Source organism: Rummeliibacillus sp. POC4 (assembly GCF_003576525.1).
Classification (GTDB): Bacteria; Bacillota; Bacilli; order Bacillales_A; family Planococcaceae; genus Rummeliibacillus.
Genome location: NZ_QWUA01000016.1, coordinates 1 through 57,472, shown reverse-complemented (window position 1 = coordinate 57,472; position 57,472 = coordinate 1). Strand labels below are relative to the sequence as shown.

Genomic DNA, 57,472 nt, shown 5'->3' with positions numbered 1-57,472 from the left:
TCTTGATCGCCCAAATTAAATCGGTAAGAATTTAATATACGATACAGTAAATCGCGCATTGGTAAAATCGTTCTTCTTATATGAAGTAAATCGCTTCGTAAGTCGAATACATTACCCATGGATTTTGTGCTATTTTGATAATTCAAATGATCTTCAATTTCATTTAAATGGTCTTCGATGTTATATACCATAGGAAAATAACTGTCTACAATTTTATCTATTGCTTGGTACATAACAAAAATAGACCCCCGTTCCCAAGTCTGTGGACGATTTGCTAATCGATTCCTTACAACGTCAAATTCCGGTACAGAGGATTTATGATAAGTTACCACAAAATTAGGGGAAACGAACAGGTTTACTTCTTCAGCTTCAAATGTTTCTTCGTTAATCTTATGGACAACTAGAAAATGATAATCATCGTAATAATCTATTTTTGGGCGTTGTAGACGCATTAAACAATCTTCAATTGCTAAAGGATGAAAGTGGAAAAAGGTATCTAATAATGCATCTTCTTTGGCATCAGGTTTCACAAAATCTACCCAATACCAATCGAATTGACCTTGTTTAATTTCTTCTAATGGGAAATTCACTTTTAGTTGTTGATCATTAGTCACTCCAAGTGTTCGAATCATTGTTACGCCTCATTTCAACCATTGTTATACTTATCCTCTCACAAAAATGCTAATGTTTCCATAAATTGAATAGAAAAAGGGCTTGTCTGAAAAGCTCTTTTGAGACAAGCCTCTTGTAATGAGAATGGTGGAATCTTAATTCGACAACCATAGCTAGCAAAATTTTATAGTAGAAAGGAATAGCCTAGTAAGTTTTCTCGTTATAAATGATCCCTACTAAAGATTTCAATAGCCGGGTTTATTAGTTGAAAGTTTCTCTAGTATATTAGAATCCCGAAAATCGGGGTGAATTGAAATTTCGTGGGATAATTTATGATGCATTGTTTCGGTACATGTCGCTGATTGCTCGCTGCAATTGTGCATTAATGAACTTTTTAGTAAGTAGTAGGGCATACCGATAAAAATGAGTAAGCTGAGTAGAATTGTCCCTATAAGTAAAAGTGCTTTTTTCATAGGAAACAACCTCCTTACTTTGTTATATAAAAAAAGACGAAACAATAATTGAAATGTTCCAGTTTAGTAGAAAGGGGTTATGTAAAGTTTTATAAAAAGTGAAACTTATTTATCGTATTGAACGTAAAATAGCTATAACATAAATGTTTTTAGTACATTGAAAGTGAGTGATTAGTTTGGAGGAAAAGGGAATAAAAGTGATCTTGCATGCAAGTGCATTTTTTGCTCCATGTTTAGTGCCAATACTCTTCTTCCTTTTTATTAAAGATGAAGAAGTAAAAAAATTATCCATTCAAGCGTTGTTATTCCAATTTGTAATGTGGTTATTAGTTGGTGTTGGGACCTTCTTATCCATCACCATAATTTTAGCTATAATTGGTATTCCGATGATTATTGTCTTCGGTCTTATGGGTATTATTGTTCCAATCATTGGGATTGTTAAAGCGTTGCAAGATGAAGCGTGGGATTATCCTATAGTGGGTAAGTGGATTTAATCAGTTAATTGTTGAGCATACTGCATATAGCGGTATGCTTTTTATGTATATTAGAAAAACGAAAACCATAAAAAGTAATGCAGAATATTTGCGACATTTTTTATAGCCTTATATAATATAGTCAAAGATAGTCAAAGTCAGTGATGCGAGTGAGGTGGAAGCTAAATGCGAAATATCTCTGACATTATTGAAGGGTATTTGAAGGAAGTTATTGAATTAGGTGGTAAAGGGCATATTGAGATAAAAAGAAGTGAGATTGCCGATAAATTTCAATGTGTACCGTCACAAATAAATTATGTCATTAATACAAGATTTACTGCTGAACGTGGTTATATAGTAGAAAGTAAACGTGGTGGAGGCGGCTATATTCGAATTTTACGTGTAAAGGCTAACTCTGAGGCAGAACTGATCGATGAAATTTTACAACAAGTCGGTGATTCAATATCCCAGTCGTCGACTCAAGATTTTATTTTCCGTTTAATTGACGAAGATGTGATTACCCGTAGAGAAGCCAAAATGATGATTGCAGCACTTGATCGTTCAGTACTATGTATTAACTTGCCGGTAAGGGATGAATTACGTGCACGAATATTGCACGCTATGTTATTAACGTTAAAGTATGACAAGCAAACGTAAAGAGGTGCAAGGTATGATTTGTGAAAATTGTAAACAGCGACCGGCTACTATCACAGTTACACAAATGAAAAATGGTAAAAAATTGACTAGGCATTATTGCGATGTGTGTAATAAGCAGTTGGATCATTTTCACTTGAACCTCGATTCAGATGAAGACCCAAATGCAGTGCAAAAATTATTTTCAAGTTGGTTTGGGACACCAAGCTGGTCGGTTCAGGCAGTTCCAATTAGTAATACTCAGACAAAAGTTCAAAACGATAGTTGTCCACAATGTGGCATGACTTATAGAAAGTTCTTAGAAGAGGGGAAATTTAATTGCCCAACTTGTTATGAAACTTTTAAAGAGCAATTACCTCAAGTACTTAAAAGACTTCATAATGGTGCAATTGAGCATATTGGAAAAGTACCAGGTTCTATTAACGAGAGTTATCAGATGAAAAGGCAAATTGAGGCATTACGGCAAGATATGAAATCGGCTGTTGAGGAAGAACGTTTTGAAGATGCAGCTAGTATTCGAGACCAAGTTCGAGAAATAGAGAAGAAGTTACAATCAGGGGGTGAAGAAAGTGACGAGCATTGATCATTTTCTAAAAAGTAAGCCACCTCTTTGGATGCGTGGGGATATTAATTATGGGGATATCATTATGAGTACACGCATTCGATTGGCTAGGAATTTAACGGGTTTTCGTTTTCCAAGAGCTTTTTCAGATGAGGAAGCACTACAAATTGATAAACTTGTGTCTAGTGCAATTATTGATGAAGAAAATAATCTAGATGTTCCGTTTTCCTATTTTTCACTTCATGATATGCCAGCATTACAACGACAAGTATTAGTGGAAAAGCATTTAATAAGCCCACAATTGGCAAATAAAACAAAAATGGGTTCAATCTTAGTATCAGAAGATGAAACGATTAGTATTATGATAAATGAAGAGGATCATATCCGAATTCAATGCTTACAACCAGGATTACAACTAGACAAAGCATATCATTTAGCTGATGAGATGGATCGCCTGTTAGAAGAAAAATTACCATATGCTTTCGATGATTCATTTGGGTATTTAACGAGTTGCCCAACTAATACAGGAACTGGTCTTAGAGCTTCAGTAATGATGCATTTACCTGCTCTAACAGTGACGAACCAAATGGGACCACTTATTAATACGATGGCGCGATTAGGGATGGTTGTGCGAGGAATTTATGGTGAGGGTACAGAGGCTACCGGTAATTATTATCAAATTTCAAATCAAATTACGCTTGGTAAGCCCGAAGAAGATATAATTTTAGATTTACAAAGCGTTGCAGAACAGATTGTTCAAAAGGAAATTGGTGCAAGGCGAGCGTTATTAGAACATGCATCTATTGCTGTGTCTGACAGATTAAATCGCTCGCTAGGAGTTTTACAATATGCAAGAATCCTTTCGAGTGAAGAAGCAGCAAATTGTCTATCAAATGTACGATTAGGTATAGATTTAGGATTGATACCACCTATTCCAGATCGTGTGTTAAATGAGTGCATGTTAATCATGCAACCGGGATTTTTACAGCAACATGCAGGTACAACACTTCAAGCAAACGAAAGAGATGTTTATCGTGCATCTATTATTAGAGAACAATTGCAAATGAATAATACAGACTCTAAACAGTAGAAACGGTGAAGAAGGGGAGGATTTTTATGATGTATAATCGTTTTACACAGCGTGCTCAAAAGGTTTTGCAACTTGCTCAAGAAGAAGCAATTCGTATGAAACACGAGGCAATTGGTACTGAACATATATTATTAGGGTTAATCCGCGAGGGTGGCGGAATTGCCGCGAAAGCACTTGAAGCAATCGATGTAAGTACCGAAATGATTGAAGAAGGTATTGAGGAATTAGTCGGAATGGGTACAAAAAATGTTGGCCCGATTGTCCATTATACGCCTAGAGCTAAAAAGGTAATTGAGTTATCAGTTGATGAATCACGTAAATTAGGCCATTCCTATATTGGCACAGAACATTTACTTTTAGCATTAATTCGTGAAGGTGAAGGTGTAGCAGCACGAGTATTAAATAATGCAGGGGTAAGCTTAAACAAAGCTCGCCAACAAGTATTACAACTATTAGGTAGTAGTGATCATCCACAAGCAAATACGAATGCAGCTCCAGCAGCGAATACACCGACTTTGGATGGCTTAGCACGCGACCTTACGCAAATTGCTAGAGAAGGCAGCTTGGACCCTGTAATTGGCCGTAGCAAAGAAATTACGCGTGTTATTGAAGTATTATCTCGTCGAACAAAAAATAATCCTGTATTAATCGGTGAACCTGGTGTAGGTAAAACGGCAATTGCTGAAGGTCTAGCTCAACAAATTGTTAACAATGAAGTTCCAGAAACACTACGTGATAAACGTGTGATGACTTTAGATATGGGAACTGTAGTGGCTGGCACAAAATACCGTGGCGAATTCGAAGATCGCTTGAAAAAGGTAATGGATGAAATACGTCAAGCTGGTAATGTCATCTTATTTATCGACGAATTGCATACATTGATTGGTGCGGGTGGTGCAGAAGGTGCAATTGATGCATCCAATATTTTAAAACCATCACTAGCACGTGGTGAATTACAATGTATCGGTGCCACAACGTTAGATGAATATCGTAAATATATTGAAAAAGATGCTGCACTGGAACGTCGTTTCCAACCAATTCAAGTAGATGAACCAACTGTAGATGAAGCTATTCAAATTATTAAAGGATTGCGTGATCGTTATGAAGCACATCATCGTGTGAAAATTACAGATGCAGCAATTGAAGCAGCTGCTAAAATGTCAGATCGCTATATTTCTGACCGTTTCTTACCAGATAAAGCAATCGACTTAATCGATGAAGCAGGTTCAAAAGTACGCTTACGTTCATTTACAACGCCGCCTGACTTAAAAGAATTAGAACAACAGCTAGATTCGATTCATTCAGAGAAAATGGCTGCAGTTCAATCACAAGAGTTTGAGAAAGCTGCATCATTACGTGACACTGAACAAAAGCTAAAAGACAAACTAAATACAACCAAAAAAGAATGGAAAGAAGCTCAAGGAAAGGCAGAGTCAAAAGTAACGGTAAATGATATTGCGGAAGTCGTATCGATGTGGACAGGAGTGCCTGTCTCTAAATTAGCTCAAGAAGAATCTGAGAAGTTATTACATCTTGAAGAAGAATTGCACAAACGTGTCATAGGTCAAGGTGAAGCAGTTGAAGCTATTTCAAGAGCTATTCGTAGAGCACGTGCTGGATTAAAAGATCCGAAACGTCCAATTGGATCATTTATCTTCTTAGGCCCAACAGGTGTAGGTAAAACAGAACTTGCTCGAGCTTTGGCAGAAGTTATGTTTGGTGATGAAGATGCAATGATTCGAGTTGATATGTCTGAATACATGGAAAAACATTCGACTTCACGCCTTGTAGGTTCACCACCAGGATATGTAGGTTTTGATGAAGGTGGTCAACTAACAGAAAAGGTTCGTCGTAAACCATATTCTGTTGTCTTACTTGATGAAATTGAAAAAGCACATCCAGATGTTTTCAATATTCTTTTGCAAGTCCTTGATGATGGTCGATTGACAGATTCTAAAGGACGCGTCGTTGACTTCCGTAATACTGTAGTTATTATGACTTCTAATATTGGTGCAGAAGCATTGAAATATCGTAAATCTCTTGGATTTGGTGCTCAAAGTGCAAAACAAAGTCAAGAAAATGCAAAAAATGTAATGATGGAAGAATTGAAAAAAGCATTCCGTCCTGAATTTTTAAACCGTATTGATGAAATGATTGTCTTCCATTCACTAGAAAAAGAAGAATTGAATAAAATTGTTGTTCTTATGGCAAAAACATTAACAAAACGACTAGAAGAACAAAATATTACACTTGAGTTAACACCAAATGCTATTGAAAAAATAGCGAAGGAAGGATATGATCCGCAATACGGAGCACGTCCATTACGTCGAGCAATCCAAAAACATGTAGAAGATCGACTTTCTGAAGAAATTTTAAAAGGTACCGTGTTAAATGGTCAACGAGTTGTATTTGATGTAGAAGACGATCAATTTGTTGTAAATGTAAAAGAACTCGTTACAAAATAATGAATGACTTATAGCGAAAAGTGAATATATGTCTTAAAAGGGCATTCCAAATGAGAAATTTGGAATGCCTTGTTTTATAATATGAAGTAAAGAAATGACACTATAAGGAGAAAAAAATGGTCAAAAAAAAGACAAAATTCTTTTGTAACTCATGCGGATATGAATCGCCAAAATGGCTAGGTAGATGCCCGGGTTGCGGTGAATGGAATACGATGGTAGAAGAAGTAGAGATTGTTTCAAAAGGTCCAAGAGGTGCGTTTCAACACTCTGATAAAGTTTCGCAAAAAGCGGTACCAATCATTTCTGTAGAATCAGAAGAAGCACCAAGAGTAGAAACGGAACTTAAAGAATTGAACCGCGTCCTAGGAGGTGGAGTGGTACCAGGATCACTTGTATTAGTTGGTGGGGATCCAGGTATCGGAAAATCCACATTATTACTGCAATTATCAGCACTTTTGTCAAATAAGGGACATCGTGTTCTCTATATTTCTGGAGAAGAATCTATTCGTCAAACAAAACTACGAGCAGAACGTCTTGGCGTAAAGTCATCAGAACTATATATATATTCAGAGACCAATTTAGAATTTTTAAATCAGACGATTGAAGATGTAAAACCAAAGTTTGTCATTGTAGATTCTATTCAAACGGTTTATCATCCAAATGTAACGAGTGCACCCGGTAGTGTATCCCAAGTCCGAGAATGTACTGCTGAATTCATGAGGATTGCTAAAACAAAGAATATTGCCATTTTCTTAGTTGGACATGTAACAAAAGAAGGTCAAATAGCTGGTCCACGTATTTTGGAACATATGGTGGATACTGTTTTATATTTTGAAGGCGAGCGTCACCATACGTATCGAATACTTCGTAGCCAAAAAAACCGTTTTGGTTCAACAAATGAAATCGCCATCTTTGAGATGCTTCAGAATGGGTTGAAAGAAGTATTAAATCCTTCAGAATTGTTTTTACAAGAACGTTCGCAAGGAGCACCTGGTTCAACTGTTGTAGCTTCGATGGAAGGAACTAGACCTATTTTGGTGGAAATTCAAGCGCTTGTAACACCATCAAGTTTTAATTATCCTAAGCGAATGGCCTCAGGTGTTGATCAAAATCGTATTTCGCTTTTAATGGCAGTGTTAGAAAAAAGAATGGGGATGCTACTACAAGCTCAGGATGCCTATATTAAAGTAGCTGGTGGTGTTAAATTAGATGAACCCGCCATTGACTTAGCGGTCTTAGTTAGTATTGTCTCTAGTTTTAGGGATGTTGCAGCGAAACCAATGGATTGCTATATAGGGGAAGTCGGCTTGACTGGTGAAGTACGTCGTGTTTCTCGCATTGAACAAAGAGTGCAAGAGGCAGCTAAATTAGGTTTTAAACGTGTTATAATTCCGTCATCAAACATAGGTGGATGGGATTATCCAAATGATATTGAAGTGCTTGGAGTTGATACCGTGAACCAAGCATTAAAACTTAGTTTTAAAGGTTTGTAATTTTTTTGATCATTTAATGACTATATTTAAATTTATATGTCATAGATTGTTTTATATAGGTATACCACGCGTTGATATGTAATAATAATTGTTAATCTAGGAGGTGTAACAAATGCTTAAGAAAATTATCCAAATTGCGTTTCTTTTTATCGGAGGAACAATGGGTTTATTTATATTACCGCCATTATACGAATTGATTCATTTATCTTCAAACCCATGGCTAAATAATCCGTATACTTCAGTTGCTATTGGTGCGTTAATATTATTTGGATTTTCATTTTTACTTTCGGACTACTTTGTGAAATTTATCAGATGGATGGAAGAAAAACTATTGAAAGCACCTGTAGGAGATTTATTGTTCGGTACACTTGGTTTAATCATTGGACTGATTGTTGCATATTTAATAGGTTTTGCAATCGATAGTGTGAACATTCCTATTGTTACAACTGTTTTGCCGATTCTATTATCGATTGTGTTGGGATATTTAGGATTCCAAGTAGGGTTTAAAAAAAGAGATGAGTTAATCAATGTATTTACCACAGGTAAATCTCATAATAGCTCGAAGAAAAGATCTACAGATGAAATAGAAATTTCGGGGACTATCTATAAACTTTTAGATACAAGCGTCATTATCGATGGAAGAATTGCAGACATTTCTGAAACAGGTTTTGTCGAAGGAATTTTGGTTGTCCCTCAATTTGTGTTGACCGAGTTGCAACATATTGCCGATTCTTCAGATACATTAAAACGTACAAGGGGTCGCAGGGGACTTGATATTTTAAGAAAACTTCAAGATGAACGAGCTTCGCAAGTTTTAATAACAGAAGTCGATTTTGAAGATGTTCAAGAAGTGGATTTAAAATTAGTTCGTCTTGCCAAAAAAATGGGTGGAAAAATTTTAACAAATGATTTTAATTTAAATAAAGTTTGTGATTTGCATAATGTAGAGGTTCTTAATATAAATGATCTGGCAAATGCAGTGAAACCGGTAGTTATTCCTGGCGAAGAGATGAACGTGTTAGTGATCAAAGATGGTAAAGAACATAACCAAGGTATCGCGTATTTGGATGATGGTACGATGATTGTTGTTGAAGAAGGAAAAACGTATATTGGCCAAGCTATTGTTGTAATTGTCACAAGTGTATTACAAACTTCTGCAGGACGAATGATATTTGCAAAACCAAAGCAAAATGGAAGAATGGCATAATTCAAAAGAAAAAAGAGACAGGGCAATTTGCCTTGTCTTTTCATTGATGAGGAAGTGAGACAAGAACGTGCAATACGATGTTATATTACCAGCAGCAGGTAGTGGAAAAAGAATGGCTGCAGGGCGAAATAAATTATTTTTGGAATTACGACAAAAACCTATTTTGATACATACATTAGAGGTATTTCAACAAGATGGTGAATGTAAAGGGATATGGTTAGCGGTAAAACCGGAGGAACGTTCATATATTGAAATGCTTTTAGCCAAATATCAAATTACAAAAGTAAGAGCACTTCTTGATGGAGGTTCAGAAAGACAATATAGTGTGAATAATTGTGTTAAAAAGGTGGAAGACGGGAAAATCGTATTGGTTCATGATGCAGCAAGACCTTTTATCACAATACCTACTATCCATAAGTTAGTTGAGGCAGCACATACCAAGGGAGCAGCGATAGCGGGAGTTCGCGCAAAGGATACAATGAAACGTGTAAAGGATGGTGTTATTGAAGAAACAGTAGACCGTTCGAGTCTATGGATGATTCAAACACCACAAGCATTTAACTTTGAGATACTGAAACGTGCAGAACAACAAGCAGAAGATGATCATTTCTTAGGAACTGATGAAGCAATGCTTGTGGAACGTTTAGGACAATCTGTATATATTGTTGAAAGTAGCTATGAAAACGTTAAAATAACTACTAAAGAGGACTTAGTATTTGGTGAAGCAATTCTGAGTCAACGTATAGGAGGATAATTATGTTTCGAATAGGACAAGGCTTTGATGTACATGCTTTTGCTGAAGGACGCCCACTAATTATTGGAGGGATTACAATCCCTCATGATAAAGGATTATTAGGTCATTCAGATGCGGATGTATTGTTACATGCTGTCACAGATGCGGCGCTTGGCGCAATTGGTGAAGGTGATATAGGTCGTCATTTTCCGGATACAGACCCTGAATTCAAGAATGCAGATTCTGCAAAGTTATTAGCATTTATTTGGAAACTGGTAGAAGACAGAGGTTACTCATTAGGCAATGTAGATTGTACAATAATGGCTCAACGACCAAAGTTAGCGCCATATATCGAACAAATGCGTAATTGTATCGCAGAGCTTTTACATGCAGAACCTTCTCAAGTTAATGTAAAAGCAACGACTACAGAAAAACTAGGTTTTACTGGTCGTGAAGAAGGAATTGCTTCAATGGCAACAATTTTACTTATAAAAAATTGACTTTCTTTAATTTTTGTAGTTGCAGTGGTAAAATGGACAAAGTTGAATTTTTTTGAACGATAAATAGGAGGATTTTAATCATGGCTAACAAAGTTCGTGTTCGTTATGCACCAAGTCCAACAGGACACTTACACATCGGTGGTGCACGTACAGCACTGTTCAATTATTTATATGCAAAACACTATAACGGAGATTTCATCTTCCGTATTGAAGATACAGATATAGCTCGTAACATTGAAGGTGGCGAAGAATCACAACTTCATAACCTAGCTTGGTTAGGTATTGAACCTGTAGAATCACCAGTAATCGGTGGTCCATTCGCTCCTTATCGCCAAATGGAACGTTTAGACACTTATAAAGAAGCTGCTCAAAAATTAATCGATATGGGTATGGCTTACAAATGCTTCTGTACACCAGAAGAATTAGAAGCTGAACGTGAAACTCAACGTGCAAACGGTGTAGCTGCGCCAATGTACAAAGGGACTTGCCGTCACTTAACTGCTGAAGAAGTAGCTGAAAAAGAAGCAGCAGGTATGCCTTACACAATTCGCTTCAAGGTACCGGAAAATGAAACATACACATTTACTGATATTATTCGTGGAGAAGTAACATTTGAATCGAAAGATATCGGTGACTGGGTAATTGTAAAAGCAAACGGTATTCCAACATATAATTTTGCTGTTGTTCTTGATGATCACTTAATGGAAATGACACATGTATTCCGTGGTGAAGAACATTTATCAAATACACCAAAACAATTGATGATTTATCGTGCATTTGGCTGGGAAGCACCTCAATTCGGTCATATGACATTAATCGTTAACGAAAGCCATAAAAAACTTTCAAAACGTGATGAATCTATTATCCAATTCATCTCTCAATACAAAGAGCTAGGATATTTACCAGAAGCTATGCTAAACTTCTTAGCATTACTTGGCTGGTCTCCAGAAGGTGAAGAAGAAATATTCTCAATGGATGAGTTAATCGCTCAATTTGACGAATCACGTCTTTCTAAATCACCATCTATGTATGATACGCATAAATTAAAATGGATGAACAACCAATACATGAAAAAACTATCTCATGAGCAAGTGGTTGAACTATGTTTACCATTCCTACAAAAAGAAGGTATGGTAGCAGAAAATCCAACAGCTGAAGAAGCTGAATGGGCTAGTCAATTAATTGGTCTTTATCATGAGCAAATGAGCTATGGTGCTGAAATCGTAGAATTATCTCAAATGTTCTTTACAGAAGAACTAGAATTTAATGATGAAGAAAAAGAAGTTCTAGCTGGTGAACAAGTACCAGAAGTTATGGCTGCATTTAAAGAAAAACTTGAAACTTTAGAAGAATTTGAACCAGCAGAAATCAAAAAAGCTATCAAAGCCGTACAAAAAGAAACAGGTCATAAAGGTAAAAATCTTTATATGCCTATTCGCGTTGCTACAACAGGTGAAATGCATGGTCCAGAACTAAATGATGCACTTGTTCTACTTGGCAAAGAAACTGTACTTAAACGTATTGAAAAATATGTAAAATAATTTTTATTGATTTTTTTCTGCTTCATTGTACAATTAAGCTAATAAATGTAAAACGTTGAAGAGGAGAAGTATGTGGCGTACGCTCTAAAGAGAGGATCATCACCGGCTGAAAGTGATCTGAGCCAATGCAAAACAGAAATGCACCTCTGAGTGCTAAGTTGAAAATAATAAAAGCGTAACGCACCTGCTTTGCGTACGCAAATTAGTAAGCTTAGTCGGTTTGTCGCCGTTAAAGACGTTTGAGTGGAAAATATTTTAAAATATTTTCAATCAGAGTGGAACCGCGCATACGAGGCGCCTCTGTCTATTAGGACAGAGGTGTTTTTTATTTTTTAGTTAAAAAGGAGGCTTATAAATGTTTAAAAGAATGAAAGAAGATATTGCAACGATTTTTGAAAATGATCCAGCAGCTCGTAGTACACTAGAAGTAGTTTTAACTTATTCTGGTCTACATGCGATATGGTCACATAGAATTGCACATGCTTTTTATAAACGTAAATTTTACTTTATAGCGAGATCTATTTCACAAATTAGTCGTTTCTTTACGGGAATTGAAATTCATCCAGGTGCAAAAATAGGCCGTCGTTTCTTTATTGACCATGGTATGGGTGTAGTTATTGGTGAAACTTGCGAAATTGGAAATGATTGTACCCTATATCAAGGCGTGACATTGGGAGGGACCGGAAAAGAAAAAGGTAAAAGACATCCTACACTACAAGATAATGTACTGGTTGCAACTGGTGCAAAAGTACTTGGTTCTATTACAATTGGAGAGAACAGTAAAATTGGTGCAGGTTCAGTTGTCTTGAAACCGGTACCCCCAAATGCTACAGTTGTTGGTATTCCAGGTAAAGTTGTGATACAAGATGGTGTTCGTGTAAACCGTGAGCAAAAACTAGATCATCAAAATATACCGGATCCAATGGAAGATCGTTGCCAGCAAATGGAACAAAAGATCAATGAATTGTATAGAGAATTAGAGCAGAGTAAAAAGGAGAGATAATTTCTCATGGGTATTCAAATTTTTAACTCATTAACACGTGAAAAGGAGCCTTTTGTACCTCTTGAAGAAGGCAAAGTTAAAATGTATGTGTGTGGTCCAACTGTATATAACTACATTCATATTGGGAATTCACGTCCTGTTATCGTCTATGATACAGTGCGTCGCTATTTAACATATCGCGGCTATGAAGTTACGTATGTTTCAAACTTTACAGACGTGGATGATAAGATTATTAAAGCGGCAAATGAGTTAGGAGAAGAAGTTTCCGAACTAACAGAACGTTTTATAAATGCTTATTTTGAAGATATTACAGCTCTTGGATGCCAAAAGGCAGATTCACATCCACGTGTAACGCAACATATGGATGAAATTATTAATTTCATCGCTGTATTGATTGAAAAAGGTTACGCTTATGAATCTCAAGGAGATGTGTATTATCGTACACGTAAGTTTAAGGATTACGGAAAATTATCACATCAATCTGTGGATGATTTGAAAATTGGTGCACGAATTGAAGCAGGAGAAAAGAAAGACGATGCACTCGATTTTGCGCTTTGGAAAGCAGCAAAACCAGGTGAAATTTTCTGGCAAAGTCCTTGGGGAAATGGTAGACCTGGCTGGCATATAGAGTGTTCGGTGATGGTCCATAACCATTTTGGTGATACAATTGATATTCATGCAGGAGGTCAAGATTTGACGTTCCCTCATCATGAAAATGAAATTGCTCAATCAGAAGCCTATACAGGCAAAACATTTGCTCGATATTGGATGCATAATGGTTATATTAATATTAATAATGAAAAAATGTCCAAATCACTCGGCAACTTCATCTTGGTACATGATATTATCCAACAGATAGATCCACAAGTATTGCGTTTCTTTATGCTTTCTGTTCATTATCGTCACCCAATCAACTTTTCACAAGACTTGGTCGAAGCAGCAGCTAATGGTTTAGAACGCATCCGTACTTCTTATAACAACTTAACACATCGCCTAAAAAATACGGCCAACATAGGCGACAAAGAGCAGTCTTGGTTAGATGTCATCCAACAAGAACGCCAAAACTTTGAAGTGGCAATGGATGATGACTTTAACACAGCAAATGCAATTGCAACCTTATTTAACATATCTACAGAGGCCAATAAATATTTAAACGAAACAAACACAAACGAAGAATTATTAAAAGAATTTATCAATACATTAAACGAACTTTCAAATGTGCTAGGTATTAAACTAGAAGTACAAGAAGAATTATTAGACGAAGAAATTGATGCGTTAATCGAAGAACGTCAACAAGCTAGAAAGAATCGTGATTTTAAACGTGCTGATGAAATTCGAGATCAATTGAAAGATATGAACATTATTTTGGAAGATACGCGTCAAGGTGTTCGATGGAAACGAGGTTAATGAAGTGGGAGAACTTCGTAATGCAGATGTAAAACAATTAAATGCACTCGCTTTAGCTTATATGGGCGATGCAGTATTAGAAATAGCGATTCGTGAACATTTATTAAGAGTAGGTCGTGTAAAGCCAAAAGTTCTACATCGTGAGGCAACTCATTATGTATCAGCGAAAGCCCAATCCATGGTGATTCATCAAATGATAGATGAGGATTACTTTACTGAAGAAGAGATGGCTGTATTAAAACGTGGCCGTAATGCTAAATCTGGTTCTATACCTAAAAATACAGATGTTCAAACTTATAATTATAGCTCGGCTTTTGAAGCGGTTCTCGGCTATTTATATTTAACAGGGCAGCATGAACGCGTTGATGCAATTATCCAATATGCTATTCATGTAGTTGAAAATAAGAAAGAGGTGTCGAAATAATGACTGAACAAATAAAAGAAATAATTGCCGGAAAAAATCCAGTACTTGAGGCACTTCGATCTACAAGAGATATTAATAAAATTTGGATTGCAGAAGGCGTCAAAAAAAGTGGCATTAACGAATTACTTAATTTAGCAAAAGAGCGTGGCGTAATCGTACAATTTGTTCCTAAGAAAAAAGTGGACCAATTATCTTCTGAAAATCATCAAGGAATTGTTGCTTCTGTTGCTGCTTATAATTATGCAGAACTCGATGATCTTTTTAAATTAGCTGAAAAAAGAGGAGAAGATCCATTCTTTATCATTTTGGATGAATTAGAGGATCCACATAATCTTGGTTCAATTATGCGAACAGCTGATGCAGTAGGTGCACATGGTATTATTATTCCGAAACGTCGTTCAGTTAGCTTAACAGCTGTTGTTGCAAAAGCATCTACAGGAGCTATTGAATATATTCCGACAGTACGTGTTAATAACTTGTCACAAACAGTGGAAGAGTTAAAAGAACGTGGTGTTTGGATCGCTGGTACTGATGCGAAAGGTTCGGTAGATTATCGTAAAATGGATGCTACATTACCTTTGGCTGTTATTATTGGTAGTGAAGGCAAAGGTATGAGTCGCATCCTAAAAGAAAAATGTGATTTTCTTTATAATTTACCAATGGTAGGACATGTCACATCTCTAAATGCTTCCGTCGCAGCTTCTTTACTGATGTATGAAGTACTTCGTAAACGTCAAGAAATTTAAGGTGGCTGCTGATGAACATACTCTTAGTTGATGGCTATAACATTATTGGTGCATGGAAGGAACTACAAGCGTTAAAAGAACATAAGCTAATAGATGCGAGAGATCGACTGATAGAGTTAATGGCAGACTATCAAGCCTACTCGGGAATGCGCGTCATTGTCGTTTTTGACGCGTATCTCGTTCCTGGCATCGCTACAAAGATGACACAGCATAATGTTGAAGTTATTTATACCAGAGCAAAAGAAACTGCAGATGATCGTATTGAAAAGCTCACTGCTGAACTAACAACCAAGAGAAACAAAATTTACGTAGCCACATCAGATATGGCTGAACAAAGTGTAATATTTGGAAATGGTGCTCTTCGAAAATCTGCGCGTGAATTTGAAATTGAAATCCAAAATGTACGCACTCAAATTTCTCAAAAAGTTAAAAATATTCAAGTCCAAAAACCTAGCTCTAAAATTGAATTATCAGCAGATGTTTTAGAAAAATTCGAACAAATGCGTAGAGGAAATAAATTGAGTGATTGACTGATATTTTCCAATTCCGTTATACTATGTTTAAATAGGCTAGCGCAATTGGGGTGATACTTTGTTAACAAGTGATCATTTACACGTTAAGCATCAACAATTTGAGACTTTGACTGATGAGCAACTAGTAGAAGCGGCACGCGATGGCGATACAGAAGCATTGGATTTCCTAATTAGTAAGTATAAGCCGGTTGTACGCTTAAAAGTTAAATCTTATTTTTTAATTGGTGCTGATAAAGAGGATATTGTGCAAGAGGGTATGATCGGATTGTATAAAGCAATCCGGGATTTTAAAGATGATAAATTAGCTTCTTTCAAAGCTTTTGCTGAACTTTGTGTTAAGCGTCAAATTATTACGGCTATAAAAACGGCCACTAGACAGAAACATATACCACTTAACTCATATGTTTCACTAGATAAGCCAGTTTTTGAAGAAGAATCAACGAAAACGCTAATGGATATGCTTACAGGGGCGACAGTTGATGATCCTGAGAAATTAATCATTCATCGTGAAGAGTTTAACTATTTAGAAGAGAAAATTGGACAAGTCTTAAGTGATTTAGAGAGACAAGTTTTAACCCTCTATTTAGAAGGTTGCTCTTACCAAGAAATTTCTGCTAGATTAGATCGGCACGTTAAGTCGATTGATAATGCTTTACAACGTATTAAGCGAAAATTAGAACGGCATTTAGAAGTAGAATAGTAGTTTTATAGGGTTAAGAGGTAAGTTGACAGCTTTTCTAATAGATGATAGGCTTTTAAAAGGACAATTCCGTAAAGGTGATAGCATGACACAAAAAGTAGCATTAAGCTGTGAAAAATGCGGGGCTAGAAATTATCATGTACCCGCGGCTAAAGACAGTTCAAAGAGAATGGAACTTAAAAAATATTGTTCACATTGTAATGAGCATACATTACATAAACAGACTAGATAATACAATACGTTATGTATATATGATTATATTCGGAGGTTTGGTTGGATGGGTAAGTTAGGTGTGTTTTTCCGCGGTGTTCTATCAGAAATGAGAAAAACAAGTTGGCCAAAACGTAAAGAATTGACGAAATATACAATTATCGTCATTACAACTTTGCTGTTTATGGCTGCATTTTTCATGGTAATCGATTTAGGTGTTTCTAAATTATTGCGCTGGTACTTGGAGTTATGATTTAATAAAGTTAATATGTCTGAAATAGCCCGTGTGTTGTAACGGGTTTTTTCATTTTGCCTTTAGAAAAGGAGGGAAGGACGAGTAGTCCTATCTATTATGGAGAAAAAATGGTATGTCGTTCATACTTATTCAGGTTATGAAAACAAAGTAAAAGCAAACCTAGAAAAACGTGTTGAAACAATGGGTATGCAAGATAAAATCTTCCGCGTGATTATTCCAGAAGAGCAAGAAACTGAAGTAAAAGACGGTCGTAAAAAAACATATATGCGTAAAACTTTCCCAGGCTATGTATTAGTAGAATTAGTTATGACAGATGATGCTTGGTATGTTGTTCGTAATACACCAGGGGTGACTGGTTTCATCGGTTCTTCAGGTGGTGGGGTAAAACCAACACCATTACTTCCTGAAGAAGTAGAAGCAATTCTACAACAAATGGGCGAAAACGAAGCAACTGTTGACCTAGACTTCGGTGTAGGTGATTTAGTTGAAGTTCTTGAAGGACCTTTTGCTCATTTCCAAGGAATTGTAGAAGAAATTGTCGCTGATAAAGGCAAAGTAAATGTTAAAGTGGACATGTTCGGTCGTGAAACAAAAATGGAACTAGATTTTGATCAAGTTCTAAAAGTTTAAATACAAGGTACTTGCCTTGCATTTTAAAAAGTGTTATCATTTCATAGGTCATACTGTGAAAAATATATCACATGTTATGATATAGTAATTTTTAATGTTATCGGATTCAGCCGACAGACAGATATTGAGTGGGAGGGGAAACCCAATTACCACATCACGGACTTAAGGAGGTGTGTCTCGTGGCTAAAAAAGTTGTTAAAGTTGTAAAACTTCAAATCCCAGCTGGTAAAGCAAATCCAGCACCACCAGTAGGTCCTGCATTGGGTCAAGCAGGTGTTAACATCATGGGATTCTGTAAAGAATTCAACGCTCGTACTGCGGACCAAGCAGGTTTGATTATTCCAGTTGAGATTTCTGTATTTGAAGATCGTTCATTCACTTTCATTACAAAAACTCCACCGGCAGCAGTTCTACTTAAAGTAGCAGCTGGTATCAAATCAGGTTCAGGTGAACCAAATCGTAAAAAAGTAGCTACAGTGAAACGTGATAAAGTACGCGAAATCGCTGAAACTAAAATGCCTGACTTAAATGCAGCATCAGTAGAAGCTGCTATGTCAATGGTAGAAGGTACTGCACGTAGCATGGGTATTGTGATCGAAGACTAATCCCATTACTTGATAAAGTATTGTTTTTGGAGGTTGCGATTGTTTCTTATAGTCATATTTGAAACTCGCAGCCTTTATTCGTGGGAGGTTTAACCCGTTACAACCACAATCAAGGAGGAAATATATAATGGCTAAAAAAGGTAAAAAAATGCAAGATGCAGCTAAATTAGTTGACCGTAACCAACTATACACAGTAGCTGAAGCAGCTGAACTTGCTAAAAAAACAAGCACTGTTAACTTTGACGCAACAGTTGAAGTAGCATTTAACTTAAACATCGATACTCGTAAAAACGACCAACAAATCCGTGGAGCAGTAGTACTTCCAAACGGTACTGGTAAAACTCAACGCGTTTTAGTTTTCGCTAAAGGTGAAAAAATTAAAGAAGCTGAAGCAGCTGGCGCTGATTACGTGGGCGATGCAGAATATATCCAAAAAATCCAACAAGGTTGGTTTGACTTCGATGTAATCGTTGCAACTCCAGATATGATGGGTGAAGTTGGTAAACTTGGTCGTGTATTAGGACCTAAAGGTTTAATGCCAAACCCTAAAACTGGTACAGTTACTTTCGACGTAACAAAAGCAGTTAATGAAATCAAAGCTGGTAAAGTTGAATACCGTGCAGATAAAGCTGGTATCATTCACGCACCAGTTGGTAAAGTTTCATTCGAAGCTGATAAACTAGCTGAAAACTTATCTACATTAATTGACGTAATCCTTAAAGCAAAACCTGCTGCATCAAAAGGTGCTTACGTAAAATCTTTACACGTAACTACTACAATGGGACCATCAATTAAAGTTGACCCACTATCAGCTACAGAAGCAAAATAATTTTTGATTGACAGAGTATACATCGTTTGTTATGATGAATACTGTTGTGAATATCCATTTGTACCGTAGACCGTAGGGGCGAATTATTTTCGCTTAATGTCCTACCGAGGGCAAAGGAACTCAGACTCTTACTTAAGATGATGAAATTCCGCCTCTTGTCTACTATTGGCAAGAGGCTTTTCTTTTGTCGGTATAAATGACCCATTCTAATAGGAGGTGTCAAGATGAACAAAGCAGTTGAAGCTAAACAAGCTGTTGTTCAAGAAATCGCTGACAAGTTTAAAAGTGCAGCATCAGTAGTAGTAGTTGACTACCGTGGCCTTACAGTATCTCAAGTTACTGAACTACGTAAACAATTACGTGAAGCTGGTGTAGAATTTAAAGTATACAAAAATACTTTAGTTCGTCGTGCTACTGTTGAAACTGGTTATGAAGAACTTAACGAAGTTCTTACAGGTCCAAATGCAATTGCATTTTCAAGTGAAGATGTTGTTGCTCCTGCACGTATCATCAACAACTTTGCGAAAGAAAACGAACAATTAGAAATTAAAGCTGGTCTTATCGAAGGCGCTTATGCAAGCGTTGAAGAAGTTAAAGCATTGGCAGAACTTCCATCTCGCGAAGGTTTACTATCTATGCTATTATCTGTACTTCAAGCTCCAATGCGCAACCTAGCTCTTGTAACAAAAGCTGTTGCAGAACAAAAAGAAGAACAAGGCGCTTAATAGCTGCTTAATCTTCTAGGCAACTATTGCCAAAACAAAAAAACTTACATTCCGTATAGGAGGAAAATATAATGAACAATGAGCAAATCTTAGAAGCTGTTAAAAATATGACAGTTCTTGAATTAAACGATTTAGTAAAAGCAATCGAAGAAGAATTCGGTGTTACTGCTGCTGCTCCTGTAGCAGTTGCTGGTGGCGCTGCTGCAGCTGCAGAAGAAAAAACTGAATTTGATGTAGTTTTAGCTTCTGCTGGTGATTCAAAAATTAAAGTAATCAAAGTGGTTCGTGAAATCACTGGTTTAGGTCTTAAAGAAGCTAAAGAAGTAGTTGATAACGCTCCTAAAGCTCTTAAAGAAGGCGTTGCTAAAGAAGAAGCTGAAGAAATCAAAGCTAAACTTGAAGAAGTTGGCGCATCTGTAGAAGTTAAATAATTTCTACTTGTTGATTGTGAAAAGCTCGTCAATTTTGGCGGGCTTTTTCTTTACCTTTAGATGATGGAGGGCATTATTCTTGTCAGAACATTATTATTCAAAAAAGCCTCAAGTAGAGAGTAAACCACGTAGATGGAATTTTACACTTCGGGGATTTTCTTTTGTTTTTGAAACAGATGCAGGGGTTTTTAGTAAAAGCGAAGTAGATTTTGGTTCCCGTGTATTAATTGATAGTTTTGAGATGCCAACTGTTGAAGGGTGTATTTTAGATGTAGGTTGTGGATATGGACCAATTGGATTGTCAATTGCAAAAAGTTATCCAAATCATATAATTCACATGATGGATGTCAATGAGCGAGCGGTTAATCTAGCAAAGAAAAATGCTGAATTGAACGGGGTTCAAAATGTACAGATCTATGAGAGTGATGCACTTTCATCTGTTCAAGAAGAACAAGTCGCTGTTGTTTTGACAAATCCTCCGATTCGCGCAGGAAAAAACACTATTTTTAGATTTTATGATGAAGCATATGAAAAACTAGTGGATTTAGGTGAACTGTGGATTGTCATTCAAAAAAAACAAGGTGCACCATCTACTGTAGAACATTTGGAATTAAAATTTTCAAAAGTGGAAATAGTAGAGAAGAAAAAAGGTTATTGGATTATCAAAGCAGTAAAATAAATTTGTCAAAACTTATAGATTGACTTGACAAAAACGCTGTGATAATATAATAAAATGCAAAAATATTAATTTGAGGGCGTTTGCCTATTGATTGAAAATGAAATAGCAAGAGCTTTCGAATTTAACTTTGGTTAATCGAAAATGAGCTCAAAATGAACTCGTTTTCTTTTTGTCTTTCGTAATCATACAACATTTATATGGTTTCTGAAAGACCTATTATCGCTTTATTGAGGGGTGAATGAGTTGACAGGTCAACTAGTTCAGTACGGACAACACCGCCAGCGTAGAAGCTTTGCGCGTATTAAAGAGGTGCTGGAACTTCCGAATCTTATTGAGATTCAAACCGCATCTAACGAATGGTTTCTTGAAGAAGGTTTACGTGAAATGTTCCGTGACATTTCACCAATTGAAGACTTCACAGGGAATCTATCACTAGAATTCGTCGACTACAGTCTCGGAGAACCGAAATATGATGTCGATGAATGCAAACAACGTGACGTGACTTATGCAGCACCATTACGTGTAAAAGTACGTCTTCTTAACAAAGAAACAGAAGAAGTGAAGGAACAAGAAGTATTCATGGGGGATTTCCCACTCATGACAGAAACTGGTACTTTCATTATCAACGGCGCGGAACGCGTTATTGTTTCACAATTAGTAAGATCACCAAGTGTATACTATCACGATAAAACAGATAAAAACGGTAAAAAAGGTTTTGGTGCTACAGTTATTCCAAACCGTGGTGCTTGGCTTGAATACGAAACTGACGCTAAAGATGTTGTCTATGTTCGTATCGACCGTACTCGTAAATTGCCAATTACAGTACTTTTACGTGCGCTTGGCTTTGCATCCGATCAAGAAATCATCGAATTAATCGGTGATAACGAATTTTTACGTAACACATTGGAAAAAGATAATACAGATAGTACAGAAAAAGCACTATTAGAAATTTATGAACGTCTACGCCCTGGTGAACCACCAACAGTAGAAAGTGCAAAAAATCTATTGTATTCTCGTTTCTTTGATCCAAAACGTTATGATTTAGCAAACGTTGGTCGTTACAAAATGAACAAAAAGCTTCATATCAAAAACCGCCTATTCAACCAAACAATTGCTGAAACTTTAGCAGATCCTGAAACAGGCGAAATTTTGGTCGAAGCTGGTACATTAATCGACCGTCGTGTACTAGATCGTTTAATCCCATATTTAGAAAACGGTGTTGGCTTTAAAACGATTTCTAAAGTTGGAGGAGTTCTTGAAGGAGATATTCAAATTCAAGAAATTAAAATCTATGCACCAAATGATGAATCACAAAAAGAAATCAAAGTAATCAGTAATGCTTATATCGATGAAGAAGTGAAACATATCACTCCTGCTGATGTAGTATCATCTGTTTCTTATTTCTTTAACTTATTATATGGTGTGGGCGACACAGACGATATCGACCACTTAGGTAACCGTCGTCTACGTTCTGTAGGTGAACTTCTACAAAACCAATTCCGTATCGGGTTATCTCGTATGGAACGTGTCGTACGTGAACGTATGTCTATTAACGACACAGCGTCTATTGTTCCACAACAATTGATCAATATTCGTCCAGTAATTGCAGCTATTAAAGAATTCTTTGGTAGTTCTCAATTATCACAATTCATGGACCAAACAAACCCATTAGCTGAATTGACTCACAAACGTCGTCTATCAGCTCTAGGACCTGGTGGTTTAACACGTGAACGTGCTGGCTTTGAAGTACGTGATGTTCACTATTCTCACTATGGTCGTATGTGTCCGATTGAAACACCAGAAGGTCCAAACATTGGTTTGATCAACTCACTTTCAAGTTATGCAAAAGTGAACAAATTTGGTTTCATCGAAACACCATATCGTCGTGTTGATCCTGAAACTGGTTGCTTAACAGATCATATCGATTATTTAACTGCTGACGAAGAAGATAACTACGTTGTTGCTCAAGCAAATTCACCATTAAATCCAGATGGCTCTTTTGCTGAGGAAGAAGTTGTAGGACGTTTCCGTGGTGATAACTCAGTATTCAAACGTGAAACTGTTGACTACATGGACGTATCTCCAAAACAAGTAGTATCTGCAGCAACAGCATGTATTCCATTCTTAGAAAACGATGACTCAAACCGTGCTCTTATGGGTGCCAACATGCAACGACAAGCAGTTCCATTGTTAAATCCTGAAGCTCCATTCGTTGGTACAGGTATGGAACATGTAGATGCACGTGACTCAGGTGCGGCAGTAGTTGCAAAATATGCAGGTATTGTTGAACATGTTGAAGCACGTTCAATTCATGTACGCCGTATCGAAGTAATCGATGGGAAAGAAGTTAAAGGCGATTTAACAAAATATAAATTACAAAAATTTGTACGTTCTAACCAAGGTACAAGTTACAACCAACGTCCATTAGTGAAAGTTGGCGAACGTGTTAAACCACGTGATATTCTTGCAGATGGTCCTTCAATGGAACGCGGTGAGTTAGCACTTGGTCGAAACGTAGTCGTAGCATTCATGACTTGGAATGGTTATAACTATGAAGATGCTGTAATCATGAACGAACGTCTTGTTAAAAATGACGTTTATACTTCTGTTCATATCGAAGAATATGAATCAGAAGCACGTGATACTAAACTCGGACCTGAAGAAATCACTCGTGATATTCCTAACGTCGGAGAAGAAGCATTACGTAACCTAGATGAACGTGGTATTATCCGCATTGGTGCTGAAGTGCATGATGGTGACATTTTAGTCGGTAAAGTAACTCCTAAAGGGGTAACTGAATTGACTGCAGAAGAACGCCTATTACACGCAATCTTCGGTGAAAAAGCTCGTGAAGTTCGTGATACTTCATTACGTGTTCCTCACGGTGCAGGCGGTATCGTACTAGATGTCAAAGTCTTCAATCGTGAAGATGGAGATGAATTATCACCAGGTGTTAACCAAATGGTTCGCGTCTATATTGTTCAAAAACGTAAAATTCGCGTTGGGGACAAAATGGCCGGACGTCATGGTAACAAAGGGGTAATCTCTCGTATCTTACCTGAAGAAGATATGCCATTCTTGCCAGACGGTACTCCAGTAGATATCATGTTAAACCCATTAGGTGTACCATCTCGTATGAACATCGGACAAGTATTAGAGTTGCACCTAGGTATGGCCGCTCGTTACTTAGGCGTTCATATGGCAACACCGGTATTCGATGGTGCTACTGATGAAGACGTATGGAAAACAATGGAAGAAGCCGGCATGAATCGTGACGGTAAAACAATCCTTTATGATGGACGTACTGGTGAACCTTTCGATAACCGTGTATCAGTTGGTGTTATGTATATGATCAAACTTGCTCACATGGTTGATGATAAACTTCACGCTCGTTCAACAGGTCCTTACTCATTAGTTACGCAACAACCTCTTGGTGGTAAAGCGCAATTTGGTGGACAACGTTTTGGTGAAATGGAAGTTTGGGCTCTTGAAGCATATGGTTCTGCTTATACACTTCAAGAAATCTTAACAGTTAAATCAGATGACGTTGTAGGTCGTGTTAAAACTTACGAAGCAATCGTAAAAGGTGAAAGTGTTCCAGAACCAGGCGTTCCTGAATCTTTCAAAGTATTAATTAAAGAACTTCAATCTTTAGGTTTAGATGTGAAAATGCTAACAATCGATGATGAAGAAATAGAATTACGTGATAGTGAAGATGATGATGATCTTCAACCAAACGATTCATTTAACATTACTTCAAACAACGAAGAAGAAGCATCAGTAGGGTCACCTGAGTAATTCAATTACAGTACTGGGATGTTGGACAGGACCATTTATGGGCTTGTCCTCCTTCCCGTTTTATAAATAAATCAATCGTCGAGCTAAGAAAAGTCATTAAAGACTTCAGAATAAAGGGAGGTAGGCTCCTTGATAGACGTTAATAATTTTGAGTACATGAAAATAGGTTTAGCTTCACCTGATAAAATTCGCTCATGGTCTTATGGAGAAGTCAAGAAACCAGAAACTATTAACTATCGTACACTTAAACCAGAAAAAGACGGTTTGTTCTGTGAACGTATTTTCGGACCTACAAAGGACTGGGAATGTCACTGTGGTAAATACAAACGCGTACGTTATAAAGGCGTAGTTTGTGACCGTTGTGGTGTAGAAGTAACACGTGCAAAAGTACGTCGTGAACGTATGGGGCACATTGAATTAGCTGCTCCAGTTTCACATATTTGGTACTTTAAAGGTATCCCAAGTCGTATGGGTCTTATTTTGGATATGTCACCTCGTGCACTTGAAGAAGTTATTTACTTTGCTTCTTATGTAGTAATCGATCCAGCTGACACTCCACTTGAGAAAAAACAATTGCTTACTGAAAAAGAATACCGTGCATATCGCGAAAAATACGGCAAAACTTTTGATGCAGCAATGGGTGCAGAAGCCATTAAACAACTACTTCAAGAAATTGATCTTGATAAAGAATCAGAAGCTCTTAAAGAAGAACTTAAAACTGCACAAGGCCAACGCCGTACACGTGCTATTAAACGATTAGAAGTTGTTGAATCATTCCACCACTCAGGCAACCGTCCTGAATGGATGATCTTAGATGTACTACCTGTAATTCCTCCAGAATTACGTCCAATGGTACAACTAGATGGTGGTCGTTTCGCAACATCTGATTTAAACGATTTATATCGCCGTGTTATTAACCGTAATAACCGTTTAAAACGTCTTCTTGATCTTGGTGCTCCTGGAATCATCGTTCAAAACGAAAAACGTATGCTTCAAGAAGCGGTAGATGCTTTAATCGATAATGGTCGTCGTGGCCGTCCAGTTACTGGTCCTGGTAACCGCCCATTAAAATCTCTTTCTCATATGTTAAAAGGTAAACAAGGTCGTTTCCGTCAAAACTTACTTGGTAAACGTGTTGACTACTCTGGTCGTTCTGTTATCGTAGTAGGTCCATACTTAAAAATGTACCAATGTGGTCTTCCAAAAGGTATGGCAATCGAATTGTTTAAACCTTTTGTTATGAAAGAACTTGTTGAACGCGGTTTAGCACATAATATTAAATCTGCAAAACGTAAAATTGAACGTATGCACCCAGAAGTATGGGATGTCCTAGAAGATATCATCAAAGAACATCCAGTATTACTTAACCGTGCACCGACTCTTCACAGACTAGGTATCCAAGCGTTCGAACCAACTCTAGTTGAAGGGAAAGCAATTCGTCTTCACCCATTAGTATGTACAGCATATAACGCTGACTTCGATGGTGACCAAATGGCGGTTCACGTTCCACTATCAGCAGAAGCACAAGCAGAAGCACGTTTGTTAATGCTTGCAGCACAAAACATCTTGAATCCTAAAGATGGTAAACCAGTTGTAACACCTTCTCAAGATATGGTATTAGGTAACTACTACTTAACACTAGAACGTCAAGGTGCTGTCGGCGAAGGTACAATCTTCTACGGACCAGATGAATTGAATGTCGCTTATCAAAACCATGAAGTACATTTGCATACTCGTATTGCAATCAAAGCTTCATCTTTGCATAACAAAACATTCACAGAAGAACAAAATAATATGTTGTTGATTACAACTGTAGGTAAAGTTATTTTCAACGAAATTCTTGATGATGCTTTCCCATACATCAATGAACCAACAACTTCAAACTTACAAGATGGAACACCGGCTAAATACTTTGTTCCTACAACAACTAATGTTAAAGAACATTTAAAAACGCAAGAACTTATTAAACCATTCACGAAAAAATACCTTGGTAAGATTATTGCTGAAGTATTTGCTCGTTATCACATTACTGAAACATCTAAAATGCTTGACCGTCTTAAAGACCTTGGTTTCAAATTCTCTACTAAAGCTGGTATTTCAATCGGTATCTCAGATATCATCGTATTACCAGGTAAACAAGAAATTTTACACCATGCTCAAGAACAAGTAGATAAAGTAATGAAACAATTCCGTCGTGGTTTAATAACTGAAGAAGAACGTTACGATCGAGTAATTTCATTCTGGAGTGCTGCAAAAGATGAAATCCAATCTAAATTGATGGACTCACTTCCAGCAGATAACCCAATCTTCATGATGAGTGACTCTGGTGCCCGTGGTAACGCATCTAACTTCACTCAACTTGCTGGTATGCGTGGTCTGATGGCCAACCCAGCTGGTCGTATTATTGAACTTCCAATCAAATCTTCATTCCGTGAAGGTTTAACAGTATTGGAATACTTCATCTCAACTCATGGTGCTCGTAAAGGTCTTGCCGATACAGCACTTAAAACAGCCGATTCAGGTTACCTTACTCGTCGTCTAGTAGACGTTGCACAAGATGTAATTGTCCGTGAAGATGATTGTGGTACTGACCGTGGTTTAGCTATTACTTCTTTAAAAGAAGGAACAGAAATTATTGAAACATTAGAAGAACGTGTTACAGGACGTTATGCTAAGAAAACAATCCGTCACCCAGAAACAAACGAAGTACTTGTAGCTAAAGATGAATTGATCACACCAGAATTAGCTCGTCAAATTGCCGAAGCTGGTATTGAAGAAGTGACAATTCGATCTGCATATACATGTAATACAAAACATGGTGTATGTAAAAAATGTTATGGTATGAACTTAGCAACTGGTGACAAAGTTGAAGTGGGTGAAGCAGTTGGTATCATCGCTGCTCAATCTATTGGTGAACCAGGTACACAATTAACAATGCGTACATTCCACCAAGGTGGTGTAGCAGGTGCCGATATCACACAAGGTCTTCCACGTATCCAAGAAATTTTTGAAGCACGTAACCCTAAAGGTCAAGCAGTTATTACTGAAATCGCTGGGGTTGTAACTGATATTGAAGAAGTTCGCGAAGGACAAAAAGAAATTACAGTTACAGGAGCAGTAGAAGCACGTAAATACTTAGCTCCATACAATGCGCGATTAAAAGTACAAGTTAACGATCAAGTGAAACATGGTCAAATTCTTACAGAAGGTTCTATCGATCCTAAAGAATTGTTGAAAGTGACAGATGTTTCTACTGTAGAAGAATATCTACTAAAAGAAGTTCAAAAAGTATACCGTATGCAAGGGGTAGAAATTGGAGATAAACACGTTGAAGTAATGGTTCGTCAAATGCTTCGTAAAGTACGTGTTATTGAAGCTGGGGAAACTGAATTACTTCCAGGTACATTACTAGACATTCACCAATTCTCTGAAGCGAATGCAGAAGCTGTACATGAAGGTAAAATTCCTGCAACATGTCGCCCAGTTATCCTAGGTATTACAAAAGCTTCTCTTGAAACAGAATCATTCTTATCTGCTGCATCATTCCAAGAAACAACTCGTGTCTTAACTGATGCTGCTATTAAAGGTAAACGAGATGAATTACTTGGTCTTAAAGAAAATGTTATCTTAGGTAAACTTGTTCCAGCTGGTACAGGTATGCAACGCTATCGTCAAATTGAAATTGCCGAAAGCGAAGAAAAAACTGAGGAAACACTTGCTGCTGAGTAATTTTTAAAGAAATCCAAGGAGAAGATATAATCTTCTCCTTGAGATTTTTATTTAATTCATTGACAATATTGTCGATGGATGATACTATATGTAAGGTTGATAGTTGATTGTCTATCATTTCGGAGGATATGAAAATGTCTTATGAAAAAGTCAAACAGGCTAAAAAAACAATCGTTGGCATTAAACAAACAGTTAAAGCATTACAAACTGGTCATGTTACTGAAGTTTTCGTTGCTCTAGATGCAGACGTTCGAATGACCAAGTGCGCGGTGCTATTAGCACAAAATAAAGGTATTCCCGTTGTATTAGTAGACTCGAAAAGAGAACTTGGTAGAGCCTGCAAAATTCAAGTAGGCGCTGCAGTTTGTGCGATTACTGAATGGTAGTTTTTGCGATGATCACGCAAAGACTTTGTTTTTTGTCTTAAAATGAACCACCTGGATGTGTGGATTTAACAAACATTATGAAGGGAGGAAAAATCGATGCCTACAATTAACCAATTAGTACGTAAGCCTCGTCAATCCAAAAGTAAAAAATCAAAATCACCAGCATTGAACAAAAGCTATAACAGCTTTGCAAAATCATTGACTGATGTTAACTCACCACAAAAACGTGGTGTTTGTACACGTGTTGGTACAATGACTCCAAAAAAACCAAACTCAGCGTTACGTAAATACGCTCGTGTACGTTTAACTAACCAAATCGAGGTTAATGCTTACATTCCTGGTGAAGGCCATAACCTACAAGAACACAGTGTTGTTCTTATTCGTGGCGGTCGTGTAAAGGATTTACCAGGGGTACGTTATCACGTTGTACGTGGTGCATTAGATACTGCTGCTGTAAACGGTCGTATGCAATCTCGTTCTCTATATGGTGCTAAAAAACCAAAAGAAAAAAAATAATGTAAATTAGCTTTTTGCTGAAAGGAGGAAAACAAATGCCTCGTAAAGGTCCTGTTTCCAAACGTGACGTGTTACCAGATCCAATTTATAATTCAAAACTAGTAACTCGCTTAATCAATAAAATGATGGTAGATGGTAAAAAAGGTACTTCAGAAAAAATCTTATACGGAGCTTTCGAATTAGTAAAAGAACGCTCAGGTAAAGATCCTCTAGAAGTATTCGATGCTGCATTAAACAATGTAATGCCTGTTCTTGAAGTTCGTGCTCGCCGTGTAGGTGGTGCTAACTATCAAGTACCAGTAGAAGTACGCCCTGATCGTCGTACAACTCTTGGTCTTCGTTACCTAGTAAACTACTCTCGCCTTCGTGGTGAAAAAACAATGGAAGAACGTCTAGCTAACGAAATTCTAGATGCTTCTAACAACACTGGTGCATCAGTTAAAAAACGCGAAGATATGCACAAAATGGCAGAAGCGAACAAAGCATTCGCTCACTACCGTTGGTAATCGCGATTTAATCTTAATCCATTATGGAAGGAGAAATACAGCATGACTAGAGAGTTCTCCCTTGAGAATACTCGTAATATCGGAATCATGGCTCACATTGATGCTGGTAAAACAACAACAACTGAGCGTATCCTTTATTACACTGGTAAGATTCACAAAATCGGTGAAACTCATGAAGGTGCTTCTCAAATGGACTGGATGGAGCAAGAACAAGAACGTGGTATCACTATCACTTCTGCTGCTACAACAGCTCAATGGAAAGGTCACCGAGTTAACATCATCGACACACCAGGACACGTAGACTTCACAGTTGAAGTTGAACGTTCTCTTCGTGTACTTGATGGTGCTGTGACTGTACTTGATGCACAATCAGGTGTAGAACCACAAACCGAAACTGTATGGCGTCAAGCTACAACTTACGGCGTACCTCGTATCGTATTCATCAATAAAATGGATAAAATCGGTGCTGACTTCTTATATTCTGTAAAAACTTTACACGAACGTTTAGAAGCTAACGCTCACCCAATCCAATTACCAATCGGTGCTGAAGATGAATTCCATGCAATCATTGACCTTGTAGAAATGAACGCTACATTCTACAAAGAAGGCGATGACGGTTCAAACGCTGAAGTTAAAGAAATTCCAGAAGAATACAAAGCACAAGCAGAAGAATATCACGAAAAATTAATCGAAGCTGTAGCTGAATTAGATGAAGATCTAATGGAAAAATACTTCGCTGGTGAAGAAATCACTAAAGAAGAATTAAAAGCTGCAATTCGTAAAGCAACTTTAAACGTTGAATTCTACCCTGTAACTTGTGGTACTGCATTCAAAAACAAAGGTGTTCAATTAATGCTAGATGCAGTAATTGATTACCTACCAGCTCCAACAGACGTTGCTTCTATTAAAGGTACATCTGTTGATGGCGAAGAAGAAATCGTGCGTCATTCATCTGATGAAGAACCATTCTCTGCACTAGCATTCAAAGTTATGACTGACCCTTATGTTGGTAAATTAACTTTCTTCCGTGTATACTCTGGTGTTCTTGAATCAGGTTCATACGTACAAAACTCTACAAAAGGGAAACGTGAACGTGTAGGTCGTATCCTACAAATGCACGCTAACTCTCGTTCAGAAATCCAAGAAGTATATGCTGGGGACATTGCAGCTGCTGTAGGTCTTAAAGCAACTACTACTGGTGATACTCTATGTGATGAAAATAACTTAGTTATTCTTGAATCAATGGAATTCCCTGAACCAGTTATTTCACTTTCTGTAGAACCTAAATCTAAAGCAGACCAAGATAAAATGGGTCAAGCTTTACAAAAACTACAAGAAGAAGACCCAACATTCCGTGCTCACACTGACACAGAAACAGGCCAAACAATTATCTCTGGTATGGGTGAACTTCACTTAGATATCATCGTTGATCGTATGAAACGTGAGTTCCACGTTGAAGCTAACGTAGGTGCTCCTCAAGTATCTTACCGTGAAACTTTCCGTACTGGTGCTCAAGTTGAAGGTAAATTCGTACGTCAATCAGGTGGTCGTGGTCAATACGGTCACGTTTGGATCGAATTCGAACCAAACGAAGAAGGTAAAGGCTTCGAATTTGAAAATGCTATCGTCGGTGGTGTAGTACCTCGTGAATACATTCCAGCAGTAGAAGCAGGTCTTAAAGACTCTCTACAAAATGGTGTACTTGCAGGCTTCCCATTAATCGATATTAAAGCAAAATTATTCGATGGTTCTTACCATGATGTCGATTCAAATGAAATGGCATTCAAAGTTGCTGCTTCAATGGCACTTAAAAACGCAGTTTCTAAATGTAATCCAGTTCTATTAGAACCAATTATGAAAGTAGAAGTTGTAATGCCAGAAGAATATCTTGGTGATATTATGGGTAACATTACTTCTCGCCGTGGTCGCGTAGAAGGTATGGAAGCTCGCGGTAACGCTCAAGTTGTTCGTGCAATGGTTCCACTTGCTGAAATGTTTGGTTATGCAACAACTTTACGTTCAGCTACACAAGGTCGCGGTACATTCTCAATGGTATTTGACCATTATGAAGAAGTTCCAAAATCTATTAGTGAAGAAATCATTAAACAAAACAAAGGTGAATAATATTAAATTTTTTAATTGAAATTTACCTAACTATCAAGTATAAATAACATGTAAGCTATGACATCTTCAGGAAGTAGGGCCCTGCTTCTTAAAGGTGCATAACTATAAACTAAAACTTAAAACGCTGAGGAGGCAATTTTAAAATGGCTAAAGAAAAATTCGACCGTTCTAAAACACATGCTAACATTGGTACAATCGGACACGTTGACCATGGTAAAACAACTTTAACAGCTGCAATCGCTACTGTTCTTTCTAAAAAACAAGGCGGAGAAGCTAAATCATACGCTGATATCGATAACGCTCCAGAAGAAAAAGAACGCGGTATCACTATCAACACTTCTCACATCGAATATGAAACTGACACTCGTCACTACGCTCACGTTGACTGCCCAGGACACGCTGACTATGTTAAAAACATGATCACTGGTGCTGCACAAATGGACGGCGCTATCCTTGTAGTATCTGCTGCTGATGGCCCAATGCCACAAACTCGTGAACACATCCTATTATCTAAAAACGTTGGTGTACCTTACATCGTAGTATTCTTAAACAAATGCGATATGGTAGACGACGAAGAATTACTTGAATTAGTAGAAATGGAAGTACGTGACTTACTATCTGAATACGACTTCCCTGGCGACGATGTTCCTGTAATCAAAGGTTCTGCTCTTAAAGCTCTTGAAGGTGAAGCAGAATGGGAAGAAAAAATCGTTGAATTAATGGACGCTGTAGACTCTTACATCCCAACTCCAGAACGTCAAACTGACAAACCATTCATGATGCCAGTCGAAGACGTATTCTCTATCACTGGTCGTGGTACAGTTGCAACTGGTCGTGTAGAACGCGGTCAATTAAAAGTTGGTGACGTTGTTGATATCGTAGGTATCGCTGAAGAAACTAAACAAACAACTGTAACTGGTGTTGAAATGTTCCGTAAATTATTAGACTATGCTGAAGCAGGCGATAACATCGGTGCTTTACTACGTGGTGTTGCTCGTGAAGATATCCAACGTGGACAAGTATTAGCTAAACCAGGTACAATCACTCCACATACTAAATTTACTGCTGAAGTTTATGTATTATCAAAAGAAGAAGGTGGTCGTCATACTCCATTCTTCTCTAACTACCGCCCACAATTCTATTTCCGTACAACTGATGTAACTGGTGTAATCACTTTACCAGAAGGTACTGAAATGGTAATGCCTGGCGATAACACTAAAATGAACATCGAATTGATCCACCCAATCGCTATCGAAGACGGTACTCGTTTCTCAATCCGTGAAGGTGGCCGTACAGTAGGTTCAGGTGTAGTATCAAGCATCGAAAAATAATTATTGATAATAATTTAATTATCAATTTTCTAAAAGCCATTCCGAGTGCACACGGGATGGCTTTTTTATTGCGTAAAAGTTTTTTAAACGATAAAAGGAGATTATGTACATATAGAAGATTCTTTTAATTTAGAAGAAAAATAATAAACAAATCGATTGTCAAAACTTAAAAAATCTAATATACTGTAGAACGTTGAAATAAGAAGGTTTAATAAGAGCAAAGAAAATAACCAACATTATAAAGTATTTAGTGAAATTACTTGCTAAATTTTTAAAACGCATGTATAATAATTAATGTTGGTCTTTGACTGCGATGAAGCGGGAGGTTGCCGGCACACCCGGCCGCATTGCCATGGCGAGCGTGCGGGAAATTTCCGTGGAGAATGTCTAGGAAATAGGCGAAAGGGAGGGAAAATAATGGCAAAGCAAAAAATTCGTATTCGTTTAAAAGCATATGATCACAAGATTCTTGATCAATCCGCTGAAAAAATTGTGGAAACTGCTAAACGTTCAGGTGCAAGCGTATCAGGTCCGATACCACTTCCAACTGAAAAATCTGTTTACACTATTCTTCGTGCGGTTCATAAGTACAAAGATTCTCGTGAACAATTTGAAATGCGCACACATAAACGTCTAATTGATATCGTTAACCCAACACCACAAACTGTTGATGCGTTAATGAAATTAGATTTACCATCAGGCGTTGATATTGAAATCAAACTATAATGGTAAAGTAAAATAAAATTATAAAATTCCACAGGAGGTGTGACGAATGACCAAAGGAATCTTAGGTAGAAAAATCGGTATGACGCAAGTTTTTGCTGAGAATGGTGATTTGATCCCTGTAACTGTTGTTGAAGCTGCTCCAAACGTAGTACTTCAAAAGAAAACAGTTGAAACAGATGGCTACGAAGCAATCCAAGTTGGTTTCGATGATAAACGTGAAAAACTATCAAACAAACCTGAAAAAGGACATGTAGCAAAAGCAAACACTACTCCTAAGCGCTTCATCCGCGAAATTCGCGATGTAAACTTAGCTGAGTACGAAGTTGGTCAAGAAGTCAAAGTTGAAATTTTCGCAGAAGGCGATGTAGTAGATGTAACAGGTGTTACTAAAGGTAAAGGTTTCCAAGGTGTTATCAAACGCCACGGACAATCTCGTGGTCCTATGGCCCACGGTTCTCGTTACCACCGTCGTCCTGGTTCAATGGGTCCAGTTGCTCCGAACCGCGTATTTAAACAAAAAAAATTACCTGGTCAAATGGGTGGCAATACAGTAACAATTCAAAACTTAACTATTGTTAAAGTTGATGCTGAACGTAACTTGCTACTTATTAAAGGTAATGTTCCTGGTTCTCGTAAAGCATTAGTAACAGTTAAATCTGCTATTAAAGCTAACTAATTATCCGAAGAAAGGAGGAAACAGGAATGACAAAAGTTAACGTGCTTAGTCAAACAGGTTCTTCTGTAGGTGAAATCGAATTAAACGATGCGATCTTCGGAATTGAACCAAATCAATCAGTATTATTTGACGCTGTAATCGCTCAACGCGCTTCACTACGTCAAGGTACACACAAAGTTAAAAATCGTTCAGAAGTTGCTGGTGGTGGTCGTAAACCATGGCGTCAAAAAGGTACAGGTCGTGCTCGTCAAGGTTCTATCCGTTCTCCACAATGGCGTGGCGGTGGTACTGTATTCGGTCCTACACCTCGTAGCTACAGCTACAAACTTCCTAAAAAAGTTCGTCGCCTAGCTCTTAAATCAGCATTATCTTCTAAAGTTGCTGAAACAAACTTTGTAGTTTTAGATGCTCTTAAACTAGATGCACCAAAAACAAAAGATTTCGTAAAAGTTCTTTCTGATCTTTCTATCGAATCTAAATCATTATTCGTAACTGCTGACCTTGATGAAAACGTAGCATTATCTGCTCGTAACATCCCAGGTGTAACAGTTTTAACTGCTGCTGGAATCAACGTACTTGATCTTGTAGGTCATGATAAAGTTGTATTCACTCAAGCTGCTGTACAAAAAATTGAGGAGGTGCTTGGTTAATGGAAGCACGTGAAGTTTTAAAACGTCCTGTCATTACTGAGCGTTCTTCAGAACAAATGGCAGAAAACAAATATACTTTTGAAGTTGACACTCGTGCCAACAAAACAGAAGTAAAAGACGCAGTTGAAGAAATCTTTGGCGTGAAAGTTGAAAAAGTCAACATCATGAACTACAAAGGTAAATTCAAACGTGTCGGTAAATTCGGTGGTTACACAAACAAACGTCGTAAAGCTATTGTAAAATTAGCTGAAGGCGAAATCGAATTATTCGAAATGTAATGATCGTTCAACTTGAACAATAAAGAAGGAGGGAACACAAATGGCGATTAAAAAGTATAAGCCTACCTCAAATGGTCGTCGTAATATGACATCATCTGACTTTGCTGAGATTACTACTAACAAACCTGAAAAATCATTGTTAGAATCTACAAAACGCAAAGCTGGTCGTAATAACCAAGGTAAAATCACTGTTCGTCATAATGGTGGTGGCCACAAACGTCAATACCGTGTCATCGATTTCAAACGTTTGAAAGATGGCGTTGAAGGACGCGTTGCTACTATCGAGTATGATCCAAACCGATCTGCAAACATCGCATTAATTAACTATGCTGATGGTGAAAAACGTTACATCCTAGCACCAAAAGGTCTAGAAGTTGGAATGACAATTGTATCTGGTCCAGAAGTTGATATTAAAGTAGGTAACGCCCTACCATTATCAAACATCCCAATGGGTACAACAATCCACAACATTGAAATGAAACCTGGTAAAGGTGGCCAACTAGTTCGTTCTGCTGGTACATCTGCTCAAGTATTAGGTAAAGAAGGTAAATACGTAATCGTTCGTCTTCAATCTGGCGAAGTTCGTATGATCCTAGGTACATGCCGCGCTACTATTGGTGAAGTTGGTAATGAACAACATGAACTTATCCACCTTGGTAAAGCTGGTCGTACTCGCTGGTTAGGTAAACGCCCAACAGTTCGTGGTTCTGTAATGAACCCTAACGATCACCCACATGGTGGTGGTGAAGGTAAAGCTCCAGTAGGACGTAAATCACCAATGACTCCTTGGGGTAAACCAGCACTTGGTTACAAAACTCGTAACAAGAAAAACAAATCCGACAAACTTATCATTCGTCGTCGTAAAAAATAATGTGATTAGACTGCGGTTCAATGAAAGAGCCGTGGTGGAATCACGGAGGGAGGTTCCAAAATGGGTCGTAGCTTGAAAAAAGGACCTTTTGTTGATGAACACTTAATGAAAAAAGTGGAAGCTCAACAAGATTCAGAAAAAAAACAAGTGATCAAAACTTGGTCTCGCCGCTCTACAATCTTCCCGAATTTCATCGGTCTAACAATCGCTGTATATGATGGACGTAAACACGTGCCTGTATACGTGACTGAAGATATGGTAGGTCATAAACTAGGCGAATTTGCACCAACTCGTACTTTCAAAGGACATGGTGCAGATGATAAGAAAACTCTAGTACGCTAATTTGAGGGGAGGTAAATCCTGATGCAACAAGCTAAAGCTATTGCTCGCACAGTTCGAATTGCTCCTCGTAAAGTCCGCTTAGTAGTTGATTTAATCCGAGGCAAGCAAGTTGGCGAAGCAGTTGCAATTTTACGCCATACTCCAAGAGCAGCATCTCCTGTAGTAGAAAAAGTGCTAAAATCTGCAGTCGCTAACGCTGAACATAATTATGATTTAGACGTTAACAACTTAGTAATTTCAGAAGTATTCGTTGACGAAGGTCCAACGTTGAAACGTTTCCGTCCACGTGCTCAAGGACGTGCAAGCGCAATTAACAAACGTACAAGCCACATTACAATCGTGGTATCTGAGAAGAAGGAGGGATAATACGTGGGACAAAAAGTACATCCAATAGGATTACGTGTCGGTGTCATTCGTGATTGGGAATCTAGATGGTACGCAGAAAAAGACTATGCTACATTACTTCACGAAGACATTAAAGTTCGTAAATTCATCGAAACTAGTTTAAAAGAAGCATCGGTTTCTAAAGTTGAAATCGAACGTGCTGCAAACAAAATTAACATTACTATTAGCACAGCGAAACCAGGTATGGTTATCGGTAAAGGCGGTACAGAAGTAGAAACACTTCGTAAAAACCTTAATGCAATGACTGGCAAACGCGTACACATCAACATTGTTGAAATCAAACGCGCTGATCTTGACGCTAAATTGGTAGCTGAAAACATCGCTCGTCAATTAGAAAACCGTGTATCATTCCGTCGTGCACAAAAACAAGCAATTCAACGTACAATTCGTGCAGGTGCTCAAGGTATTAAAACTCAAGTATCTGGTCGTCTAGGTGGCGCTGATATCGCTCGTGCTGAACACTACAGCGAAGGAACTGTTCCACTTCATACTCTTCGTGCTGACATTGATTATGCTCATGCAGAAGCTGACACTACTTATGGTAAATTAGGTGTTAAAGTATGGATCTATCGTGGTGAAGTCCTTCCAGTTAAGAAGAACTCTGAGGAAGGAGGCAAATAATATGTTATTGCCAAAACGCGTTAAATATCGTCGTGTACATCGTGGTAAAATGCGCGGTACATCTAAAGGTGGCACTAAAGTATCATTTGGTGAATATGGTTTACAAGCTCTAGATGCTAGTTGGATCACTAACCGTCAAATCGAAGCTGCTCGTATTGCTATGACTCGTTATACAAAACGTGGCGGTAAAGTTTGGATTAATATCTTCCCACACAAACCATACACTAAAAAGCCTCTTGAAGTACGTATGGGTTCAGGGAAAGGTGCTCCTGAAGGTTGGGTAGCCGTAGTAAAACCAGGTAGAATTATGTTTGAAATCGGCGGCGTTACTGAAGAAGTAGCTCGCGAAGCACTTCGTTTAGCAGCTCATAAATTGCCTGTTAAATGTAAGATTGTTAAACGTGAAGAAATTGGTGGTGAATCTAATGAAAGCTAATGAAATCCGTGAACTTACAACTGCAGAAATCGAAGTAAAAGTAAAATCACTGAAAGAAGAGCTTTTCAACCTTCGCTTCCAATTGGCGACTGGTCAATTAGAAAACACAGCTCGCATTCGTGAAGTACGCAAAGCGATTGCGCGAATGAAAACTGTGATTCGCGAAAGAGAAATCAGTGCAAATAACTGATAAAGAGGAGGTTTGCAAGCATGACTGAGCGTAACCAACGCAAAGTTTACACAGGCCGCGTAGTTTCTGACAAAATGGATAAAACAGTTTCTGTTTTAGTTGAAACTTACAAAAAGCATACGCTTTATGGTAAACGTGTAAAATACTCTAAAAAGTTCAAAGCGCATGATGAAAACAACGTTGCTAAAGTTGGAGATATCGTACGCATCATGGAAACTCGTCCGCTATCAGCTACTAAACGCTTCCGTTTAGTTGAAGTTGTAGAAAAAGCGGTTATTATCTAATATAATTCGGAATAAACAGTCCGAAGGGAGGTAACCTAAGTGATTCAACAAGAAAGTCGTTTGAAAGTTGCCGACAACTCAGGTGCGAAAGAAGTACTAACTATTAAAGTGCTTGGTGGTTCTGGACGTAAAACAGCTAACATCGGTGATGTTATTGTTTGTACAGTCAAGAAAGCAACACCAGGTGGCGTTGTCAAGAAAGGCGAAGTAGTTAAAGCTGTTATCGTTCGTACGAAAAGCGGTGTTCGTCGTAAAGACGGTACTTACATCAAATTTGATGAAAACGCATGTGTAATCATTCGTGATGATAAATCACCACGCGGAACACGTATTTTCGGACCAGTTGCACGTGAATTACGTGACAATAGCTTTATGAAAATTGTTTCATTAGCTCCGGAAGTTCTTTAATTACATGAAAGTGCCAATCAAGGAGGTGCGACAGAATGCATGTTAAAAAAGGCGACAAAGTAATGGTTATTACAGGTAAAGATAAAGGCAAAACAGGAGTAATCCTAGCTGCTTTTCCTAAAAAAGATCGCGTGTTAGTTGAAGGTGTTAACATCGTTAAAAAACACGTGAAACCTAACCAACTTAATCCACAAGGTGGAATTGTCAGCCAAGAGGCAGCAATTCACGTTTCGAACGTAATGCTAATTGATCCTAAATCTGGCGAGCCGACTCGCGTAGGTTATAAAGAAGAAAATGGCAAAAAAGTTCGTGTAGCAAAAAAATCAGGTGCAGTAATCGATAAATAAGTTTAAAAGAGAAGGGAGGTACAAACATGAACCGCCTAAAAGAAAAATACGAAAATGAAGTTTCTAAAGCTCTTATGAGCAAATTCGAATACACTTCAACAATGCAAGTACCAAAAGTTGAAAAAATCGTTGTCAACATGGGTGTTGGTGACGCTGTTCAAAACTCAAAAGTTCTTGATGCAGCTGTTGAAGAATTAACACTTATCACTGGTCAAAAACCAGTTGTAACTAAAGCTAAAAAATCTATCGCTGGCTTCCGTCTTCGTGAAGGTATGCCAATCGGTGCAAAAGTTACATTACGTGGTGAACGTATGTATGACTTCTTGGACAAATTAATTTCTATTTCTCTTCCTCGTGTACGTGACTTCCACGGTGTTTCTAAAAAAGCATTTGATGGTCGCGGTAACTACACACTTGGTGTGAAAGAACAATTAATCTTCCCTGAAATCGACTATGATAAAGTTTCAAAAGTACGCGGTATGGATATCGTTATCGTTACTACTGCGAACTCAGATGAAGAAGCTCACGAGTTGTTAACACAATTCGGTATGCCATTCCAAAAATAATATAGGGAGGCGAGAACGTGGCTAAAAAATCAATGATCATAAAACAACAACGTGGTGCAAAGTATAAAGTTCAAGACTATACTCGTTGTGAACGCTGTGGCCGTCCACACTCTGTATACCGCAAATTCAAACTTTGCCGTATTTGTTTCCGTGAACTTGCTTACAAGGGACAAATTCCTGGCGTTAAAAAAGCCAGCTGGTAATCCCCTAATTTGGGAAGGAGGTAAATTTTAATGACTATGACAGATCCAATTGCAGATATGCTTACTCGCATTCGTAATGCTAACATGGTCCGTCACGAAAAATTAGAGCTTCCAGCTTCTAATATTAAAAAAGAAATCGCTGAGATTCTTAAGCGTGAAGGTTTCATTCGTGACGTTGAATATGTTGAAGATGACAAACAAGGTATTATCCGTATCTTCTTAAAATACGGTCAAAATAACGAACGTGTTATTACAGGTTTAAAACGTATTTCTAAACCAGGTTTACGCGTTTATGCAAAAACTGATGAAGTACCTAAAGTATTGAACGGTCTAGGTATCGCTTTAGTATCAACTTCACAAGGTTTATTAACAGACAAAGAAGCTCGCGCTAAAAAAGTTGGCGGCGAAGTTCTAGCATACGTTTGGTAATTAGCAACAATAGAATGGAGGTGCAACATTAAATGTCTCGTATAGGTAAAAAACCGATCGAGGTACCTGCAGGTGTTACAGTATCAATCGATGCTGAAAACGTAGCAACTGTAAAAGGTCCAAAAGGCGAATTAGTTCGTGCTTTTAACAAAGATATTAAAATCGAACAAGAAGGAAATGTTCTTACATTAACACGTCCTTCTGAATCTAAAGAACACCGTACAAACCATGGTACAACTCGTGCTTTGCTTGCTAATATGGTAACAGGTGTTTCTGAAGGCTTTGCTAAATCTTTAGAATTAGTTGGGGTTGGTTATCGTGCACAATTACAAGGTAAAAAACTTGTATTGAACGTTGGTTACTCTCACCCAGTTGAATTTACAGCTGAAGAAGGCATAGAATTCGAAGTACCTTCTAACACTAAAGTAGTTGTTAAAGGTATCTCTAAAGAAAAAGTTGGAGCTTACGCTTCAAATATCCGTGACGTACGCCCACCAGAACCTTATAAAGGTAAAGGGATCCGTTACGAAGGCGAATATGTTCGTCGTAAAGAAGGTAAAACAGGTAAATAATGCTGCCTAAGCATTAGAAAGGAGTGACCCTTTGTGATTACGAAACAAGATAAAAATCAAGTTCGTAAAAAACGTCATGCTCGCGTACGTGCTAAAATTTCAGGTACTACACAACGTCCACGTTTAAATGTATACCGTTCAAATAAACACATCTACGCTCAAATTATTGACGATACTCAAGGCGTAACACTTGCTTCAGCTTCAACTATGGATAAAGATTTTGAAGGAACTGCAAGCAATGTGGAAGCTGCAACAAAAATTGGTGAAACAATCGCTAAACGTGCTGCGGAAAAAAATATCAAAGCTGTTGTATTTGACCGCGGTGGTTACTTATATCATGGACGCGTAAAAGCTTTAGCTGAAGCTGCTCGCGAAAACGGTTTAGAATTTTAATAAGAAGGAGGTACACTTTTCATGGGTCTTAATATTGACGCAAACAATCTAGAACTTGAAGAACGCGTTGTTACTATCAACCGCGTTGCTAAAGTTGTAAAAGGTGGACGTCGTTTCCGCTTCACTGCACTAGTTGTAGTTGGAGATCGTAATGGCCATGTAGGTTTTGGTACTGGTAAAGCACAAGAAGTACCTGATGCAATTCGCAAAGCTGTTGAAGATGCGAAGAAAAACCTTATTGAAGTTCCACGTGTTGGTGGTACTACACCTCACTTAGTAATTGGAAACTTTGGTGCAGGCCATATTATGATTAAACCTGCTGCTCCTGGTACAGGTGTTATCGCTGGTGGTCCAGTACGTGCCGTACTTGAACTTGCTGGTATTACTGATATTCTTTCTAAATCTTTAGGTTCAAACACACCAATCAACATGGTACGTGCGACTATTAAAGGTTTATCTGAATTAAAACAAGCTGCTGAAGTTGCAAAACTTCGTGGTAAATCAGTAGAAGAACTACTAGGTTAAGGGAGGGAAATAACATGTCAAATAAACTAGAAATTACCCTCACTAAAAGTTTAATTGGTGCTAAACCAGCACAACGTAAAACTATCGAAGCATTAGGTTTACGTAAAATGCATCAAACTGTTGAACATGCTGACAACGAAGCTATTCGCGGTGCGATCACTAAAGTTGCTCATTTAGTAACAGTTACTGAAAAATAATTTTAAATTTAATAACAAGGAGGTGCCATCTAATGAAACTTCATGAGTTAGAACCAGCTACTGGTTCACGTAAAGAACGTAACCGTGTAGGTCGTGGTATTGCGACTGGTAATGGTAAAACTTCTGGTAGAGGTCAAAAAGGTCAAAAATCACGTTCAGGCGGCGGTGTACGCCCTGGATTTGAAGGTGGTCAAAACCCTATCTTCCGTCGTTTACCAAAACGTGGATTCACTAACATTAACCGCAAAGAATACGCTATTGTAAATCTTGATGCGTTAAATCGTTTTGAAGAAGGCACAGAAGTTACACCAGCTTTACTTGTTGAAACTGGCGTTGTGGGTAAAGAAAAAGCAGGTATCAAAGTTCTTGGTAATGGAACTCTTGATAAAAAGCTTACTGTCAAAGCTCATAAATTCTCTGCATCTGCAAAAGCAGCAATTGAAAATGTCGGCGGAAACATTGAGGTGATTTAATGTTTCGTACAATCTCTAACTTTATGCGCGTGAGAGATATAAGAAATAAAATCATTTTCACACTTTTGATGTTGGTGATTTTCCGTATAGGATCATTCATTCCAGTACCAAATGTAGACGCTGAAGTATTACAACAAACTGATCAATATAGCTTGGTTGGTTTCTTGAATACTTTCGGTGGTGGAGCACTTAAAAACTTCTCTATTTTTGCGATGGGGATTATGCCTTATATTACGGCATCAATTATTGTTCAACTGTTACAAATGGATGTTGTGAAGAAGTTCACCGAGTGGTCAAAACAAGGTGAAGTTGGGCGTAAAAAAATCGCTCAATTTACACGCTATTTTGCAATTGTACTTGCATTTATTCAATCAATCGCTATGTCTTACGGTTTTAACCGTATGTACGGCGGTTCATTGATTAGAGAAGAAGGCGTAATGACTTACTTAACAATTGCAATCGTGTTAACTGCTGGTACAGCGTTCTTATTATGGCTAGGTGAACAGATTACAGAAAAAGGTGTTGGAAATGGTATTTCCATTATTATCTTCGCTGGGATCGTTGCTGCGTTACCTACAACAGTGAACCAAATTTATGCTCAGCAATTTGAAGATGCTGGTGAACAATTATTTATCAACATTATCAAACTTGTAATTATTGCATTAGCAGCTCTAGCAATTGTAGTTGGAGTTATTTATGTTCAACAAGCGAATCGTAAAATTCCAATTCAATATGCAAAAGGTTCTGGTGCACAACGTGGTGCTCAACAATCGCATCTTCCATTGAAAGTCAATTCTGCTGGGGTTATCCCGGTAATCTTTGCTGTTGCATTTCTTGTAACACCTAGAACGATTGCTACTTTCTTTGAAGATAATAAAATAACTGGATTTATTGAAAGAACGTTTGATTATTCTCAACCACTTGGAATGATCATATATGTAGCGTTAATCGTTGCGTTTACGTATTTCTATGCATTCGTTCAAGTTAATCCAGAAAAAGTTTCAGATAATCTTAAGAAACAAGGTGCTTATATTCCGGGCATACGTCCAGGTAAAAGTACACAAGATTATTTAACTTCTGTTTTATATCGCTTAACATTTGTAGGTGCTATTTTCTTGTCAGTTGTGGCAGTTCTTCCAATCTTGTTTATCAATATTGCAAATCTTCCATCATCTGCACAAATTGGTGGTACTAGTTTGCTAATCGTAGTTAGTGTTGCACTAGAAACGATGAAACAATTAGAATCTCAACTTGTAAAACGACACTACAAAGGTTTTATGAAATAAAAGTCGGTTTTTTGGAACGTTATTCGTTCCTAAAAACCTTCATACTAATATTTGGGGGCAGTCCGTATGAATATCGTTTTAATGGGTTTGCCTGGTGCTGGTAAAGGTACTCAAGCAGATAAAATTATTGAGAAATACGATATCCCTCATATTTCTACAGGCGATATGTTCCGTGCAGCTATTAAAAATGGTACGGAATTAGGACTTAAAGCTAAATCGTTTATGGATAAAGGTGCCTTGGTACCTGATGAAGTAACGATTGGTATCGTTCGTGAACGTTTAAGTCAACCTGATTGTGATCAAGGATTTCTATTAGATGGTTTCCCACGTACTACTGGTCAAGCTGAGGCTTTAGATGGAATTCTAACTGATCTTGGAAAACAAGTAGAACATGTTATTAACATCGAAGTAGAAAAAGAAGAATTGGTCAAACGTTTAACAGGTCGTCGCATCTGTAAAGTATGTGGCTCTTCCTATCATCTAGTTTTCAATCCTCCTAAAGAGGAAGGAAAATGTGATAAAGATAGAGGAGAACTTTATCAAAGAGCAGACGATAATCCGGAAACGGTCACTAACCGTCTGGAAGTAAATATCAAGCAATCTCAACCGTTACTTGATTTTTATGGTAAGAAAAATGTTTTAACTAACATTAATGGTCAGCAAGATATCAATGATGTATTTGCTGATATTGATGCTCTATTAAAAGGCAACCGCAACTAATACCCGATGAAGTGCGCAGATATCTGCAATCGCGGGAGTATGTGGTAGCATAGCGAAAATTCATTTTCGAGAGCTGCAAAAGCATATTGTACCCGGTCTATGCACTGAAGAATTATTTGTATCTTAGGGATACCATATATATCCTTGATGCATTCTTTATTCTGAAAGGGTATAATGAGTTTCGTGGAAAAGTATCTGTGTAAACGGGTATGCAGGATCTCATCCAGGGTAGCCGGGGAGCGTGTGAGAATCAGGTAAACCCTGCATCTATATATCTTGGTTCGAGAAGCGAAGCCTGATGAGCGTCTTTCGAACATCTCTCATACAAACCAAACATATGTTGAAAAGTAGTAAAACTTGCAGCGGATTCCGAAAGAATTTGGCGATAGTTCATGAATTGCATATAGAAGGGAGACAGGGTCGATGGCGAAAGACGATGTAATTGAAATCGAAGGCACAGTTGTTGAAACTTTGCCAAACGCGATGTTTAAGGTAGAATTAGAAAATGGTCATACAGTTCTTGCACATGTTTCAGGCAAAATTCGTATGCACTTTATTCGCATCTTACCTGGAGATAAGGTAACAATTGAGTTATCTCCATATGACTTAACTCGCGGTCGTATCACATACCGTTTTAAATAATCTTTTGCACTCCGGACCACTAAGGAGGTTAGGTTAGATGAAAGTGAGACCATCTGTGAAACCGATCTGCGAAAAATGTAAAGTTATTCGCCGACGCGGTAAAGTAATGGTAATCTGTGAAAATCCTAAACACAAACAAAAACAAGGATAATTCCCAAGGAGGTGTACATCTTACATGGCACGTATTGCTGGTGTTGACATTCCACGCGAAAAACGCGTTGTAATTTCATTAACATACATTTTCGGTATCGGTAACACTACTGCTAAGAAAATTCTTGCAGATGCAGGTGTTTCAGAAGATACTCGTGTTCGCGACTTAACAGAAGACGAACAAAACAAAATCCGTGAACAAGTTGACAAATACAAAGTAGAAGGTGACTTACGTCGCGAAACTTCTCTTAACATTAAACGCTTAATGGAAATCGGTTCTTACCGAGGTATGCGTCACCGTCGCGGTTTACCAGTACGCGGACAACATTCTAAAAACAACGCACGTACTCGTAAAGGTCCTCGTAAAACTGTAGCTAACAAGAAAAAATAATAGGTAAAGGAGGTTTATTCTTAACATGGCACGTAAACAACAAACTCGTAAACGTCGTGTGAAAAAAAATATCGAATCAGGTATTGCACACATCCGTTCTACATTTAATAACACAATTGTAACCATTACAGATATGCAAGGTAATGCTGTTTCTTGGTCTTCAGCTGGTGCACTAGGTTTCAGAGGTTCTCGTAAATCTACACCATTCGCTGCACAAATGGCTGCTGAAACTGCTGCTAAAGCATCATTAGAACATGGTTTAAAATCTTTAGAAGTAACTGTTAAAGGTCCTGGTGCAGGTCGTGAAGCTGCTATCCGTGCACTTCAAGCTGCAGGTTTAGAAGTTACAGCTATTAAAGATGTAACTCCAGTTCCTCATAATGGTTGCCGCCCACCAAAACGTCGTCGTGTATAATAGTTGCAACTCTTGTTTGTATTGAGTACACTTTTTATACACAAATGGATAATATTTTTTAAATGATTGATTGACATTCGATTTAAATGGAAATAATACCATATATTCGATGTTTTGAAGGAGGGTAAATTGAATGATCGAAATTGAAAAACCAAAGATTGAAACCGTAGAGATCAGTGATGATTTAAAATACGGCAAATTTGTTGTAGAACCACTTGAACGTGGGTATGGAACTACTTTGGGTAATTCACTACGTCGTATCCTTCTGTCTTCTTTACCAGGAGCTGCTGTAACTTCAATTCAAATTGACGGCGTACTACACGAATTCTCTACTATTGAAGGCGTTGTAGAAGATGTTGCATCAATTATATTGAACATTAAAAAGCTAGCTTTGAAAATCTACTCTGACGAAGAAAAAGTCATTGAAATTGATTTTAAAGGTGACGGGGTTGTAACTGCTGCGGATATTACGCATGACAGTGATGTAGAAGTATTAAACCCAGATCTATATATTGCAACAGTTGCTAATAATGGTCATCTTCGTATGCGTATGTATGCGCAACGTGGACGTGGATACACTCCAGCTGATCAAAACAAACGTGAGGATCTTCCTATCGGCGTGATCCCGATCGACTCTATTTACACTCCAGTTTCACGCGTCAACTACACAGTTGAAAATACTCGAGTTGGACAATCTTCTGACTACGATAAACTTTCACTTGATGTGTGGACAGATGGCAGCATCGGTCCAAAAGAGGCGATTTCGCTCGGAGCGAAAATATTAACCGAGCACTTAAATATCTTCGTTGGTTTAACAGATGAAGCAAAAACTGCTGAAATCATGGTTGAAAAAGAAGAAGATCAAAAAGAAAAAGTTCTAGAGATGACTATTGAAGAACTAGATCTTTCTGTTCGTTCTTACAACTGCCTAAAACGCGCTGGTATCAATACTGTTCTTGAACTTGCTAACAAGTCTGAAGACGATATGATGAAAGTACGCAATTTAGGACGTAAATCATTAGAAGAAGTAAAAGCGAAGTTAGAAGAGCTTGGTTTAGGGTTACGAGAAGAAGACTAAGCGACTATAAAGATATGAAAGATCAGTAATTGAACGAAGGAGGGAAACATCCATGGGTTACAGAAAACTTGGACGTACAAGTTCTCAACGTAAAGCTTTGTTACGTGATTTAGCAACTGACTTAATCATTAACGAGCGCATTGAAACAACAGAAACTCGTGCGAAAGAATTACGCTCAGTAGTTGAAAAAATGATTACTTTAGGTAAACGCGGTGACTTACACGCTCGTCGTCAAGCTGCAGCATTTATCCGTCATGAAGTAGCAACTTCAACTGATGCTGAAGGTAATGAATCTACAGTTTTTGCACTTCAAAAATTGTTTGATGATGTAGCACCACGCTACGCTGACCGTCAAGGCGGTTATACTCGTATTATGAAAATGGGACCTCGCCGTGGTGACGGTGCACCTGTTGTTGTAATTGAATTAGTTTAATTATAACGATTGGGAGAGGGTGTACTTGTTCACAACAATATGAACTTACACCCTCTTTTTTTCAAAAAGAAGATTTATACGACAAATTTAAAAGCTGAGCGTTATGATGAGCAGACATAAGTGCTGTCTCGTTTAGCTCTACGCACCCCATTCACGTTTAAGGTCTGAGCAACCTTCGAACGGGAGATATCCAATTAGCGCGTTTCTCTGAATGGGGTGCGCGCTTTTTTATTTTTTTTTGTTAATTTTTTTAAATACGACTTTATCCCATAAAGGACAAAGTCGTATTTTTTTAAGAAAAATTATTTCCAACTAGTAATCATACATAAAACAGTGTAAGTTATAGAAGAGTAGAGCTTAGGATAGTCTAGTGAGAGGAGTTAAAACAAATGCATGAAATTCTATCACTGAATAATGTGACTTTTACATATGCACCAGATGAACCGCAAGTAAAAAATGCAGTAGAGAATGTTTCTTTCCATGTAGTAGAAGGTGAATGGATTGCCATTGTTGGTCACAATGGATCAGGCAAATCCACTATTGCGCGGCTTATTAATGGTCTCCTATTTCCTCAGAGTGGCACTGTGAAAGTGATGGGGAAAGTATTAAATGAAGAAAACCTATGGGATTCTCGTTCTCAAATAGGAATGGTTTTTCAAAACCCTGACAATCAATTTGTAGGTGCTACTGTACAGGATGATGTAGCATTTGCTTTAGAAAATAACGGCGTACCTTATGAAGATATGGTTCAACGCGTACATGAGGCATTAAAACAAGTCAAAATGGATGCTTTTTTAAATCATGAGCCACAGCATTTATCTGGTGGGCAAAAACAACGTGTCGCGATTGCGGGTGCACTTGCATTACAACCACGACTGCTTATTTTGGATGAGGCAACGTCTATGTTGGATCCTCAAGGACGTCAAGAAGTTCTTTCAGTTGTAAGAGCATTACGTGAGAAAACAGGTTTGACGGTACTATCAATCACACATGATTTAGAAGAAGCAATTATGGCTGATCGTTTAATATTTATGAATGGTGGAAAAATGTTTGCTGAAGGTACTCCATCTGAAATTTTTTCATTAGGTGATCAATTAGTTGAACTTGGATTAGATTTACCATTTGCAATGAAGCTTACAAAACTTTTAAAAGCAGCGGGTGTACAACTTCAAGGTGAACATATGACGGAAGAACAGTTGGTGAATGATTTATGGATATCGAACTTCAAAAAGTAAGCTTTTCATATGCACCAAATACTCCTTTTGAAAAGAGAGCGTTATTTGATGTAGATTTAGCTATCCCTTCAGGTAGTTATCAAGCCATTATCGGGCATACCGGGTCAGGCAAATCAACCATACTACAGCATTTAAATGCATTATTGAAACCAACAGATGGCTCAGTACGCATTGGTGATAAAACAATTAATGCTGGTAAGAAAGAAAAAGATCTACGACCAGTACGTCAAAAAGTAGGTATTGTCTTTCAATTTCCAGAGCATCAATTATTCGAAGAAACTGTACTAAAAGATATTATTTTTGGACCTATGAATTTTGGTGTGCCAGAACAAGAAGCTATTAAGAGGGCACATACTTTATTACAGCTTGTAGGCCTTCCAGAATCAGTTCTTGAGAAATCACCTTTTGACTTATCAGGCGGTCAAATGCGTCGAGTTGCTATAGCTGGTGTTTTAGCAATGGAGCCAGAAGTGATTGTTTTAGATGAGCCAACCGCAGGGTTAGACCCAAGAGGCCGTATGGAGATTATGGAATTGTTCTATCAGTTGCATCAAGAAAGACATTTAACAACCATTCTCGTAACGCATAGTATGGAAGATGCAGCACGTTATGCAGATCATATTGCAATTATGCATGAAGGTCGTTGTGTATTAACGGGTAGTCCAGAGGAGATCTTTAGTGACGCAGAGCAATTAGCCAATTATCGTTTAGAACTGCCTCATATAGTCCATTTTCAACATCAATTTGAAAAGAAAATAGGTCGTAAGCTTCCAAATGTTTGTTTAACTGAAGAAGAGTTGGCAAAGTCAATTGCGCAATTGATACGAGAGGAGCGTGATTGTCAATGATGGATAAAATGATTTTTGGACGTTTCATACCAGGAGATTCGTTTGTTCATAGATTGGATCCACGCTCGAAACTAATATTTGTATTTGCCTTTATCATTGTAGTTTTTTTAGCGAATAATACGCCTACATATATAGCGCTATTCGCCTTTACATTACTAATCATTTTAATGTCTCGGATTAAATTATATTTTTTAATTAATGGATTAAAGCCTATTATAATCTTGATGGCCTTTACCTTTTTATTGCATATATTCTTTACAAAAGAGGGACCACTAATCTTCGAATGGAAGTTTATCCATATTTACGAAGAAGGTCTTAGACAGGGTATATACATTTCAATTCGTTTCTTAGTTCTGGTTTTTGTAACATCAGTCTTAACTTTAACGACCTCACCTATTTCGATTACTGATGGGATGGAAGTGCTTTTAAATCCTCTTAAAAAGTTAAATCTTCCAGTACATGAATTAGCATTAATGATGTCGATATCTTTACGTTTCATACCAACATTGATGGATGAGACAGACAAGATTATGAAAGCACAGATGGCAAGAGGTTCCGATATTACCACGGGTCCTGTTAAAGAAAGAATAAAAGCGGTAGTACCATTACTAGTGCCCCTCTTTGTTAGTGCATTTAAACGAGCAGAAGACTTAGCTACTGCTATGGAGGTTCGTGGTTACCGTGGAGGGGAAGGAAGAACCCGTTATCGCCAGTTGAAATGGCGATTAGGAGATACTTTAGCACTTCTCTTTATCGTGGTAATGGCAGCTATATTAGTGTACTTGCGTAGTTAAAAGAAATAGGAGATTGCTTAATATGAAAAGAAGAATCAAAGCTACAATTGCATATGACGGTACTAATTTCTCAGGATATCAAGTGCAACCGAAGCAAAGAACTGTACAAGAGGAAATTGAGAAGGTACTTACAAAAATGCATAAAGGTGAAATTATTCATGTGACAGCTAGTGGTAGAACAGATGCTAGGGTACATGCAACGGGACAAGTTATCCATTTTGATACTACATTGTCTATTCCACTTGATCGTTATGCTCGGGCATTAAACGTACAATTACCACAAGATATTCGTGTATTGAAAGTAGAAGAAGTAACCTCTGATTTTCATGCACGTTATAGTGTACATGGAAAAAGATATCGCTATATTTGGTCTTGTGAGGACATACAGAGCCCATTTAGACGATTTTATGTTACACATACTAACGGGATGAAGCCAGATGTTGCAGCAATGGAGGAAGCAGCACAGTATATCCTAGGGACACATGATTTTTCATGTTTCTGTGCCGCAAACACAAGCGTAAAGGATAAAGTACGTACAGTCTCTTCGTTAACATTCGAGTGGCATGGAGAAGAATTGCATATGGTTATTGAAGGAAATGGCTTTTTGTATAATATGGTACGTATTATTGCTGGTACATTATGGGAAGTTGGGATTGGCAAGCGTAAGTCTGCACAATTAGCTGAGATTATTGCTTCTATGGATAGAGGAAAGGCCGGCAAAACTGCGCCAGCACAGGGTTTATACCTTGAAAACGTGCACTATGAAGATTGAAGCAACATTTCCAGGCGTTTTTTGTGAAATACTTGACTTACATTGCTATATGTTGTAAGATGACATATGGTATTTTCATTACCCCACAAGATAAGCCCCGAATCTTACTTTTGAGGATAAAGAAAACAATTGGAACAGAGTAATAGAAACAATTTGAAAATTGTAGGAGGATACTAAAATGCGTACAACATTCTTGGCTAAAGGTCACGAAGTAGAACGTAAATGGTTAGTTGTAGACGCTGAAGGCCAAACTCTTGGTCGTTTAGCTTCAGAAGTAGCTGCTCTTTTACGTGGTAAACATAAAGCAATCTATACACCAAACGTTGACACAGGTGATCACGTGATCATTCTCAACGCTGATAAAATTGAGTTAACTGGTAACAAATTAAAAGGTAAAATTTACTACCGTCATACTCAATTTGCTGGCGGTTTAAAAACTCGCACAGCAGGCGAAATGAAAGAAAAATACCCAACTCAAATGTTGGAATTAGCAATCAAAGGCATGCTTCCTAAAAACTCTTTAGGTCGTCAAATGTTCAACAAACTACACGTTTATACTGGTTCTGAACATCCACATGCTGCACAAAAACCTGAAGCTTACGAGCTTCGCGGATAATAATTAGAGGAGGATACAACCTTGGCACAAGTTCAATATATCGGCACTGGTCGTCGTAAAAGCTCAACTGCCCGCGTACGTTTAGTACCAGGCGAAGGCAAAATCGTTATCAACAACCGCGACGTTGAAAACTACGTCCCATTCGCATCTTTACGCGAAGTTATTAAACAACCATTAGTAGCAACTGAAACTCTTGGTAGCTATGATGTTTACGTAAACGTAAATGGTGGTGGCTTTACAGGTCAAGCTGGCGCAATCCGTCATGGTATCGCTCGTGCGTTACTAACAGTTGACCCTGATTTCCGTCCAGCACTTAAATCAGCAGGTTTACTTACTCGTGACCCTCGTATGAAAGAACGTAAAAAATACGGTCTTAAAGGTGCTCGTCGTGCACCACAATTCTCAAAACGTTAATATTTCTTATATATCAGCGTTTTCAAACCCTTTCTCGTTTTCTCGAGAAAGGGTTTTTTGCGTTTTAAAACCAATTGGGTGTTCATAAGGTACTTATATTTGTAAGTGAATGGTAAAAGCCTTTTTAATCGATTGAAGTAAATATAGATGATTTTCTATATTGAATAGAATATATAGTATCTCCTTTTTACAAAGAAAAAACGCATAGTCGTTAAAAGATATTCAGAATATAACTGATACTTATCAAATAATATATATTAAAGTTGATTTGCTTATGTATTTCTATCAATTAAAGTTGGCTAATATCATGGATAGAGATTCATTAAATGAAACGGTATATACACTCTCAATCTGGCATATGTTAGTGTAAAAGGTGGTGTCTATGATTGAAACGTTGGCTCATATGGAGTGTAGTATTAGTAGCTTGTATACTACTAGTTGTTTATGAAACAAAAGCATCTAATCGTGGTTTCTTCATTTCAGAAACTTTAGGAGGAGTCAAAATTGCAATAGATGCTGGTCATGGCGGAATTGATGGTGGGGCTTCTACGTCTGAACTAATTGAGAAGGATGTAACACTGGCTATTTCAAAAAACGTGGAAAAGCTATTAAAGAAAAAAGGTGCAACAGTGATCATGACGCGCACAAAGGATGAGGATGTAATTGCAGAGCATAAGCCTGATGCAGACTATTCAACACTTAGGGAAAGAAAAAAAGAAGATATTTTCTTAAGGGAAAGAATAGTAAATGAGGCCAAGCCGGATCTTTTCCTGAGCATTCATGCAAATGCTATTCCACAATCAAAGTGGCGTGGTGCTCAAGTATTTTATCATAAGGACGGCCATCCGGCGGGCGAACTTTTAGCTAAAGCGATTCAAAGTTCTATAAAAGAGAATCTAAAGAATACTGATCGTGAAGCATTAGCTATAAAACAAGTGTATTTACTGAAAAAAGCTACAATGCCATCAGTTCTAGTAGAAACGGGCTTTTTAAGCAATCCAGAAGAAGCGGAATTACTGTCTTCATCAGATTATCAACAAAAAATGGCAGAAGCAATAGTAGAAGGGATTGAGCGTTACTCTGATTCGATTGTAGAATGAGTAGCGTATTAATACCTTTTTGAAAGCGTTATGATATACTAAAATCGAAATGATAATTGAAGGAGTGTCTACAGTGATTAATGAACAACAAGTTCGAGAATTAGTTGGAGCATTAAAAGATCCTTTTTTACATAAAACATTAACAGAAACTGGCGGTATTGTTGAAGTTTCTATTAAGGAAGAGAAAGAACATGTTAGTGTAAAAATTGCGATTGCAAAGACAAATACACCCGAACAACTTACGCTTCAAATGGAAATAGTAAATGTATTAAAAGGTGCAGGATGTAAAACTGTCGGTATTCGATTCTCAGAACTCTCACCAGAAGCTATTGAAAAATTCCGTGGTACTGCAACTCGTGCAGATGCACAGGATTTATTGTCACCATTGAATAAAGTCAATTTTATTTCAATTGCATCTGGTAAAGGTGGCGTTGGTAAATCAACTGTTGCTGTAAACTTAGCTGTAGCATTATCTCGATTAGGTAAAAAAGTGGGTCTAATCGATGCAGATATTTATGGCTTTAGTGTTCCTGATATGATGGGTGTACAAACTATGCCTGTTGTTAAAGAAAATCGCATTATTCCAGTTGAACGTTTTGGTGTCAAAATGATTTCAATGGGATTTTTCGTGGAAAATAATGCACCAGTAGTATGGCGTGGTCCAATGTTGGGTAAAGTATTAGATCAATTCTTCCGCGATGTAGAATGGGGAGACCTTGATTATTTACTATTAGACTTACCACCAGGTACAGGTGACATAGCTTTAGATATTCATCAAATGTTACCTGAATCAAATGAAATCGTTGTTACTACTCCACACCCTACAGCAGCATTTGTAGCAGCTCGTGCTGGGGCAATGGCGATAAAAACTGAACATAACATTTTAGGTGTTATCGAAAATATGTCTTGGTTCCAATCTGAAGTATCAGGGGAACGAGAATATGTATTTGGTCAAGGTGGAGGTCCTAAACTAGCGGATGAGCTTCGTACTGATCTTCTTGGACAAATTCCTTTAGGTCAACCAGATTGGAATGAAGTTGACTTTGCTCCATCTGTATATGCTAAAAATCATCCAACAGGACAAACATATTTAGAGATTGCACAACGTGTAATTGATAAATTAGATAAAGAATAATGATAAAAAGGATGTAGCTTAAAGTGAAGGTCACTTTAGATACATCCTTAAATTTTTTACTTATCCTTGTCCTTGTCCTTTTTCTCCAGAAGAACTACCTCCGCCGCCACCACCGGATTGTGATTTTTCATCACCAGTTTTTTCACCCGCAGATTGAATGAGTTTCGTCCATTTTTCTTGCATTAAAGGGCTATTGATAACCTCGACAATTACTTTCTTTAATTCCTCTTTTGAGTTCGATGATTTCATAATTTTTTCAAGCTGTTTTTGCATATCGGGCTGTGAGAAGAATTGTTCTAAGTCTTTTTGGAAAGTATCATCTTTCATCAAATCTTTCATCAGATTTTGCTGTTCTTTTTTCATGCTTTTTGCAAAGGTTTCACGGAACTTAGGATCTTCAAATTGCTTTTTCCAATATTCTTCAGCTTTTTTAGACATCAACGTTTCTTGAACAGCTTTGTTCACGTCATCATGCTCTAAAACAAGTAAATCCTTCATCGTTGGATCTTCTAATAACTGTCGAATCACTTTTTTACCTTCCTCTGTTTGTAAGGCATCAAGTGTTGACTTCTTTATATCATCATAAGATTGGCTCTGTTGGGGGGCAGCGGAACAACCAGATAAAATAACAAATAGAAGTGTAATAATAATGTGCTTTTTGTACATATTGCTTCCCTCGCTTTAGCGTAGTTGTTTCAATTATTGTTCACAATTCTTAATGGAATATGTATGAAATGCGGTGATAAATAGATTTTTTCGAAATTCGTTGATAGAATGGAACAAGAACTTGAAAAAACGGAGGCAGTTTAATCGTGACGATACGAAATTGGTTTAAATTTGCTTTAAGAGCCCTCATTATTGGTGGCGTTGTCACTGGATTGATGAGCTTGATCGTACGTTGGGGAGATTTTTATGCTCAACATGTTTCAAATGGTGAATGGGGAGAGGCTCTTTTCGGTTTACTGTGGTTTGTGTTCCTAGGCTTTACAATGAGTATGGTTTGTCAAATGGGGTATTTTGCATATTTAACAGTCCATCAAATCGGTGTTAATATTTGCCGCTCATTGACTTTATGGAACTGGGTACAATTATTATTGATGCTCGTGGCTTTAGTCGATGTTGTTTTATTCCGTTTTAAGCCATATGCACATAACGCTAGTGATTGGCTTCTTTACATAGGTTTATTGCTATTATTGATTGTAATTGCTACTTTAACTGCTATTAAGAAAGTGAAAATGACTGGTAAAAAGCATATTTTAATTTCCGCATTATTCTTTATGATTTTTGTCAGTATAATTGAATGGCTTATTGCATTATGGGTACGTTCATCTGGAGGTAACGAGTACATTACATTGTTATTATTCCCGATTCTTGCTGTTAATGCATTTCAACTTCTTGAATTACCGAAGTATAATGCGAAGTCAGCTGAGGATTTAATGAAAAGAGAAGAACGTCGGGCTACTCGAAGAAAATTAGAAGGAAATAAGGCAAAGTAAAATAAAAAGGCTGTTTCATAACGAATGATTGTTATGAGATAGCCTTTTTTATTATCCCAAATATCTTGTAACATTTCTAAATGCTATGAATAATATGGGAGGGCGGGTTAAGGATAGCTCTTCGTTTTGAGTGAATATCCAAATATAGTTTCTTCAATCGATTGGAATGAATTATTTTGGATTAATTGATTAATGTTTTGCAATTTTATCCTTTCTTCTTGATGATAGGGTATAGATACTATGTCACCATGTACTAGCTTTAACTTGCTATTGTCAGTTTGTATTTTAGAAGCGCCAAGCATATTAATTTGTTCTTTCCATAATACCTTTATAACGTCTGGTGAAAAAACATAATCCTTTGTTCTAAACCAAAGAGGCGGCTTTTTCATAATTGAGTTAAAAGTACTGATATCTTTTTTAAGTTGAGAAGGATTTGCCTCATAGAACTCACTGCTTTTTCCTAGCAAGCCTATTGGGATGTTTTTTGTTTTAATCATTTTTACTAGTGTTGGAGATCTCTCTAATAATTCGGGATCTACCATTAGTAATGGATACGGTGCTTCTACTTCGTTTAACCATTCGATAAATTTTGCATCAGCATAAGATAAATCAATAGTTAATGACATACCATAGTTGCCTTTTGTAATAATATTAGGTTCGTTAGTTAAACGAAAAACCTCTGATATTGTACCTTTTGAAGGTATAAACATTAACAATAAAGCCATCATAATAAGAGTTGATATAATTATTCTTTTAATCAGAACACTCACCTCGTCAATATATATATGATTGGAGAATGTTATTTAAAACTTTTTTGATATAAAGTGTTGACATATATATATAAACAGCGTATAGTTATCAACGTTGACTCGCAATGAGAAAACAAATCAAAAAAATATAAACTTATAAATCCTGAAAAAAGTTCTTGACTTTTAAAAATGGATATGATAAGATATATAAGTCGTTAAGATAACGACATGATAT

The 57,472-nt window shown here is 37.5% G+C and carries 73 protein-coding genes and 2 other annotated features (1 of these 75 cut by a window edge); of the genes, 69 read left to right on the top strand and 4 right to left on the bottom strand.

Annotation, left to right across the window (positions count from 1 at the left end):
• Positions 1-632: the 5' portion of a magnesium/cobalt transporter CorA gene (corA, locus tag D1606_RS07165; protein ID WP_119415329.1), read on the bottom strand. 331 nt of this gene lie to the left of the window's left edge; 632 of the gene's 963 nt are visible here — the first part of the coding sequence; it begins with the start codon at positions 630-632; its stop codon lies beyond the left edge, outside the window.
• A gap of 225 nt (positions 633-857) precedes the next feature.
• Entirely contained in the window at positions 858-1,085 is a 228-nt protein-coding gene (locus D1606_RS07160; protein ID WP_119415328.1) for a hypothetical protein, read from the bottom strand.
• A 176-nt stretch (positions 1,086-1,261) separates the two neighbouring features.
• Between D1606_RS07160 and D1606_RS07155 the strand changes: the two genes are divergently transcribed.
• The 68 genes from D1606_RS07155 to D1606_RS06820 all read left to right on the top strand — a co-directional run bounded on the left by D1606_RS07155 (position 1,262) and on the right by D1606_RS06820 (position 54,992).
• Positions 1,262-1,579: a magnetosome magnetite crystal formation protein family gene (locus D1606_RS07155; RefSeq protein ID WP_119415327.1), complete on the top strand. Its 318-nt coding sequence runs from the start codon at positions 1,262-1,264 to the stop codon at positions 1,577-1,579.
• 165 nt (positions 1,580-1,744) lie between these two features.
• Positions 1,745-2,215, top strand: a complete 471-nt coding sequence (locus tag D1606_RS07150) for a CtsR family transcriptional regulator (RefSeq protein ID WP_119415326.1) — start codon at positions 1,745-1,747, stop codon at positions 2,213-2,215.
• Between the two features lie 13 nt (positions 2,216-2,228).
• The gene (locus D1606_RS07145) at positions 2,229-2,795 is read left to right on the top strand and encodes a UvrB/UvrC motif-containing protein (protein WP_119415325.1); all 567 of its coding nucleotides are present in this window, start codon (positions 2,229-2,231) and stop codon (positions 2,793-2,795) included.
• Entirely contained in the window at positions 2,782-3,864 is a 1,083-nt protein-coding gene (mcsB, locus tag D1606_RS07140; RefSeq protein WP_233548045.1) for a protein-arginine kinase McsB, read from the top strand. The genes D1606_RS07145 and mcsB overlap by 14 nt, the downstream gene beginning before the upstream one ends.
• A 26-nt stretch (positions 3,865-3,890) precedes the next feature.
• Complete coding sequence (locus D1606_RS07135) at positions 3,891-6,329, top strand: ATP-dependent Clp protease ATP-binding subunit (RefSeq protein ID WP_119415324.1); 2,439 nt, start codon at positions 3,891-3,893, stop codon at positions 6,327-6,329.
• Between the two features lie 116 nt (positions 6,330-6,445).
• On the top strand, positions 6,446-7,822 hold the full coding sequence (gene radA, locus D1606_RS07130; RefSeq protein WP_119415323.1) for a DNA repair protein RadA: 1,377 nt from the start codon (positions 6,446-6,448) through the stop codon (positions 7,820-7,822).
• Between the two features lie 112 nt (positions 7,823-7,934).
• The gene (locus D1606_RS07125; protein ID WP_119415322.1) at positions 7,935-9,029 is read left to right on the top strand and encodes a PIN/TRAM domain-containing protein; all 1,095 of its coding nucleotides are present in this window, start codon (positions 7,935-7,937) and stop codon (positions 9,027-9,029) included.
• Positions 9,030-9,096: 67 nt separating this feature from the next.
• A complete protein-coding gene (gene ispD / locus D1606_RS07120; protein WP_119415321.1) occupies positions 9,097-9,783 on the top strand; it encodes a 2-C-methyl-D-erythritol 4-phosphate cytidylyltransferase in 687 nt (228 codons plus the stop codon).
• Between the two features lie 2 nt (positions 9,784-9,785).
• Complete coding sequence (gene ispF / locus D1606_RS07115) at positions 9,786-10,262, top strand: 2-C-methyl-D-erythritol 2,4-cyclodiphosphate synthase (protein WP_119415320.1); 477 nt, start codon at positions 9,786-9,788, stop codon at positions 10,260-10,262.
• A gap of 80 nt (positions 10,263-10,342) precedes the next feature.
• The gene (gltX, locus tag D1606_RS07110) at positions 10,343-11,803 is read left to right on the top strand and encodes a glutamate--tRNA ligase (protein ID WP_119415319.1); all 1,461 of its coding nucleotides are present in this window, start codon (positions 10,343-10,345) and stop codon (positions 11,801-11,803) included.
• 46 nt (positions 11,804-11,849) lie between these two features.
• Positions 11,850-12,108 (top strand) — a binding site (T-box leader).
• Positions 12,109-12,158: 50 nt separating this feature from the next.
• Positions 12,159-12,806, top strand: coding sequence for a serine O-acetyltransferase (gene cysE / locus D1606_RS07105; protein ID WP_119415318.1), 648 nt, complete (start codon positions 12,159-12,161; stop codon positions 12,804-12,806).
• Positions 12,807-12,812: 6 nt separating this feature from the next.
• The gene (cysS, locus tag D1606_RS07100) at positions 12,813-14,213 is read left to right on the top strand and encodes a cysteine--tRNA ligase (RefSeq protein WP_119415317.1); all 1,401 of its coding nucleotides are present in this window, start codon (positions 12,813-12,815) and stop codon (positions 14,211-14,213) included.
• Positions 14,214-14,217: 4 nt separating this feature from the next.
• Positions 14,218-14,637: a Mini-ribonuclease 3 gene (locus D1606_RS07095; RefSeq protein WP_119415316.1), complete on the top strand. Its 420-nt coding sequence runs from the start codon at positions 14,218-14,220 to the stop codon at positions 14,635-14,637.
• On the top strand, positions 14,637-15,383 hold the full coding sequence (gene rlmB / locus D1606_RS07090; protein WP_119415315.1) for a 23S rRNA (guanosine(2251)-2'-O)-methyltransferase RlmB: 747 nt from the start codon (positions 14,637-14,639) through the stop codon (positions 15,381-15,383). Before D1606_RS07095 ends, rlmB begins: the two co-directional genes overlap by 1 nt.
• 11 nt (positions 15,384-15,394) lie before the next feature.
• Entirely contained in the window at positions 15,395-15,913 is a 519-nt protein-coding gene (locus D1606_RS07085) for an NYN domain-containing protein (RefSeq protein WP_119415314.1), read from the top strand.
• 61 nt (positions 15,914-15,974) lie between these two features.
• Positions 15,975-16,616: an RNA polymerase sporulation sigma factor SigH gene (gene sigH, locus D1606_RS07080; RefSeq protein WP_119415313.1), complete on the top strand. Its 642-nt coding sequence runs from the start codon at positions 15,975-15,977 to the stop codon at positions 16,614-16,616.
• Between the two features lie 85 nt (positions 16,617-16,701).
• Positions 16,702-16,848 carry a 50S ribosomal protein L33 gene (gene rpmG, locus D1606_RS07075; protein ID WP_119415340.1) on the top strand — a complete coding sequence of 49 codons (147 nt, stop codon included), beginning with the start codon at positions 16,702-16,704 and terminating at the stop codon, positions 16,846-16,848.
• A gap of 45 nt (positions 16,849-16,893) precedes the next feature.
• On the top strand, positions 16,894-17,079 hold the full coding sequence (gene secE / locus D1606_RS07070) for a preprotein translocase subunit SecE (protein WP_119415312.1): 186 nt from the start codon (positions 16,894-16,896) through the stop codon (positions 17,077-17,079).
• Positions 17,080-17,178: 99 nt separating this feature from the next.
• The gene (gene nusG, locus D1606_RS07065) at positions 17,179-17,712 is read left to right on the top strand and encodes a transcription termination/antitermination protein NusG (RefSeq protein ID WP_119415311.1); all 534 of its coding nucleotides are present in this window, start codon (positions 17,179-17,181) and stop codon (positions 17,710-17,712) included.
• A 179-nt stretch (positions 17,713-17,891) separates the two neighbouring features.
• Positions 17,892-18,317 (top strand): 50S ribosomal protein L11, encoded by a 426-nt coding sequence (rplK, locus tag D1606_RS07060; RefSeq protein WP_146013888.1) that lies wholly within the window; start codon positions 17,892-17,894, stop codon positions 18,315-18,317.
• A 127-nt stretch (positions 18,318-18,444) separates the two neighbouring features.
• Positions 18,445-19,146, top strand: coding sequence for a 50S ribosomal protein L1 (gene rplA, locus D1606_RS07055; RefSeq protein WP_119415310.1), 702 nt, complete (start codon positions 18,445-18,447; stop codon positions 19,144-19,146).
• Between the two features lie 45 nt (positions 19,147-19,191).
• Positions 19,192-19,338, top strand: a sequence feature (ribosomal protein L10 leader region).
• Positions 19,339-19,370: 32 nt separating this feature from the next.
• Positions 19,371-19,871, top strand: coding sequence for a 50S ribosomal protein L10 (gene rplJ, locus D1606_RS07050; RefSeq protein WP_119415309.1), 501 nt, complete (start codon positions 19,371-19,373; stop codon positions 19,869-19,871).
• A gap of 71 nt (positions 19,872-19,942) precedes the next feature.
• Positions 19,943-20,302 carry a 50S ribosomal protein L7/L12 gene (gene rplL, locus D1606_RS07045; protein ID WP_119415308.1) on the top strand — a complete coding sequence of 120 codons (360 nt, stop codon included), beginning with the start codon at positions 19,943-19,945 and terminating at the stop codon, positions 20,300-20,302.
• A gap of 79 nt (positions 20,303-20,381) precedes the next feature.
• Positions 20,382-20,981 carry a class I SAM-dependent methyltransferase gene (locus D1606_RS07040; RefSeq protein WP_119415307.1) on the top strand — a complete coding sequence of 200 codons (600 nt, stop codon included), beginning with the start codon at positions 20,382-20,384 and terminating at the stop codon, positions 20,979-20,981.
• Positions 20,982-21,215: 234 nt separating this feature from the next.
• Positions 21,216-24,779, top strand: coding sequence for a DNA-directed RNA polymerase subunit beta (gene rpoB, locus D1606_RS07035; protein ID WP_199670688.1), 3,564 nt, complete (start codon positions 21,216-21,218; stop codon positions 24,777-24,779).
• Between the two features lie 129 nt (positions 24,780-24,908).
• Entirely contained in the window at positions 24,909-28,508 is a 3,600-nt protein-coding gene (rpoC, locus tag D1606_RS07030; protein ID WP_119415305.1) for a DNA-directed RNA polymerase subunit beta', read from the top strand.
• Between the two features lie 134 nt (positions 28,509-28,642).
• Positions 28,643-28,894 (top strand): ribosomal L7Ae/L30e/S12e/Gadd45 family protein, encoded by a 252-nt coding sequence (locus D1606_RS07025; RefSeq protein WP_119415304.1) that lies wholly within the window; start codon positions 28,643-28,645, stop codon positions 28,892-28,894.
• Between the two features lie 96 nt (positions 28,895-28,990).
• Positions 28,991-29,410, top strand: coding sequence for a 30S ribosomal protein S12 (rpsL, locus tag D1606_RS07020; protein ID WP_102693539.1), 420 nt, complete (start codon positions 28,991-28,993; stop codon positions 29,408-29,410).
• Between the two features lie 35 nt (positions 29,411-29,445).
• Positions 29,446-29,916: a 30S ribosomal protein S7 gene (rpsG, locus tag D1606_RS07015; RefSeq protein WP_119415303.1), complete on the top strand. Its 471-nt coding sequence runs from the start codon at positions 29,446-29,448 to the stop codon at positions 29,914-29,916.
• A 42-nt stretch (positions 29,917-29,958) separates the two neighbouring features.
• Positions 29,959-32,040, top strand: coding sequence for an elongation factor G (fusA, locus tag D1606_RS07010; RefSeq protein WP_119415302.1), 2,082 nt, complete (start codon positions 29,959-29,961; stop codon positions 32,038-32,040).
• 143 nt (positions 32,041-32,183) lie between these two features.
• Positions 32,184-33,371 carry an elongation factor Tu gene (gene tuf, locus D1606_RS07005; RefSeq protein WP_119415301.1) on the top strand — a complete coding sequence of 396 codons (1,188 nt, stop codon included), beginning with the start codon at positions 32,184-32,186 and terminating at the stop codon, positions 33,369-33,371.
• Positions 33,372-33,788: 417 nt separating this feature from the next.
• Positions 33,789-34,097: a 30S ribosomal protein S10 gene (gene rpsJ, locus D1606_RS07000; RefSeq protein ID WP_119415300.1), complete on the top strand. Its 309-nt coding sequence runs from the start codon at positions 33,789-33,791 to the stop codon at positions 34,095-34,097.
• 46 nt (positions 34,098-34,143) lie between these two features.
• On the top strand, positions 34,144-34,773 hold the full coding sequence (rplC, locus tag D1606_RS06995; RefSeq protein ID WP_119415299.1) for a 50S ribosomal protein L3: 630 nt from the start codon (positions 34,144-34,146) through the stop codon (positions 34,771-34,773).
• Between the two features lie 26 nt (positions 34,774-34,799).
• Positions 34,800-35,423, top strand: a complete 624-nt coding sequence (gene rplD, locus D1606_RS06990) for a 50S ribosomal protein L4 (protein WP_119415298.1) — start codon at positions 34,800-34,802, stop codon at positions 35,421-35,423.
• Complete coding sequence (gene rplW, locus D1606_RS06985) at positions 35,423-35,701, top strand: 50S ribosomal protein L23 (RefSeq protein ID WP_102693545.1); 279 nt, start codon at positions 35,423-35,425, stop codon at positions 35,699-35,701. Before rplD ends, rplW begins: the two co-directional genes overlap by 1 nt.
• A 40-nt stretch (positions 35,702-35,741) precedes the next feature.
• Complete coding sequence (rplB, locus tag D1606_RS06980) at positions 35,742-36,572, top strand: 50S ribosomal protein L2 (RefSeq protein ID WP_119415297.1); 831 nt, start codon at positions 35,742-35,744, stop codon at positions 36,570-36,572.
• Between the two features lie 60 nt (positions 36,573-36,632).
• Positions 36,633-36,914: a 30S ribosomal protein S19 gene (gene rpsS, locus D1606_RS06975; protein WP_119415296.1), complete on the top strand. Its 282-nt coding sequence runs from the start codon at positions 36,633-36,635 to the stop codon at positions 36,912-36,914.
• 21 nt (positions 36,915-36,935) lie between these two features.
• Complete coding sequence (gene rplV, locus D1606_RS06970) at positions 36,936-37,280, top strand: 50S ribosomal protein L22 (protein WP_102693548.1); 345 nt, start codon at positions 36,936-36,938, stop codon at positions 37,278-37,280.
• A gap of 3 nt (positions 37,281-37,283) precedes the next feature.
• On the top strand, positions 37,284-37,940 hold the full coding sequence (gene rpsC / locus D1606_RS06965) for a 30S ribosomal protein S3 (protein ID WP_119415295.1): 657 nt from the start codon (positions 37,284-37,286) through the stop codon (positions 37,938-37,940).
• A 1-nt stretch (position 37,941) separates the two neighbouring features.
• Entirely contained in the window at positions 37,942-38,376 is a 435-nt protein-coding gene (gene rplP / locus D1606_RS06960) for a 50S ribosomal protein L16 (RefSeq protein WP_119415294.1), read from the top strand.
• Entirely contained in the window at positions 38,366-38,566 is a 201-nt protein-coding gene (gene rpmC / locus D1606_RS06955) for a 50S ribosomal protein L29 (protein WP_066790908.1), read from the top strand. Before rplP ends, rpmC begins: the two co-directional genes overlap by 11 nt.
• Positions 38,567-38,586: 20 nt before the next feature.
• Positions 38,587-38,850, top strand: a complete 264-nt coding sequence (gene rpsQ, locus D1606_RS06950; protein WP_119415293.1) for a 30S ribosomal protein S17 — start codon at positions 38,587-38,589, stop codon at positions 38,848-38,850.
• 39 nt (positions 38,851-38,889) lie between these two features.
• Entirely contained in the window at positions 38,890-39,258 is a 369-nt protein-coding gene (rplN, locus tag D1606_RS06945; protein WP_066790904.1) for a 50S ribosomal protein L14, read from the top strand.
• Positions 39,259-39,293: 35 nt separating this feature from the next.
• The gene (gene rplX / locus D1606_RS06940) at positions 39,294-39,605 is read left to right on the top strand and encodes a 50S ribosomal protein L24 (RefSeq protein WP_102693554.1); all 312 of its coding nucleotides are present in this window, start codon (positions 39,294-39,296) and stop codon (positions 39,603-39,605) included.
• A 26-nt stretch (positions 39,606-39,631) separates the two neighbouring features.
• Positions 39,632-40,171: a 50S ribosomal protein L5 gene (rplE, locus tag D1606_RS06935; protein WP_119415292.1), complete on the top strand. Its 540-nt coding sequence runs from the start codon at positions 39,632-39,634 to the stop codon at positions 40,169-40,171.
• A 17-nt stretch (positions 40,172-40,188) separates the two neighbouring features.
• Positions 40,189-40,374, top strand: a complete 186-nt coding sequence (locus D1606_RS06930; protein WP_119415291.1) for a type Z 30S ribosomal protein S14 — start codon at positions 40,189-40,191, stop codon at positions 40,372-40,374.
• A 30-nt stretch (positions 40,375-40,404) separates the two neighbouring features.
• Complete coding sequence (rpsH, locus tag D1606_RS06925; RefSeq protein ID WP_119415290.1) at positions 40,405-40,803, top strand: 30S ribosomal protein S8; 399 nt, start codon at positions 40,405-40,407, stop codon at positions 40,801-40,803.
• Positions 40,804-40,835: 32 nt separating this feature from the next.
• Entirely contained in the window at positions 40,836-41,375 is a 540-nt protein-coding gene (gene rplF / locus D1606_RS06920; protein ID WP_119415289.1) for a 50S ribosomal protein L6, read from the top strand.
• A gap of 33 nt (positions 41,376-41,408) precedes the next feature.
• Positions 41,409-41,768 (top strand): 50S ribosomal protein L18, encoded by a 360-nt coding sequence (gene rplR, locus D1606_RS06915; RefSeq protein ID WP_102693558.1) that lies wholly within the window; start codon positions 41,409-41,411, stop codon positions 41,766-41,768.
• A gap of 21 nt (positions 41,769-41,789) precedes the next feature.
• Complete coding sequence (gene rpsE / locus D1606_RS06910) at positions 41,790-42,293, top strand: 30S ribosomal protein S5 (RefSeq protein ID WP_102693559.1); 504 nt, start codon at positions 41,790-41,792, stop codon at positions 42,291-42,293.
• Positions 42,294-42,307: 14 nt separating this feature from the next.
• Positions 42,308-42,490, top strand: coding sequence for a 50S ribosomal protein L30 (gene rpmD, locus D1606_RS06905; RefSeq protein ID WP_119415288.1), 183 nt, complete (start codon positions 42,308-42,310; stop codon positions 42,488-42,490).
• A 32-nt stretch (positions 42,491-42,522) separates the two neighbouring features.
• A complete protein-coding gene (gene rplO, locus D1606_RS06900) occupies positions 42,523-42,963 on the top strand; it encodes a 50S ribosomal protein L15 (RefSeq protein ID WP_119415287.1) in 441 nt (146 codons plus the stop codon).
• On the top strand, positions 42,963-44,249 hold the full coding sequence (secY, locus tag D1606_RS06895; RefSeq protein ID WP_119415286.1) for a preprotein translocase subunit SecY: 1,287 nt from the start codon (positions 42,963-42,965) through the stop codon (positions 44,247-44,249). Before rplO ends, secY begins: the two co-directional genes overlap by 1 nt.
• 66 nt (positions 44,250-44,315) lie before the next feature.
• A complete protein-coding gene (locus D1606_RS06890; RefSeq protein ID WP_119415285.1) occupies positions 44,316-44,969 on the top strand; it encodes an adenylate kinase in 654 nt (217 codons plus the stop codon).
• Between the two features lie 423 nt (positions 44,970-45,392).
• Complete coding sequence (gene infA, locus D1606_RS06885; RefSeq protein WP_038179110.1) at positions 45,393-45,611, top strand: translation initiation factor IF-1; 219 nt, start codon at positions 45,393-45,395, stop codon at positions 45,609-45,611.
• Positions 45,612-45,648: 37 nt separating this feature from the next.
• Complete coding sequence (rpmJ, locus tag D1606_RS06880; RefSeq protein ID WP_000868344.1) at positions 45,649-45,762, top strand: 50S ribosomal protein L36; 114 nt, start codon at positions 45,649-45,651, stop codon at positions 45,760-45,762.
• Positions 45,763-45,786: 24 nt separating this feature from the next.
• A complete protein-coding gene (rpsM, locus tag D1606_RS06875) occupies positions 45,787-46,152 on the top strand; it encodes a 30S ribosomal protein S13 (protein ID WP_119415284.1) in 366 nt (121 codons plus the stop codon).
• A 25-nt stretch (positions 46,153-46,177) separates the two neighbouring features.
• Positions 46,178-46,567, top strand: a complete 390-nt coding sequence (gene rpsK / locus D1606_RS06870) for a 30S ribosomal protein S11 (protein ID WP_119415283.1) — start codon at positions 46,178-46,180, stop codon at positions 46,565-46,567.
• Between the two features lie 133 nt (positions 46,568-46,700).
• The gene (locus D1606_RS06865) at positions 46,701-47,645 is read left to right on the top strand and encodes a DNA-directed RNA polymerase subunit alpha (protein WP_119415282.1); all 945 of its coding nucleotides are present in this window, start codon (positions 46,701-46,703) and stop codon (positions 47,643-47,645) included.
• Positions 47,646-47,697: 52 nt separating this feature from the next.
• Positions 47,698-48,078 carry a 50S ribosomal protein L17 gene (gene rplQ, locus D1606_RS06860; protein ID WP_102693567.1) on the top strand — a complete coding sequence of 127 codons (381 nt, stop codon included), beginning with the start codon at positions 47,698-47,700 and terminating at the stop codon, positions 48,076-48,078.
• Positions 48,079-48,467: 389 nt separating this feature from the next.
• Positions 48,468-49,313 carry an energy-coupling factor ABC transporter ATP-binding protein gene (locus D1606_RS06855; protein ID WP_119415281.1) on the top strand — a complete coding sequence of 282 codons (846 nt, stop codon included), beginning with the start codon at positions 48,468-48,470 and terminating at the stop codon, positions 49,311-49,313.
• Positions 49,289-50,161 (top strand): energy-coupling factor ABC transporter ATP-binding protein, encoded by an 873-nt coding sequence (locus tag D1606_RS06850; RefSeq protein ID WP_119415280.1) that lies wholly within the window; start codon positions 49,289-49,291, stop codon positions 50,159-50,161. The genes D1606_RS06855 and D1606_RS06850 overlap by 25 nt, the downstream gene beginning before the upstream one ends.
• A complete protein-coding gene (locus tag D1606_RS06845) occupies positions 50,158-50,955 on the top strand; it encodes an energy-coupling factor transporter transmembrane component T family protein (protein WP_119415279.1) in 798 nt (265 codons plus the stop codon). Before D1606_RS06850 ends, D1606_RS06845 begins: the two co-directional genes overlap by 4 nt.
• A 22-nt stretch (positions 50,956-50,977) precedes the next feature.
• Positions 50,978-51,727 carry a tRNA pseudouridine(38-40) synthase TruA gene (gene truA, locus D1606_RS06840; protein WP_119415278.1) on the top strand — a complete coding sequence of 250 codons (750 nt, stop codon included), beginning with the start codon at positions 50,978-50,980 and terminating at the stop codon, positions 51,725-51,727.
• 178 nt (positions 51,728-51,905) lie between these two features.
• The gene (gene rplM, locus D1606_RS06835) at positions 51,906-52,343 is read left to right on the top strand and encodes a 50S ribosomal protein L13 (protein WP_119415277.1); all 438 of its coding nucleotides are present in this window, start codon (positions 51,906-51,908) and stop codon (positions 52,341-52,343) included.
• A gap of 21 nt (positions 52,344-52,364) precedes the next feature.
• Positions 52,365-52,757, top strand: coding sequence for a 30S ribosomal protein S9 (gene rpsI, locus D1606_RS06830; protein ID WP_102693573.1), 393 nt, complete (start codon positions 52,365-52,367; stop codon positions 52,755-52,757).
• A 386-nt stretch (positions 52,758-53,143) separates the two neighbouring features.
• Positions 53,144-53,857 (top strand): N-acetylmuramoyl-L-alanine amidase CwlD, encoded by a 714-nt coding sequence (cwlD, locus tag D1606_RS06825; RefSeq protein WP_119415276.1) that lies wholly within the window; start codon positions 53,144-53,146, stop codon positions 53,855-53,857.
• Positions 53,858-53,930: 73 nt separating this feature from the next.
• Positions 53,931-54,992: an Mrp/NBP35 family ATP-binding protein gene (locus tag D1606_RS06820; protein WP_119415275.1), complete on the top strand. Its 1,062-nt coding sequence runs from the start codon at positions 53,931-53,933 to the stop codon at positions 54,990-54,992.
• A gap of 60 nt (positions 54,993-55,052) precedes the next feature.
• On the opposite strand, the gene gerD is transcribed toward D1606_RS06820, so the two are convergent.
• Entirely contained in the window at positions 55,053-55,658 is a 606-nt protein-coding gene (gerD, locus tag D1606_RS06815; protein WP_119415274.1) for a spore germination lipoprotein GerD, read from the bottom strand.
• 146 nt (positions 55,659-55,804) lie between these two features.
• Here gerD and D1606_RS06810 point away from each other — a divergent pair, with 146 nt between their 5' ends.
• Positions 55,805-56,488 carry a KinB-signaling pathway activation protein gene (locus D1606_RS06810; RefSeq protein ID WP_119415273.1) on the top strand — a complete coding sequence of 228 codons (684 nt, stop codon included), beginning with the start codon at positions 55,805-55,807 and terminating at the stop codon, positions 56,486-56,488.
• 107 nt (positions 56,489-56,595) lie between these two features.
• On the opposite strand, the gene D1606_RS06805 is transcribed toward D1606_RS06810, so the two are convergent.
• Complete coding sequence (locus D1606_RS06805; RefSeq protein ID WP_119415272.1) at positions 56,596-57,198, bottom strand: hypothetical protein; 603 nt, start codon at positions 57,196-57,198, stop codon at positions 56,596-56,598.
• Positions 57,199-57,472: the final 274 nt, after the last annotated feature.

Coding starts and splice junctions, on each gene's coding strand:
- secY (WP_119415286.1), top strand. CDS start 42,963: ATGTTTCGTACAATCTCTAACTTTATGCGCGTGAGAGATATAAGAAAT.
- rplJ (WP_119415309.1), top strand. CDS start 19,371: ATGAACAAAGCAGTTGAAGCTAAACAAGCTGTTGTTCAAGAAATCGCT.
- cysS (WP_119415317.1), top strand. CDS start 12,813: ATGGGTATTCAAATTTTTAACTCATTAACACGTGAAAAGGAGCCTTTT.
- cysE (WP_119415318.1), top strand. CDS start 12,159: ATGTTTAAAAGAATGAAAGAAGATATTGCAACGATTTTTGAAAATGAT.
- D1606_RS06890 (WP_119415285.1), top strand. CDS start 44,316: ATGAATATCGTTTTAATGGGTTTGCCTGGTGCTGGTAAAGGTACTCAA.
- rplE (WP_119415292.1), top strand. CDS start 39,632: ATGAACCGCCTAAAAGAAAAATACGAAAATGAAGTTTCTAAAGCTCTT.
- rplP (WP_119415294.1), top strand. CDS start 37,942: ATGTTATTGCCAAAACGCGTTAAATATCGTCGTGTACATCGTGGTAAA.
- rpsL (WP_102693539.1), top strand. CDS start 28,991: ATGCCTACAATTAACCAATTAGTACGTAAGCCTCGTCAATCCAAAAGT.
- ispF (WP_119415320.1), top strand. CDS start 9,786: ATGTTTCGAATAGGACAAGGCTTTGATGTACATGCTTTTGCTGAAGGA.
- radA (WP_119415323.1), top strand. CDS start 6,446: ATGGTCAAAAAAAAGACAAAATTCTTTTGTAACTCATGCGGATATGAA.
- truA (WP_119415278.1), top strand. CDS start 50,978: ATGAAAAGAAGAATCAAAGCTACAATTGCATATGACGGTACTAATTTC.
- D1606_RS06855 (WP_119415281.1), top strand. CDS start 48,468: ATGCATGAAATTCTATCACTGAATAATGTGACTTTTACATATGCACCA.
- rplQ (WP_102693567.1), top strand. CDS start 47,698: ATGGGTTACAGAAAACTTGGACGTACAAGTTCTCAACGTAAAGCTTTG.
- rplV (WP_102693548.1), top strand. CDS start 36,936: ATGCAACAAGCTAAAGCTATTGCTCGCACAGTTCGAATTGCTCCTCGT.
- D1606_RS07085 (WP_119415314.1), top strand. CDS start 15,395: ATGAACATACTCTTAGTTGATGGCTATAACATTATTGGTGCATGGAAG.
- D1606_RS06845 (WP_119415279.1), top strand. CDS start 50,158: ATGATGGATAAAATGATTTTTGGACGTTTCATACCAGGAGATTCGTTT.
- D1606_RS07145 (WP_119415325.1), top strand. CDS start 2,229: ATGATTTGTGAAAATTGTAAACAGCGACCGGCTACTATCACAGTTACA.
- rpsE (WP_102693559.1), top strand. CDS start 41,790: ATGGGTCTTAATATTGACGCAAACAATCTAGAACTTGAAGAACGCGTT.
- rplD (WP_119415298.1), top strand. CDS start 34,800: ATGACAAAAGTTAACGTGCTTAGTCAAACAGGTTCTTCTGTAGGTGAA.
- rplF (WP_119415289.1), top strand. CDS start 40,836: ATGTCTCGTATAGGTAAAAAACCGATCGAGGTACCTGCAGGTGTTACA.
- rpmC (WP_066790908.1), top strand. CDS start 38,366: ATGAAAGCTAATGAAATCCGTGAACTTACAACTGCAGAAATCGAAGTA.
- D1606_RS07125 (WP_119415322.1), top strand. CDS start 7,935: ATGCTTAAGAAAATTATCCAAATTGCGTTTCTTTTTATCGGAGGAACA.
- tuf (WP_119415301.1), top strand. CDS start 32,184: ATGGCTAAAGAAAAATTCGACCGTTCTAAAACACATGCTAACATTGGT.
- fusA (WP_119415302.1), top strand. CDS start 29,959: ATGACTAGAGAGTTCTCCCTTGAGAATACTCGTAATATCGGAATCATG.
- rplA (WP_119415310.1), top strand. CDS start 18,445: ATGGCTAAAAAAGGTAAAAAAATGCAAGATGCAGCTAAATTAGTTGAC.
- D1606_RS06850 (WP_119415280.1), top strand. CDS start 49,289: ATGGATATCGAACTTCAAAAAGTAAGCTTTTCATATGCACCAAATACT.
- D1606_RS07135 (WP_119415324.1), top strand. CDS start 3,891: ATGATGTATAATCGTTTTACACAGCGTGCTCAAAAGGTTTTGCAACTT.
- nusG (WP_119415311.1), top strand. CDS start 17,179: ATGGAGAAAAAATGGTATGTCGTTCATACTTATTCAGGTTATGAAAAC.
- rplX (WP_102693554.1), top strand. CDS start 39,294: ATGCATGTTAAAAAAGGCGACAAAGTAATGGTTATTACAGGTAAAGAT.
- rpsS (WP_119415296.1), top strand. CDS start 36,633: ATGGGTCGTAGCTTGAAAAAAGGACCTTTTGTTGATGAACACTTAATG.
- rplL (WP_119415308.1), top strand. CDS start 19,943: ATGAACAATGAGCAAATCTTAGAAGCTGTTAAAAATATGACAGTTCTT.
- rplC (WP_119415299.1), top strand. CDS start 34,144: ATGACCAAAGGAATCTTAGGTAGAAAAATCGGTATGACGCAAGTTTTT.
- rpmD (WP_119415288.1), top strand. CDS start 42,308: ATGTCAAATAAACTAGAAATTACCCTCACTAAAAGTTTAATTGGTGCT.
- D1606_RS07160 (WP_119415328.1), bottom strand. CDS start 1,085: ATGAAAAAAGCACTTTTACTTATAGGGACAATTCTACTCAGCTTACTC.
- rpsH (WP_119415290.1), top strand. CDS start 40,405: ATGACTATGACAGATCCAATTGCAGATATGCTTACTCGCATTCGTAAT.
- rpsG (WP_119415303.1), top strand. CDS start 29,446: ATGCCTCGTAAAGGTCCTGTTTCCAAACGTGACGTGTTACCAGATCCA.
- rlmB (WP_119415315.1), top strand. CDS start 14,637: ATGACTGAACAAATAAAAGAAATAATTGCCGGAAAAAATCCAGTACTT.
- rpsQ (WP_119415293.1), top strand. CDS start 38,587: ATGACTGAGCGTAACCAACGCAAAGTTTACACAGGCCGCGTAGTTTCT.
- D1606_RS07150 (WP_119415326.1), top strand. CDS start 1,745: ATGCGAAATATCTCTGACATTATTGAAGGGTATTTGAAGGAAGTTATT.
- infA (WP_038179110.1), top strand. CDS start 45,393: ATGGCGAAAGACGATGTAATTGAAATCGAAGGCACAGTTGTTGAAACT.
- gltX (WP_119415319.1), top strand. CDS start 10,343: ATGGCTAACAAAGTTCGTGTTCGTTATGCACCAAGTCCAACAGGACAC.
- secE (WP_119415312.1), top strand. CDS start 16,894: ATGGGTAAGTTAGGTGTGTTTTTCCGCGGTGTTCTATCAGAAATGAGA.
- rpmG (WP_119415340.1), top strand. CDS start 16,702: ATGACACAAAAAGTAGCATTAAGCTGTGAAAAATGCGGGGCTAGAAAT.
- rpsM (WP_119415284.1), top strand. CDS start 45,787: ATGGCACGTATTGCTGGTGTTGACATTCCACGCGAAAAACGCGTTGTA.
- rpsJ (WP_119415300.1), top strand. CDS start 33,789: ATGGCAAAGCAAAAAATTCGTATTCGTTTAAAAGCATATGATCACAAG.
- rpsK (WP_119415283.1), top strand. CDS start 46,178: ATGGCACGTAAACAACAAACTCGTAAACGTCGTGTGAAAAAAAATATC.
- gerD (WP_119415274.1), bottom strand. CDS start 55,658: ATGTACAAAAAGCACATTATTATTACACTTCTATTTGTTATTTTATCT.
- rplB (WP_119415297.1), top strand. CDS start 35,742: ATGGCGATTAAAAAGTATAAGCCTACCTCAAATGGTCGTCGTAATATG.
- rplO (WP_119415287.1), top strand. CDS start 42,523: ATGAAACTTCATGAGTTAGAACCAGCTACTGGTTCACGTAAAGAACGT.
- rplM (WP_119415277.1), top strand. CDS start 51,906: ATGCGTACAACATTCTTGGCTAAAGGTCACGAAGTAGAACGTAAATGG.
- D1606_RS06805 (WP_119415272.1), bottom strand. CDS start 57,198: ATGTTTATACCTTCAAAAGGTACAATATCAGAGGTTTTTCGTTTAACT.
- D1606_RS07025 (WP_119415304.1), top strand. CDS start 28,643: ATGTCTTATGAAAAAGTCAAACAGGCTAAAAAAACAATCGTTGGCATT.
- D1606_RS06865 (WP_119415282.1), top strand. CDS start 46,701: ATGATCGAAATTGAAAAACCAAAGATTGAAACCGTAGAGATCAGTGAT.
- rpmJ (WP_000868344.1), top strand. CDS start 45,649: ATGAAAGTGAGACCATCTGTGAAACCGATCTGCGAAAAATGTAAAGTT.
- rplW (WP_102693545.1), top strand. CDS start 35,423: ATGGAAGCACGTGAAGTTTTAAAACGTCCTGTCATTACTGAGCGTTCT.